Below are 57,671 nucleotides of genomic sequence, written 5' to 3'. Positions count from 1 at the left end.
GATCCGATTGTGCCGATCTGCCCTTTCACGGTGATGGCGAATGACAAGATGTATATGGCAAAAGCGCTCGATAATCGCGGGGGTTGCCTGACAGCCATTGAAGTAATGAAACAGTTGCAGGAAACGGAACACCCCAACATCGTCTATAGCGGCGCTACTGCACAAGAAGAAGTGGGATGCCGCGGCGCATTCACGAGCACGTATATGGTGCAGCCGGATCTATTCATTGCATTGGAGACGGGGATAACGTTTGACACGCCGGGAAGCGCCGACTCTCCTAATTTGCCTGATATCAAGTGTGGTGGTGGGCCTACGATTGCTCTATTCGACGGCTCGCTTGTGCCTAATCGGAAATTGCGTGATTTGTTATTTGATACGGCTGAAGAGGAAGGCATCCCGTATCAATATGCTGCTCTTGCAGGTGCGGGTACGGACGCAGGAGCTGCTCATATGGTTGGCAAAGGGGCTCCATCCATTGTCATTGCAATCCCTGCGCGTTACATTCACAGTCACGCTTCGATTCTCCATCATGATGATGTGGAAAATACGGTGAAATTGCTGACGGCTCTCGTCAAAAAGCTGGATCAAAAAACGGTTGATTGGCTCAAATCGTAGGAGGCGAGGATATTTCCCAAACAAGGGAGTGGTGTCATTGATAGGGATAAGAAAGCAAGAAATCGCCACATTTGTAAGCATTGTCCTTTCCTGTTTCGTACTGCTGGCTATCGTGTCTGGCTGCGATGCGCCTGCAACAAAATCAGGTACGGATGATGGAAATAAAGATGTCAATATATCCGAGAAAAAGGGCGGAACGATCACCGTTGCGATCAGCAGTGAACCAGATACACTAGATGCCCACAAATCGACCGCGTTAAGCACAGAGGGCGTCGCGCTCAATCTAGGGGGGGCTCTCCTTTACAGAGATCCCCAAACAAATGAGGTCAAGCCCTATCTGGCCGAATCGTACTCCATTTCGGAAGATGGGAAGACATGGACATTTCGCATTCGCCAAGGCGTTACCTTTCATGATGGGACACCGCTCACTGCACAGGCTTACAAGCGAACATTTGAGCGGGCCATGTCTCCGGAAATCGCTCCGAAAGGCGTAGGCATGGTTCTTGGTATCATCCAATCAATCAAAACACCAGATGATCAGACCCTGATTTTGGAGTTGAATGAACCGTCTGCCACGCTCCTCACCTATTTCACTTCCGCTAGCTGGATGCAGCCGCTCTCGGTGGACGCGGTGCAAAAGTTTGGGGATCAATACGGAAGGAATCCGGTCGGTGTCGGTCCATGGAAGATGGAGAGCTGGAAATCAGGAGATTCGATCACGTTGATACAAAATGATGCCTATCGCTGGGCACCGCCCTCCTTTCAAAATCAAGGACCAGTGAGGCCGGACAAATTAGTTCTGAAATTGATTCGAAATCCGCAAACGGCTGTCGCAGCTTTGGAAAGTGGCACCATCGACATCGCTGATCTGCCTGCGAAAGACGCGAAGAAATTCAAGAACAACAATCGTTTTACCGTACTTGAGCAGACAAAGCGCGGCTTGGGGCTGTTTGTCGAGCTGAACTTGAATAACGAGATTTTACAAGATAAAAACGTACGCAAAGCGTTGCAAATGGCAGTTAAGAAAGAGGCTATCGTCCAGTCGCATCTGCAAGGCGAAGGAATTGTTGCAGATGGTCCGCTGCCTGCCAATTTGTTCGGATTCGATCCATCCATTGCCCACTATGCATACAAATACAACCCCGAGGAAGCAGTGAAGCTCCTGGAAGAAGCCGGATGGAAACTGAATGCACAAGGGATAAGGGAGAAAGCAGGAAAACCGCTTCATCTCGAATTGTTGAGTATGGAGGTATGGTCTCAACCTGCCCAGTTGATGCAAGGAATGTTCAAAGCGATTGGAGTAGACGTAAAAATCATTACGCTGGAAGGCAGCGCAGTCGACCAGCTAACGGCTGCTGGCACATTTGACTTGGCGCTTGACGGATACGTCGCTGATGACCCTGATATCTTATTTCCGTTCATGCATTCAAGTCAGATCGGTGGGATGAATCGTTCAGCCATCCATGACAAAACGATCGATTCCTTGCTGGAAAAGGGACAGGTGACGATGAAGAGCGACGATAGAGCAAAAATATACGAAGAACTTCAGAAGCGCTCTGTGGAGGAAGCTTTTTGGATTCCCATATACACGGAAAAACGGTTTGTCGTGGTAAACAACCGTGTTCAAGGACTGAAGCTTGATCCATCCGGACTGAAATTGTATCAGGACGTGTGGGTTAAGTAAGCGCGGAAACAAAAAACAAGGAGAACAGGTCATGAACAGTCAGGAATGGATCGCGAGTTACGAGGAGTTTGTCCAAGAAACCATAATGGAAAGGAAGGTGCCTGGAGCTGCAATTGGAGCGGCCAAACACGGACAGCTCGTTTATGCCAAAGGCTTCGGCTATCGTGATGTCGAGCAAGGTAAGGTAGCGACAGTTGATACTTTGTTCGGAATCGCTTCGATTACGAAATCGTTTACCGCTATTGCGATCATGCAGCTACAGGAAGCCGGAAAACTGACTGTTGTCGATCCTGTTTCCCGCTTTTTGCCAGAGTTTCATGTAAAAACGGGAAGTGGGACGGAAGCCATTACCATTCACAACTTTCTAACTCATTCCTCCGGTTTGCCACCATTATCTTGCGTCGATGAAGCACTCAAGCTTGGGATGAACACCTATGAGGAATTGATGACCTATATGGCACAACTGGAATTTCCTTTATTGGGCGCACCAGGTAGGGAGTTCAGTTATTCCAATGATTGCTATACGCTACTGGGAGCAATTGTTGAACGGGCAAGCGGAAAGCCATATTCGACGTATGTGAAGGAGCATATTCTCCAACCAGCGGGAATGCAGCATAGTTGCTTTTCTTTGGCGGAGTTGCACGGGTACGAGGATCGAACACCGCTATTTGAGACACCGCCGTTTCAATCATCCGGCGGATTAAAATCAACGCTCACCGACATGATGAGATACACCGAGCTGTTTCGAACGAAAGGTTTGATTGGCAAGGAACGAATTCTTCGCACGGAAAGTGTGCTGCAGATGACCACCCCTTATTACCGATGTGAACACAACCAATATTACGGGTATGGTATAGCGATTACACCCAATTTCTACGGTGCTGTGATGCTGGGCCATAGCGGCAGCGAGAAAGGGATCCAAGCCTACATGAGCATTATCCCCGAGAACGGATTGGCTGCCGTGGCGCTCACTAATCTCAGCGGATCGCCGGCTGTTGCACTGGCACAAGGCACGTTTCACTGCCTCGAGAATCGTCCGGCGAAATCAACGCATGTCACCTATAAGGAATATGACCTCCCGCCAGATCGTCTGCTTGAATATGCGGGCGAGTACGGCTCTATGGAAGGAATTCATCTTCAGGTAAGCGTGGACGCAGGCACGCTGATTGTAACGATCGATCAATCGGACTCATTCTCTTTAAAAGCTATTGACGAAGACGTTTTTCTCACGAACGTTGATGGGTCGGATCAAACCGTACGCTTTATACGAGACGGGAGTCAAACGGTCATTCGCATGATGGGCTCCTATCGCCAAATTCCCAAGCGAGTTTAGCCATACGCATTCTAGTAGAGAGGAGTGAACCAATCATGAAACAGTATTTGTTGAATCGGATGCTATCAGGAGTGATTGTCCTCCTCGGCATTTCCATCTTTTCTTTTGCGCTCGTTCATTTTATTCCTGGAGATCCGGTACGGATCATGTTAGGAGAAAAGGCTACAAAAGCACAAGTGGAACAGTTGCGTGAACAAATGGGGCTAAATCAGCCCCTTCCGCATCAGTACCTGACCTACATGGAAAAAGTCATCCAAGGGGATTTCGGAAATTCCTTACAAACAGAAAGACCTGTCATCGTGGAAATAATGGAACGGTTTCCAGCAACGGTCAAGCTAGCCTTCGCTGGAATTGGCATTGCGGTCGTCATTGGTTTAACGATGGGAATGATTGCTGCGAAATACAAGAATACGCTCTTGGACTTTATGCTGATGGCGGCAGCATCGATTGGATTATCGCTACCGAGCTTCTGGCTGGGCTTAATCGTCATCATGTTCTTTTCCGTTCAATTAGGCTGGTTTCCAATCGCGGGTGGTACGGGATGGAAGGATCTTGTTTTGCCTGCTTGTACCTTGGGCGTATTGTCCTCTGCGATGATCAGCCGACTGACGCGTTCAGGTATGGTCGAAGTACTTTCTCATGATTACATCCGAACGGCACGGGCCAAGGGATTGAGGGAGTCGATCATCCTATTCCGACACGCCTTGTGCAATGTCATGATTCCTGTTGTTACGGTGGTAGGCTTGCAAATCGCAACTCTGCTGGGCGGAGCAGTTATCATCGAACAAGTGTTCAACTGGCCTGGAATCGGCACATTAGCTATCCGTGCGATTTCAGCCCGTGATTTTCCGATGATTCAGGGCATTGTGTTGCTTATGGGCTTTGTCTACGTCGTGGTAAATATGATGGTCGACCTCCTCTATGGTTTGATTGATCCGCGTGTCGACCTCATTACAGAGAAGGAGGGGCGGTAACTTGAATGAGGGGAGCAAAACCGTCGTAGATGGGGTGACGCATGCCAAATTCCCGATTTTCCCCAAGCTTGCCTTTTGGGGAAAAATGAAGAAACAGCGAGCAGCAAAACTAAGCTTAGTGGTGCTTTTACTCATTTCAACGATCGGAATTGTCGGGCCTTGGATTGCTCCTTATGACCCTACTGAAAGTAATTACGAAGCCTTTCTGCAAGGCCCGTCTGCCAAGCATGTTCTCGGAACGGATGCGATCGGCCGCGATTTGTTTTCCCGTATTTTATACGGAACGCGCGTTACACTTGTGGTTGCTGTCATGGCGGTCGGCATCACAGTAGTGGCAGGAACGATGATTGGGGTCATCAGTGCATATGTGGGTGGATTCATTGATCATCTGCTCATGCGGATCATGGATATTTTGCTCGCCTTGCCGGGGATCATTTTGGCCTTGGCCATTGTCGCGGCGCTTGGACCGAGTCAAACCAATGCGATGATCGCAATCGGCATTTCTTCGATTCCCAGCTTTGCACGTCTGATCAGGGCAGCGACGCTCGTGATCATGTCGTCTGGATATGTGGAAGCCAGCAGATCGATCGGGACGCCGAGTTGGTGGATCATTCTTTTTCAGGTTCTCCCCAATATTACGAATGTATTGTTCGTTTACATGACATTGTTCGTCGGGGGAGCGATTCTCGATACGGCTGCATTGGGCTTTATTGGCTTGGGCGCGCAGCCGCCGACTCCCGAATGGGGGACCATGTTGAATGAAGGAAAAGATTATTTGTCCGATGCCTGGTGGCTTGCGATATATCCAGGATTGGCTATCACGATTGTCGTGTTGGCAGTAAACCGGCTGGGAGATGCCTTGCGCGATATTTTTGATCCTCGTACGCAAAAGTAAAAGGGCAATAAGAGGATTGGAGGGGATTCCGTTTATGGACAATGTATTGGAAGTGACAGGGCTGACAACCCGGTTCACGAAGGAGTCGGGAACGATTACGGTCGTTGATCAGCTTGATTTACATGTAAAAAAAGGGGAGACGCTGGGAATTGTTGGAGAGTCGGGGTGTGGCAAGAGCGCCACTTCGCTTTCACTCATGCGCCTGTTGGATAATAATGCCACTCTGACTGGAAGCATTCGATTCAACGGGAAAGAAGTGCTTGCGCTGAGCGAAGCCGAGATGCGCAGTCTCAGAGGCAAGGAAATGGCAATGATTTTTCAGGAACCAATGCACTCGTTAAATCCCGTGTTGACGATCGGCCGGCAAATCAGTGAGGTATTGCACGAGCATGAGGGTGAAAGCAAGGCGGCGGTAAAGCAACGGGTACTGGATTTGCTTACCGTGGTGGGCATCTCCCGAGCAGAAGAGATTTACAGGGATTACCCGCATCGTTTGTCAGGAGGAATGAGGCAGCGGGTGATGATTGCCATGGCGATCGCATGCAATCCGTCATTACTGATCGCTGATGAACCGACGACCGCATTGGATGTGACCATTCAAGCGCAAATCTTGAATCTGATCAAAAAAATCAGAAGGGATATCGGCATGTCAGTGATCATGATTACGCATGATTTAGGGGTGATCGCTGAAGTGTGCGACCGCGTCATGGTGATGTATGCGGGACAAGCGATTGAAACAGCGGACGTACGATCGTTGCTGCGCAATCCGAAGCACCCGTACACCGTAGGTTTGCTCCAATCGACACCAAGGCAACGCACAAAGAGGCTTCACAGCATAAAAGGTAGTGTGCCGACACCGGAAAACAAACCCAATGGGTGCCGGTTTGCCCCACGATGCGATCGAGCGATGGCGATATGCTGGGAGCAGAATCCTGAGCTTCGTCCAGTGGATCAGTATTCTTCTTGTCGATGCTGGTTATTTACCCAAGACAAGGGGCATGTACAGGAAAGCTCGGTGGTAGGTGGATGACGACGCCAATCCTGGAAGTGAAAGGACTACGCAAGCTGTTTCGCATGAAAAGAGGGTGGCTGCAACAACCGCATGATGTTCATGCTCTAAACGGGATTGATGTGAGCGTCTATGAAGGAGAAACGCTGGGGATTGTCGGAGAGTCAGGCTGCGGAAAGTCTACATTGGGAAAATGTATTCTGCGTTTGCTGGAGCCCGTCCAAGGCGAAATTCGTTTCCAAGGGAACGAAATAGGAAAAATGAACAAAAATGAAATGCGTGCAGTTAGGCGAAATATGCAAATGGTTTTTCAAAATCCATTTGAAACATTGAACCCGAAACTAACGATCGGGCACATCTTGACGGAGCCGCTGATTTCGCACCGTATTCCCCGGGAGCAGCGACAAGCGCTATTGGAAGAAACGATTGAGATTGTCGGTATGAGCAAGCAGCATCTATCTCGCTATCCTCATGAATTTTCCGGAGGGCAAAGACAACGAATTGGCATCGCCCGTGCTCTGATTCTTCGACCAAAGCTGATTATCGCGGATGAGCCTGTCTCCGCACTAGATGTGTCGATTCAATCGCAAATCCTAAATTTGCTACAGGATTTGCAAGAACAATTTTCCTTGACATATGTCTTCATTTCGCATGATTTGAGCGTAGTAGAGCACATTGCCGATAAAGTGGCGGTCATGTATTTAGGTGAAATCATCGAGTATGCCGAGAAAGAAAAGCTGTTCGGACGACCGCTGCATCCCTATACACAAGCATTGCTTTCAGCCAAACCCATTACTGATCCTGATGACACGCGAGAGCAAATTGTGTTGTCGGGAGAACTCCCGTCCCCGTCTAATCCACCAGAGGGATGTAAATTCCATCCGCGCTGTCGTTCCAGCATGGAAATATGCAAGGTCGAGTTGCCAAAGCTGCGTGAAATAGAAGGGCAATCGGTCGCTTGTCATCTCTATCAATCATGTCTTTCTTAAATCAGGGTGACTGCTCCCAGTCCATCCTGTGGAGCAGTTGCTTGGATGAAAACACTACATCGGATAATCAGGGGGAGAGTAATGTTTGAACATGGGATCCCGTTTAAAAAAATGAATGGCTGTGGCAACGACTTTATTGTAGTAGACAATCGCGATGGCCTGTTGAACGAGGTTTCTCTTTCAGCCTTTGTCCAAAATGTATGCAGGCGAGGAGCTTCAATCGGTGCGGATGGGTTCATGCTGCTGGAGAACTCCAACATCGCAGATTTTAAGATGAGGTATTTTAACGCAGATGGCAGTGAAGGAGAAATGTGCGGCAACGGGGCAAGGTGCATGTCGCGCTTTGCCTACGAGATCGGAGCAGCCGAGACGAAGATGAGCTTCGAAACGATGGCCGGCATCTATCAGGCAGAGCTCAATCAAAACAGCGTGAAGGTCAAGTTCCCGGACGTTCCATTGCAAGCGCTGAAGCTGAATCAACCATATGAGTGGGACGGACCAAGCGGCGTCTACCACTATGGTGTTGTCGGCGTTCCCCACACGGTCTGGTTTGTCGAAAATGTTATAGCGATAGCGGACGACCAGATCACAGAATGGGGACGGATGGTCAGAAATGATCTGCAGCAGTTTCCCAATGGTACCAATGTTAATTTTGTGGAACGGATTGATAGGCAAACGCTTAGCATCAGAACCTATGAACGCGGAGTAGAAGCAGAGACCTACGCGTGCGGTTCCGGATCGACAGCTGCAGCAATCATTGCCAGTATTTTAGGGCATGTAGACACCCCTGTGAACCTACTTACTCGAGGGGGACCACTTAAAATTTCTTGCCATCTTACAGATTATGCTGCCGAATCCGTTTACTTAGAAGGCAACTCAAAGCTGGTAGCAGAAGGATATTTGTTGCCCGATGCATGGACATGAGAACGCCCCACTTCCGATTCCCTTTTCGATAGCTTGAGCATGCACGCATTGGTACCTATCGCTAATGAAGTGAGCTGCTTTTATCCTACGAATAAGACATAAGATGACATATTTAAAGGTCTAAAATGGGTGGAGATCAACGAAAGGGGTAACCACTCATGACACGAAGAGTCATATTAGATTTAGCCGTTACGTTAGATGGGTTTATTGAAGGGAAAAATGGAGAAGTTGATTGGTGCATAATGGACGCTGAAATGGGGTTTGTTCATTTCTTACATCAAATCGACACGATTTTTTATGGAAGAAAAAGCTATGATTTATGGGGGCAATATACGCCGGAAAATGAACATACGGATACGGAAAAAGAGATTTGGGCATTGGTTCATCGCAAAGAAAAATATGTGTTTTCCAAGACACAGAAAGGGACTGATCATAAAGCAATATTCATTAACGATAATATTCTTGAAGAAGTAAATCTATTAAAGAATAAGCCCGGAAAAGACATCTGGTTATATGGTGGAGCCAGTCTTATTACAACATTTATCAATTTAGAGCTTGTAGATGAATTTCGATTATCTGTTCACCCTGTTATTTTGGGAGAAGGAAAACCGTTGTTTATGGATATAAAACAGAGGTTAAATTTGAGTTTGGTGAATACCAAAACGCTCTCCTCTGGCGTTGTGCAACTCATCTATCAAAGCATTAGGACAATCGATTGAAGAATCGATGGGGATCGTGGTAGAATTTGTCACGAGATTACCTCTTTTTAGAAGAGGTGTGACTAATTGTACTGGAGTTGAGATAAGACCATGAAAACGGAGATCATAAATAGATTCATCTCTTACGCACAAGTTGATACACAATCCGATGAAAATAGCGAAACATGCCCTTCAACACCAGGACAACTAGTACTGGCCCAAATGCTTGTAGATGAGCTGAAAGCTATAGGTATGCAGGAAGTTACGATGGATTCGAACGGCTATGTAATGGCAACCCTACCGTCCAATACAGACAAAGAAATTCCCACAATCGGTTTTCTCGCTCATTTGGATACGGCTACCGATTTTACAGGCGTTGACGTGAAACCGCAAGTCATTGAAAATTATAACGGACAAGACATTGTCTTGAATGAAGCACTGAATATTGTCCTTTCGCCGCAGGAGTTTCCAGAGCTGGCTGGCTACAAAGGCCACACCTTAATCACAACAGACGGTACCACATTGCTTGGCGCTGATGATAAAGCCGGTATTGCCGAGATCATGACCGCCATGGATTATCTGATTCGCCATCCAGAACTGAAACACGGGAAAATAAGAGTAGCCTTCACCCCGGATGAAGAAATCGGCAGAGGCCCTGATAAATTTGATGTGTCCGCCTTCGACGCCGTATATGCCTATACGATGGATGGCGGTCCTCTTGGTGGGATCGAGTACGAGAGCTTTCATGCTGCATCCGCCACCATTACCTGCAAAGGGACGAACGTTCACCCCGGATCGGCCAAAGGCAAAATGGTCAACGCTGCTAAAATAGCCATGGAGCTGCATGGAAAGCTGCCGGCTAATGAAACGCCTGAGGAGACGGAAGGCTACGAAGGCTTCTACCATCTGTCTTCCATTCAAGGTGACGTCGAGCAAACGCAGCTTCGTTATTTGATCCGGGATCACGATCGTAATCGGTTTCAGGAGAGAAAGTCTGAACTGGCTCGTATCGTAGAAGAGTTACAGAAAACATACGGAGAGAAGCGGATTGAACTCGAAATCAAAGACGAATACTTCAACATGCGGGAAAAGATTGAGCCTGTCATGGAAGTTGTGGACATCGCCACGCAAGCACTAGAAAACCTCGGAATTGTGCCAAATATTCAGCCGATTCGCGGTGGTACGGATGGCTCCCAGCTATCCTACATGGGGTTGCCAACTCCGAATATTTTCACAGGCGGGGAAAACTACCACGGGCGATTCGAGTATGTTTCCGTAGACAACATGCTGCACGCTGTGAACACCATCATCGAAATCGTTAGGCTGTATGAGCAAAGAGCTTAATGGCGAGGTAGCCTTATAATGTAGTCAGAAGGAGCGCCCACGATGAAGAATCAAAAAATTGTAATAGTTGGTGCAGGCTTTGTTGGTGCAGCTATGGCCTATTCCTTATCAAAGCAGAATCAGAATGTCACTCTAATAGAGACGAATTCGTCTGCTGCTTGTGAAGCCACTTAGAAATCTTTCGCTTGGATTCATCCATCGGGCCGGGTATTAGAAAATTTTCGACATTTGTATGATGCGTCCATAGCCGAATATCATGAATTAGAAAAAGAGATACCTGATCTAGAAATAAAATGGGATGGATCATTGACTTGGGAAGTCCCTACAGACAATGAGGGGTCTCGTAAACAACTAGTAAAACGGCAGCAAATCATAGAATTAGAACCAAATCTAAAGGAATACCCCGAGGAAGCTTATTATGTCAACGAAGAAGGCGCACTAGATCCAATTTTGACTGCTAAACTTTTCGTAAAAAAAGCAGAAGAAAATGGGGCGAACACCCTGTTTGATACAAAAGTGATGCAAATCGTCACAGAGGCTGCCAAGGTTGTTGGGGTAAACACCTCCAAAGGTTTTATAGAATCAGACGTTCTTGTATTAGCAACTGGCGCAGCTATACCCGAACTCTGTAAGCCATTAGGCTTCGATGTTCCTGTCGCTCCTTCGCCTTCTATACTGATCCGAATGAAATCGAAAGAAAAGTTGATCCACACCTTAGTTTCAAATGCTAAGTTTGAAGCGAGACAACTAACCGATGATACGTTACTGGCAGCGGAAGATTATATTGATGAGTCTGAACAAAATGGACCGGAGGCAGTTGGAAAGCGGGAGTTTGAAATTCTTCGGCACAATTTAATAGGAGGGGAAAAGCTGGAGCTGGAAAGCATTAAGGTAGGAGTAAGACCCATGCCTGAAGACGGTTACCCCATTGTTGGATTTCATGACCAAATAAAGGGGCTATATCTGACCGTTATGCATTCAGCTGTTACACTAGCTTCCATCATTAGCCGCTTAGCTGCGAATGAGATCATAAACAACGTACAAATGGAAGAATTAGAGAGCTGCCGACTAATCAGATTTTCTTGTGAAGTAGAGTAATAATCAAATTCATGCTTTCCAGTACCATCATGTGAAAGGGCGAATGTCGTGTAGAGACGATTCGCCCTTTGTCATGATTCATTTCAATCTCTTCACCATGTAGCTCCATTTTTTCTCTTTGAATAAAAGATGTGATAAAAAGCTACTTACTCGTAGTTGCGTATGGAACGCTAATCGCTGGTAAAGCTGCTCTGCCCGGGAGTTTCTTCCTGCGACGTACAAGCTTAACTTGTCTAAGCTTGGCTGCGCTTGTGCGAAATTCTGCGCCCACTGTAATAGCAGGTTGCCAATTCCTTTGCCTTGATGATCGGGATGGACAACAACGTCTGTAATGTAACATTCACCTGCCTGTGGTTTATGGTCTAAGAGAGATAACCCAATAAACATTTTCAGGAGATTCCATTTGCCAAAACCATGGAGGTTCTTCCATGCAGGAAAAATTTTCATGCGATCAGTTTCGGTTTTCCACTTGATGGATATCGTCCCGATAACTTCTCCCTCTTGTAGCGCGACCATTCGTTGACTCGCAGAGTCTGCAGGAACATTATCAAATAACTTTTCGAAAAAGAGGACGAGCTCGCCATCATTGAGCTTCGTAAGGGTTTGGAATTTCCCGCGAAACCCGTGAACAAGAAGCTGACCAATCTGTTGATTGTACATAGAATGCATAGGTTCTATTGTAATTGGTGGTACAGTCATGATCGGCCTCCCCTTTCGGAATGGGTAGTCGGTTCAATCATAGCTTGTAGTTCATAGTGCAGTTGGCTTTGACTAAATAGGGATAAGTAAGATCTTTCAATAAGGATCAAGGGCCCCTGTATAACATGAGACTGTGCTGTGGCATAGGAGTAGAACTGTTCAATCACTTGTTCAAGTTCATCCTCTTCATGGACCAGCCTTTGGGTAGACAGATAGTTGCCACTGGGCAATGAAAAATCGCCAGGCGCTTCTGTTTTCGTGTATAACGTAATGGTACTGGAACCATGCTCGATAAAATGAATGTCCGATTCGAACAAGTTCGGGACAGACTCGGCCTGTTCAGCCAACAGTTTGGCGTTTAGCGTCATTTGTGAACTCATTTCCAGCCACCGTGCCAAATAAGTGGTTTCGCGCCACTTTATTTGGTAGGGATTCGTGTGAGATTGAAAGTTCTTTTGTTCATGCAAAACCTTTGTTATGAATTGCTGAAGTTCTTGCAGGCGAAGCAACTCTTTATTTATTTCTCTCAAAGAATGATGGAGTAGCTGCCCGTATTGATCAGCAGAATAGGAAGTCATGCATTCTTTAATCGACTGGACAGGCACTCCCAATTTGCGCAGCAACAGAATATGGGCGAGCTGGTAAACTTGATCCATGCTGTACATCCTGTACTGATTGGTATCGAAGTAAGCAGGTAGAAGAACCCCTTTCTCTTCAAAATAACGAATCTGATGAACAGACACATTCATAAGCTTCGCTAGTTCGCTAATGGTGATTTCACTCTTCATAAATGTTACTCCTATAGATGTGATGGAATATCTCTACCATACACCGTAGGTCAGACCTAAGGTCAAGAGGTACGTTCAAAGATAGTCTCTTTTGTAAACACGCTCAATACCACGCGATATTGACATACCCATGTCTTTGGAGATATTGTAGATATAATAAATCCGCGATGGATTTTAATGACGGGAGGCTGGTAAGTGTGGCGAATATTTGGAATGAGCGCTTTCATTCGGAAGAATATTATTATGGGGAAGAACCTAACGTTTTTATTGAACAACAAGCTTATCGGTTAGAACAAGGACAAAAAGTGATTGCATTCGCAGAAGGTGAAGGCCGGAATGCAGTTTTTTTAGCAAAAAGAAATCTTGAAGTGACAGCCATTGACTATGCGGAGAGCGGATTGCAAAAAACGAAAAAACTGGCGCAGAAGCATTCCGTTGACGTAATTACCCAAAAAATAGATCTTTTGGAAGAGGAGGTGCCGAACGAAGAATATGATGCCGCGATTATGGTATATGGACATTTTCATAAAAATGCGCAGACCATGATTCTGAATAAAATGAAAAAGGCAATAAAGCCGAAAGGGATGATGATGCTTGAGGTATTCTCGGAGGAACAATTGAAGTATCGTACAGGCGGTCCCCAGGATCTTGACATGCTGTATGATCCAAAGGAAATTCTTGCTTGGTGCAAAGGTCATGAGGTGATCCATTTCTTCTATGGCGAACAAGAACGTGTGGCAGGAAAGGCGCACACTGGATTAGCCCATGTCATTCAACTTGTACTAAGAAAATGATGGGTATCTGCGCAGAAGAGACGCCCTTTCGAAGGCTTACTACCACAATTTTTTGCATCTGCCTTACTCATTCCATTACTTGACCTTAGGTCTGACCTAAGGTGTATGGTTGAGAAATTCACTTAGAAATTTTTTAAGAGGAGAAGGGTAGATGAAAAAGAAAATAATGATTTCCATCATGATCATCGTCCTGCTATTTGGCGGTGCGGGATTTTACATTTTGGAACAAAACAGCTTTGATATGGTTGAGAAAGTCGTTGAAATCCAGACATCTGAAGGCAAATTGACAGGTACGTTCGTACTGCCTAAAAACTACACGAACAAGTTGGGCTTAGTCTTGTTTATACATGGTGATGGACCTATTGATTCCACTCATGATGATGGCTATAAGCCGCTATGGGAGCGGTTAGCTTCACTTGGTTACGCCTCCTTGTCCCTTAATAAGAGAGGAATAAACGGTTCCGAGGGTAATTGGTTACACCAGAGTATAGATGACCGCGTAGAAGAAGCGCGTCAGGCTATTGCTTGGGCAAAAGAGCAGCCGATGATTAATGAGAAACAGATTGGGGTTTGGGGAGCAAGCCAGGCGGGATGGGTTATTCCAAAGCTCGCCAAGAAGGAACCGCTCGCATTCAGCCTACTTCTATCACCCGCCATTAATTGGGTAAGTCAAGGGCAATATCATACACGCAAAAATATGGTGGTAGACGGGTACTCAGAAGCGGAAATTCAAGACAAAGAGGCGTATGACCAGCAAGTACTCACGTTACTGGAAAAACAGGCTTCCTATGAGGAGTATGTGAAAATTGCTCGCGAAAATAGTTTGATGGCAAAAGACAGATGGACTTTTGTGAGCAAAAATTTCTTGTCAGATGCCACGAATGACCTTCCGAATTTCAATTCGCCTGTGCTCCTGATTCTGGGTGAAGAAGATATACATGTTGATGTGAAGGAAACGGAAAGGGTATATCGTGATATCGTAAACCCTGAGCTGCTAACCCTAGCGGTCTTCCCTGATGCCGATCACTCTATGTTAAGCAAGCAAACGGCAAATTCAAATATGCAGGCAGTCATCATTAGTCTTTTCGCTCCGCGACAAATTACGATACCGGGTTATATGGATGCGATCGAGCGATTTCTAAAGAAACTTCCGCAGCATACATAATGGCAGAAGAACTGTTTGATGAATCTGAAAGGGAAGTGAACATAATGACAAATCCAGTAAGAAGTGCGCCTGTATTTTCACAGACAATCACTGACTTTTGGCGGGAACAATTTTTGAACGGTGAGATCCTCTATAGCGATCAATCTTTTACTGTTGCCATAAACCCTGCACTTGACGAGGATCGCCGGGTCATGGTGCTGGAAACTTCCGATGGACGAGTGATGACGGTCTTAACACCCGAGCTCGCTGAAAAAATAGGTCTCATCCAGCAACAATCCTTGACTGAGTCGATCTTTCGCCAGAAATTGAATGAAGCAGGCGTTACGCTACATGGCGCAGACTATCTTTTTTATTTTTCAAAAGCCGATAAGAACACATTGCTGCAAGAAAACCTCGAAGGTGACCTGCGCCGGTTAACCGAGCAAGATGAGTCGGTTTTCTCCGAGTTTGCATCCTCTGCCTCGGAACAAGACTTGGATGACGCTTATGTGGAACTGGATCACTGGGCAGTGTTCGGCTCTTTTGAACAAAATCGCCTGGTCAGTGCTGCCAGTATGTATCCATGGGAGGAGGATGCGCATATTGCGGATCTGGGCGTGCTGACGCTGACGTCGTTTAGAGGAAAGGGTCACGCCCGCAAAGTGGTGCGCTCCATCTCCAAATATGCTTATGGTCAAGGATATGAACCACAGTACCGATGCCAACTCGAAAATGATTCGTCTGCGGCTTTGGCCAAAGCAGCGGGATTCACACTGTTTGGAAAATGGGAAGTGATTTCTCCAGACTCTGCTAACTAAAAAATACCCTCTCAACTATTCCATCGTCAGCGACAAGAATAAAGTGACTCTGCCGAAGAGCGGAACAGTGGTATTTACCAGTGTGCCAGGCTCCGAATTTCAAATAACTATCAAGTAAATTAGTTACGCACAAAAAGCCCACACATTCCGTTTCGGGGAGAAAAGTGGGCTTTTTGTGATGGATCGAATAGAAGACGAACAATGGAGCTTGACAAGATCATAATCTACACGGTCCATGCATACGTTAGAATCAACCATTCAGAAATGAAAGAGTTCATATATTTTGATCCTCAAGAGGAAAAAAACAAAAAAATGTTGATTTCCCTTGTTAACTGCTATATAACTTAATTAGAAGTATTATTATGTAATACTTAATTTAAACGATGGGAGAGGGACAAATGGACTCTATGGCAACCGCTAACACTGGAAAATGTCCGTTTTCGCATGGCAGCACTACGAATCACAACCCTAGTGCTACGTCGAACAAACACTGGTGGCCCAACCAGTTGAACTTGAACATCCTGCATCAGCATGACAGAAAATCTAACCCTATGGGCGAAGAATTTGATTATGCAGAAGAGTTCAAAAAGTTGGACTACCAGGCTCTCAAACAGGATCTTTATGATCTCATGACAAACAGCCAAGATTGGTGGCCTGCCGACTACGGACATTACGGGCCATTATTTATCCGTATGGCTTGGCACTCCGCTGGTACATATCGTACAGGAGACGGCCGTGGCGGTGCTGGAACCGGCACACAGCGTTTTGCTCCACTTAACAGCTGGCCAGACAATGCCAACCTTGATAAAGCTCGACGCCTTCTATGGCCAATCAAGCAAAAATATGGCAACAAGATCTCTTGGGCAGACTTGTACATTCTCGCCGGCAATGCTGCTATTGAATCTATGGGCGGGAAGACAATCGGTTTTGGAGGCGGGCGCGCGGACGTTTGGCATCCAGAAGAAGATATTTACTGGGGTGCTGAAAAGGAATGGCTAGGCGATAATCGTTACACCGGCGATCGTGATCTCGAGAATCCGCTTGCTGCTGTTCAAATGGGACTGATTTATGTGAATCCCGAAGGTCCGAACGGGAATCCAGATCCGCTTGCTAGTGCTCGTGACATCCGCGAAACCTTCAAACGCATGGGAATGAACGATGAAGAAACCGTTGCACTCGTGGCAGGCGGCCATACATTTGGGAAAGCTCACGGCGCAGGAGATGCTGCTCTAGTAGGCCCAGAACCGGAAGCTGCTCCCTTGGAAGCAATGGGCTTAGGATGGCAGAGCACACATGGTTCCGGTAAAGGTCACGACGCCATCACCAGCGGTATTGAAGGGGCATGGACTGCAAACCCAACACAATGGGATAATGGTTTCTTTGAACTCTTGTTCGGATATGAATGGGAGCTGACCAAAAGCCCAGCAGGTGCACTTCAATGGGTTGCTGTTAATCCTGCTGATGAGCATCTTGCACCGGATGCAGAAGATGCGTCCGTGCGTGTTCCTACGATGATGACCACTGCGGATATGGCTTTGCGTATGGATCCAGCATACGAAAAGATTTCTCGTCGTTACTATGAGAATCCAGAGGAGTTTGCTGATGCATTTGCAACTGCATGGTTCAAACTCACACACCGCGACATGGGGCCTCGCTCAAGATATTTAGGCCCAGAAGTTCCAGAAGAAGATTTTATCTGGCAAGATCCTGTACCCGCTACAGAATATGAATTAACAGATGCAGATGTAGCAGAACTGAAAACACGCATCTTAGACTCGGGCCTTACTGTCAGCGAGCTAGTAACAACGGCTTGGGCTTCCGCTAGTACCTTCCGAGGCTCGGATATGCGTGGTGGCGCGAATGGTGGTCGCATCCGTCTTGCTCCACAAAAGGAGTGGGAAGTGAATGAGCCGAAAAAACTTGAAAAGGTGCTTACGATCCTGGGAGTCATTCAAGAGGACTTTGGTAAAAAAGTCAGCATGGCCGATTTGATTGTACTCGGCGGTAGTGCCGCAGTAGAAAAAGCTGCACAAGATGCTGGCTTTGATGTAACGGTTCCTTTTGCTCCTGGACGTGGCGATGCGACACAAGAGCAAACCGATGCAGAAAGCTTTGCTGTGTTCGAACCAATCGCTGATGGTTTCCGGAACTACCAGAAGAAGCAATATCGTGTCAGTCCTGCTGAACTCCTGATAGACAAGGCACAGTTACTAAACCTTACTGCTCCAGAAATGACTGCACTCGTCGGCGGTATGCGTGTTATCGGCACCAACCACGGTGGCACACAACACGGTGTATTCACGGATCGTGTAGGTACACTCACGAACGACTTCTTTGTTAACTTGCTAGACATGGGCATACAGTGGAAACCTGTAGACGGAGGCGTATTTGAAGGACGTGATCCCAAAACGGGGGAAGTCGTGCGTACAGCAACTGCTGTTGACCTCGTGTTCGGTTCAAACTCTGTTCTGCGTGCCATTGCAGAAGTTTATGCGCAAGACGATAACAAAGAAAAGTTTGTGCGTGACTTCATTGCTGCTTGGGTGAAGGTAATGAATGCAGATCGTTTCGATCTTCAATAAGCATAATTTGAAAAATAAAGCAAAGAACAGTATTTGTTGTTGGATACTGTTCTTTGCTTTATATTTTCTATAGTCATAGTAGAAATCGAATCGGTAACGAATTTACAACTTGGAGACAACTGAAAGATACTTTTAACATATGAACGCTATATTCTATGAACTGTAACAAGGGTTTCGTACCCAAACCAAAAACAAAAAATTTCAGGAGGCATTACCATGAACAAAAAAAATATTCTCGTTTTGTCAATGGCACTAACAATTGTAGGCGGTGCTACAGCAGCGGTATTTGCAAGCGATAACGCAATTCATTCTACGAAAAACAAAGTCGTAACGTTAGCAAGCAAAGAAGGAAATGGCACAACTCAAACCACAACAAATGATGTAGTCAAAGTAGCAAATGGAAAGATTAGCGATGAAGAAGCGGTAAAAATGGCAACGAAAGCTCTAAAAGACTATATGGGGCTTGACGCGAAATCTTTTGGTGAGGCGCATGTAAATCGAACGAACAACCAAGAAGACTTTAAGTTCTTTATGGATATCGTTTCAAAAGAAGATGCAGCTGTATTAAAAGAAAACGCCAAAAAAGAAACGGCAGATGTTATCGTTATACAATTTGTTCGTGCTGAAGACTTAAACCAGCCAATGCCCGCTTCTAATCGCATTGTCATAAATGAAAAAACAGGTGAAATTGTTGCTTTAACTGCTTTCACGAATGAAGATCGAAGCTCAGAGACAACAATCGATGATGCGAAAGTTAAATCTGCGGTTATCAACTTTTTTGATAAACAACAGAAAAATGTGAAGGAAAATACGATGAAGGTTAGTAAGAGTGCTAGTTCCGGAACCATACGTGTTCTTTGCAACTTGGAAGATGGAAGAGATGCAGAGATGGCCATTAGCCTGAAGAATTATTCCGTATCTAGCTATGAGATTAATTATGACAGACTGCTCCCTCTACCTTCCGAAGAAAAAGACCACAGTGAGAATTTCAGACAACTGTAAGTAAACGAAGATATTGTAGGACGGATAAGATGGAGTAAGTGCCCGAAATGGTGCTTACTCCTCTTATCAAAAAAGTTTTAGGAGGCATTACATATGAACAAAAAAAATATCCTCGTTTTGTCAATGGCACTATCCATTGTAGGCGGTTCTACAGCAGCTGTATTTGCAAGCGAAAACGCGGTTCCTTCTACTAAAAACAAGGTCGTAACAATGGCAAGCAAAGCAGGAAATGGAAAGATTAGTGATGCAGAAGCGGTAAAAATGGCAACCAAAGCTCTAAAAGACTATAGGGGCCTTGACGCGAAGTCTTTTGGTGAGGCGCATGTAAAGCGAACGAACGCGCAAGAAGACTTTAAGTTCTTAATGGGTATCGTTTCAAAAGAAGATGCAGCTGTATTAAAAGAAAACGCTAAAAAAGATACGGCAAATGTTATCGTGGTACAGTTTGTTCGTGCTGAAGACTTAAACCAGCCAATAGGTGCTTCTAATAACATTGTCATAAATGAAAAAACAGGCGAAATTGTTTCGTTAGCTGCTTTCACTGATGAAGATCGAAGCAAAGAGACAACAATCAATGATGCGAAAGTTAAATCTGCGGTTATCAGTTTTTTTGGGAAACAACAGAAAAAAGTGAAGGAAAATACGATGAAGGTAAGTAAGAGTGCTAGTTCTGGAACCATACGTGTTCTTTGCAACCTGGAAGATGGAAGGAATGTAAAAATGACAATTAGTCTGAAAAATTATTCCGTATCCAGTTATCAGATTAATTATGATAGATTAATCACTCTACCTTCCGAAGCAAAAGACAACCGTGAGAATTTCAGAGTACTGAAAGTGAATTAAAAATTGTAGGACTGATTAGATGGAGTAAGTGCCCGAGATGGTACTTACTCCATCTAACCGTTACAAAAGGAATGAGGTAAAAACGGAATGATAAAAATTTTAGTGATTGAAGATGATATCGCAGTAGCAAATTTAATAAAATTGAATTTAAATACAGCAAATTATGAGAGTACAGTCGTTTTTGATGGAGAGGAAGCCCTAAATGTGATTGAAAGAGATCGTTTTGATCTCATACTTTTGGATGTGATGCTTCCGAAAGTTGATGGATTTACTTTATTCGAAAAAATTAAACCTTTAGGGATACCTGTCATTTTTTTAACTGCGAAAAGTTCTGTTACAGATAAGGTTTATGGGTTAAAAGCGGGAGTAGATGACTATATAACGAAACCGTTTGAAGGAATTGAATTGCTGGCTAGAATTGAAAATGTATTACGGCATTACAATAAAAAAAGCAACATCATCAATTTTAAAGGCACAGAAGTATACCTGGAAGAAATGAAGGTGAAAAAGAACGGTGAAATGATTGAGCTTACCTTGAAGGAGTTCGAATTATTGGTGTTTTTAGTGCAAAATAAAAACATCGTATTAACGAGGGAAAAAATCATAGAAAAAATTTGGGGATATGACTACGTTGGCGAGACTCGGACGATTGACAACCATATACAAAAGCTAAGAAAAAAGCTGGGATGGAAAGATGAAATTAAAACAGTATTTAAATTGGGATATAGGCTGGAGGAATAAATGAAATTTTGGCAGAGGATATTTTTATGTACATTAATCATTTTCGAAATCTTTTTTGTACCGGCATCCATTTACCTGATTAATAGCAGCTTTGAACTCAATCTCAATATGGAGATCCGTTCCGGGATAAGTGAACAGGATCGATTTGCTAACTCTTTAGAATCAAATCTCTATCTACTTAAAGTTCAAAAATCTTCAACTCCAGATGCAGAAGGGGTTGGAAAACCAAACATAGATTCCATGATTCGTACGTACTTGGACAACCTCGGAGAACAGGATGTGTATTTAGATGTAATAGATGAAAAAAACGAAGTCATTTTTAGTCATTTTAAAAATAACAAGATAACTCTTACGAATCGAGAAGAATTAAACATCCCATCTGATAAAGTAAATTACATCATACGGGATCTAGGGGAAAAGACGTACTTATTTATAGCGAAGAATATTTATTTGGAAAATAATCACTATAAGCTTTCATACGTGAAAGATATTTCAAGTGTTTATGAAAATAGAGAAGACTTATTAAGCCTTTTAATCAAGTTAAATGCGCTTGTCTCAGCCATTTTGGTCATTGTTACCATCATCATGAGCATGTTTATCGTAAAACCGATTAATAAATTGATCCAGTCCACAAGAATAATTGCAGGCGGGAATTTCAGCGAAAGAGTCATGGTCAAATCGAATGATGAAATCGGGTTGTTAGCGGAAAATTTCAATTTGATGGCCGCTGATGTAGAAGATAAAGTAAACCAGCTTAAAAGATCTTCAGAAGACAAGCAAAGGTTTATCGATAACCTGGTACATGAACTTCGGACTCCTTTAACTTCGATCATCGGCTATGCGGATTATTTACGAACGAATAAATACAATGAAGAGACGTATATCAACTCATTAAGCTTTATCTATGAAGAAGGAAAGCGGCTAGAGAAACTGACATTTAAGCTGATGGAGCTCATTGTTTTGCGAAAAGAAGATTTTGAGTTAAAAACGGGAAAACTTGACGAACTTTTTGTGGAAATCAAACATTCCTTTATTCCAAAGCTGAACATAAAGAATATCGATCTGGAAATATCGTCGGAGCATCTGAGTGTTTTCATGGATAAGGATTTGATGAAAATTTTGCTTGCAAACCTGATAGACAATGCGATTAAAGCATCGAAGAACAACGATAAAATACTGCTACGCTCATACAGAGATACGGAGTCAAGAATTATTCTTGAAGTGAAAGATACAGGGATTGGTATTCCTGATGACGACATAACAAAAGTCTTTGAGCCCTTCTTTATGTCCGATAAATCGAGATCGAGAGCGAATGGAGGAGGGCTGGGACTCGGGCTTTCATTATGTAAGGAGATAGCTAACATTCATGACGCTGAAATGAGAATAGAAAGTAAGTTCGGTGAAGGTACCATTATCCAATTGGTTTTTCATTGTTAACAACCGGGAGCAGCTCGGTTCAATCTTAAAAAAGTATAATCTGAAAAAGTAGAGAGGACTGTCCCAAAAGTCATGACCAATGACTGCGAGACAGCCTTTTTCTTTCAAACAAGCATGTCATTATCTCCATTCTTACTAAATGGTAAGAAAGAAGGTCAAAATCGTTAGACAAGAGTCATTCAATTACAGGAAAGTCTCGTCTATAATCCAGACATAAATCGTTTATAAGGGAGCAATTAAGATGAAAAAAGTAATAGGTTTCTTGTTGGCTATCGTCATTTTTGGAGGGATTGGATATGGTGTAAACCGATTTGTAGAAGGTCCATCACAACCGGTCGATGGCGTTCTCGTAATCGGCACCGAAAAAGATGCGAATAAGGTCAAAGAGTTGTATAAAGATAACACCAAACAAGCGTTGGACTACAAAATCAAATTGGTTACAACGATAAAAAAGACGAAACTGACAGAGCAAGGTCAGAAAGAAACAGGTCAAGAATTTGATACTAGAGAGATCAAATATTCGGTTGTTACTCGATCCACTGCTGAGCAATTCGTCAAGAAGGGGATTCTCAGAGCCAGACAAGAGCCAAACAGCACGTCTATTATTTCAGACCCTGTTACCAGCATAAAACAATTATCGAATGGTCAAAATCTGTTTTACTCTTTTAGTGATGATGAAATGAAGAATGGCCAAATTGATTTGAACGGCAAGATGGTACCTGTAACGCATGTGAACCATCAGATGTGGATCGGGTATATACCACAAGCGGACCTTGTTATTGTTGACGAACAGACTTACAACCAATTAACCGAAGCAGAGTCAACGCTCTCCTTGATCCAGTTTGAAAATCGCAGCTTCGATTATAAGAAGAAAGATCAGGTGAACCAAGTCTTACAAGAAATCGGGAACGTATACGCAAACAGTGAAGACAAAGTAAACTTCGTAGACGTACAAGATTGAGTTTGGTTGATGAGAGGGTGAATGTATGGAAGTTGTACGAATGGAAAACGTAGTAAAAAGTTATGGGGAAGGAAATAGCAAGGTAGATGCGTTAAAGGGGATTCACCTTTCGATTCAGCAAGGAGAGTTTGTTTCCATCGTTGGTGTTTCCGGCTCTGGTAAAAGTACACTGCTGCATATTTTAGGCGGGTTGGATCGTCCAACTTCAGGACAAGTATTCATTGGGGATCATAATATTTACGATTATACAGATGAGGAGCTATCCATATTCAGAAGGAGAAAAGTCGGGTTTATTTTTCAATTTTTTAATTTGATCCCGGTATTGAATGTCCAGGAAAATATCGCGTTGCCTATGTTATTGGATGAGGAACCAATTGATATGAAGTATCTGGATGAACTTATTGAAATCCTGGGTCTCCATGAACGGAAAGACCACTTGCCTTCCGAATTATCGGGCGGTCAACAGCAACGGGTCTCCATCGGCAGAGCCTTAATGAATCGGCCGCATTTGATTTTGGCGGATGAGCCCACTGGGAATCTGGATACACGAAATACGAAGGAAGTCATAGATTTATTACGATTGACTGCCAGAAAATACAATCAAACCATTGTCTTGATAACTCACGATCTCGCGATTGCTTCGGCTTCTGACCGGATCATCACGATAGAAGACGGTACGATCATTTCAGACCAACGGCTTGCTGCGAATTAGCCAAAAGATTGGAGGAGAATGATTTTGATCAGCAGCTATAAACAATTAAGCAGCAAGTATTTAAAGGGGAATATGAAACGAACGATTTTGACCTTGATCGGAATCATACTCTCTGTCGCGTTAATTTCGACAGTCGGCCTTTTTATGAAAGGATCACAACTATCCCAAATCGAGAATATCAAGAAGGTAAACGGGTTTTCTTTTCATCTCGGTATTTCCAATTACGATGAAGCACTATTAAACAAAATCAAATATAATCCCCAAATTGCTTCGTATGGCTTGATGTCTCAGGGCGGAATCGTTCCGGTTGGAAATGGAGATGTTTCTGTTCAAAAGAATTTCGCTGATCATAGTGCATTGGCGTTTTTAACCTACAGTCTCGCTGATGGCAGATTACCAGCCAATGAGCATGAAGCAGCCGTCGATTCATGGACGCTTCCTTTTTTGAAAAAGGGTCTTCAGATCGGAGACTCATTTGAATTGGATGGTCAAACCTATCAACTGGTTGGTTTACTGGATAATCGGGCGTACACTCAGAAAGATAAAGTGGGTCGTTTCCTAACCTATAAACATGATTTTGCAATCGGAGAGGGTAGGATCTTAGCCGAAATAAACGAGAAAGCCGACTTTAGAGAGGTTATAGATGAGATAAAATCACTTACGAAAGACGAGAATCTGGTTATCAATGAGGAAATGATTAGGGTTTTGAAACCGGGATCGAATCAATCGATTTTGGCCGTGCTCGTTATCGTCATCAGTATTGTTGTGATCGCGACAGTTGTGGTGATTTACAACGCTTTTCAAATCAGCGTCGTAGAGCGAATGAAGCAGTTCGGCTTGCTCCGAAGCATAGGCGCTACGCGAAAGCAAATTAGACAAATCGTGATGAGAGAAGCGGCTGTGCTGGCTGTCATCGCCATTCCGGTTGGACTTGTATGTAGCATAGTGGCGGTCGCTGCTCTCCAATCCATTTTCTCGATCATTTTAGAAGATGGTGCAGGTGTTTCGTTCTTTCATATCGATTGGTGGATTTTATTCATCAGTTCGATCATTACGCTGACGGCCGTACTAGCGTCCAGTTATTACCCGGCTTTTTTTGCGGGCAGAATATCTCCACTGTTGGCAATCAGCAGCAGATTATCCATAAAAAAAGAGGCGATTAAAAAACAGAAGAATAACGTGTTGAAAAAACCGTTCTCTTTTCCCATGAGCATGGCTTTGAAAAATGTCAAAAGAAATAAAAATCGTTATACCATTACGATTCTATCCATCATTATATCCAGTGTCTTGTTTATTACTTTCTCGTCTATGATGGATATCGCATTTGCATCCAATTATGTGAAAAATTTATCTACGAAAACAGATCTATCCATCTATCTGAAACAAGATCATGATGATTCTTCAACAGAAAGACAGCAAATTTTGGAGCTTTTGAAGTCAGTTGAAAATGTATCCGGAGTGAAGGAACAAGACCTCCATTTTGAAATCGATTTGAAGGATAAGACGCAATCTCTTGCAACTGTTGCTCACATCGAGGACTCTGTTGGAAAAAAACACGCCATTTCCATTGTGAGTCACATTGATGAGAATAAAGTGAAGCAGGATTCGGAGCTCGTCATAAAAGTGCTGGTATACAGTTTTATCACTGTCATTTCTTTGATTGGCAGTGTCAATATCCTCAACACGATTACGATCAGCATCATCATCAGACGAAAAGAACTGGCCGCGTTAAAATCTATAGGCATGTCACAAAGGGATTTGAAAAAAATGATCATCTATGAAGCGCTGATATATGGTTTTTTTGGAAGTTTACAAGGGATCTTTTTCGGTTGTATACTTTCTTATATTATCTATTTGGCGGCTTCCGGTGTCTTGAAGGTCGAATGGACGATCCCCTACGAAGCTTGTCTCATTACGTTTGTTTCAGCTTTGTTCATCAGCTTTTTATCTGTTCTATTACCACTGAGAAAAATTCAAAAAGATAATCTTATCGATGTTATCAGGGAACAATGATAAAATGGGCCTGGCTATTTGATAGTCGGGCTTTTCGGTTTGGTCAATTGCTGAACACTGGAATGAAAATGAGGAGATGACAACCTTGCATAAAATATTGCTTGTGGAAGATGATGAGGCGCTTGGTCTAGCCATCGAATTCTCATTGAGAAATGAAGGCTATGAAGTGGTCAGAGCCTCTAGTGTAAAAGAAGCGAAACACCAGTTTGATCAACAACCTTTTGATTTGGCGATCCTGGATGTCGGTCTTCCAGATGGAAACGGCTATGATTTATGTCTGCATTTCAAAAAACAAAACGATTCATCGGTTATTATTTTCTTGACGGCCTTGGATGAAGAAGCAAATGTAGTAATGGGCCTGGATATTGGCGGGGACGATTATATAACGAAACCATTCCGAGTCAAGGAATTCATGTCCAGAGTGAAAGTGCAATTGCGCAAACGTGGGAGAGTAGAAACTTCTTCTATCACCTTAGTATCTGAAAATATAAAAATGGATACGAACCTCGTCAAGGCTTATAAAAATCAGGAAAGCATTCCATTAACCAATCTTGAATACAAGCTTCTGCTAACTTTCATGATGAACGCCCATAAAGCACTAAAAAGAGATGATCTCCTGATGAAAGTATCGGAAGGAGAAGATGCTTTTTTTGATGAAAACACGCTATCTGTATACATTAAGCGTCTAAGAGCTAAAGTGGAAGATGACCCCAAAAATCCGGAGTTTATCGTTACCCAAAGAGGATTAGGTTATCGGTGGAATAAGGATGTGAGTAGAGAGTAAGATGATGAAGAATACCGAATTGACAGGGTATATGACGATACTGGCCGTTCTGTTATCACTATTTACCATTTACCATTTTATTGCCCATCAACTGTTTTATGATGCTTTGAAACACGACTCCATTGCAACCTGGGGTGAAATTACGGCTAGATTGGTTGAACAAAATCCCGAGAATGAAGCGGAAATTATGAAAGTCTTAACAAGTCACGCATCTAATTCAAGTGTGTACCAGGAAAAAGGAAGAGAGCTCTTTAGACAGTATGGATTATACGAAGACTTGGAATCAGAGCTTTTTCCCCTTTTAAATAAACATATTTCCAGCCATAATCAATGGATGTATTGGGGATTGATTTGTTTCGGTTTGATGTTGCTTGGAGCAAGCTATATGCAATACAAGATGGTCTTCCATAAAATTAGACAACTTACTTCTTCAGCAAAAAAAATAATCGATGGGGACTACTCGGTAGTCATCAATGAAAATAAGGAAGGGGATCTCGCTAAACTAGCGGCATCCTTCCGTTCCATGAAAAATATTATTCGAAAAAGCATGCAGGATCTTCTGGAAGAGAAAGAGTTTTTAGCACAAATGCTGCAAGATATCTCCCATCAATTAAAAACGCCTCTTTCAACGATATCCATCTACAATGAAATGTTGTTGAATGCTGAACTTTCTCGTCAGCAGCAAGTTCAACTCCTGCAAAATAATGAAGTTCAAATCTCCAGAATGAATGTCTTAATTCAAAATTTATTAAAAGTAGCGAAAATTGACGCCAACGCTATTTCATTTGATAGAGAGCCAGCCAATTTGGTGGAGACGATCGATGAAGTTTTAGATCGCTTGACAAGCATGATCAGTGATAAGCATATAGCGATTGACTGGGATGCGCCGAAGGAAATCGTCGTTGCCCACGATAAACTATGGATGCAGGAAGCATTGTTGAACCTGCTGAAGAATGCGATCGAGCATTCCAAACCCAGCAGTACAATCATGATTCAAGTAAAAGATACGCCGATCTATACAGAGTTGGTGATACAAGACTTTGGAGAAGGAATCGCACCTGAAGAATTATCGCATATTTTTGATCGATTCTACAAAGCAACAGGTTCTAAAAAGCAGGATTCGACTGGAATTGGATTGGCGCTAGTCAAAGCCATTATCGAAGCACATCATGCTTTGATGAAAGTGGAGAGTGAGAAAGACAGCTTTACAAGATTTACGATTACTTTCATGAAATTTTAATTATGTATACACAAAGCCGAATGGAAGGACTACCGTATGATACCTATGAGCACTTGTAACAAGCGCTCCGCGTGTCGATGGAGAGACAGGGTCGCCTATATCGTGGCCGTTTTTGTTATTATGGCTTTGGGCTTAGGGTCCAGAGCGTTCGCCGATGTGTTGCCTGTCTTTGTAGCGGAGCATTTTGGCGATGCATTATGGGCTTGCATGATCTACTTCGCCTTTCGCATTTGTTATGCTCACAAAAAGATTTCTTTCTCGCTGTGGTGCAGCCTCGCGTTTTGCTTTGCGATCGAGGCCAGCCAATTGTATCAGGCCGACTGGATCAATTACCTCCGGGGGACAACTCTTGGGGCGTTGGTATTAGGAAAGGGCTTTTTGACGGCGGACCTTGTGCGGTACACTGTGGGAGCTGCCGTCGCTGCTTTGCTCGACCTAGCCTGGCCTTGGCGTAAGCGCTCCTGATTTTTGGCGGATGTACGACATACCAAAAAAATCTTCTAGGAGGAATCATGTTGCAGCAGCTCTTTACCGATATGATGAAACAGGACGTTAAGTCGTTCCTTTCTAAGCGTGGCTTCGCAAAGAAGGGTTTGAATTTCACTAAGAAAACCGAAAGCCTCATCTACATGTTCAACTTCCAAAAATCTGCTGGCAATGCAGCGGATCATGTCATGTTTTATGTGAACTGTGGTATTTATGCAGCGGAGTTGGCACAAATACAATCGAGAGAGATTCTAACAGCACCTTTAGAAGCGGAGTGTCACTTCAGAGCAAGAATGGGGGAGATTGTTGAATCTGTACCAGATCGATTTTCAGTCACTCCGGATACGAATATGGATGATGTAAGAAAAACAATTCTAAGTGGATTAGAAGAGGTGATTCATTTCTATGATACGATGACCAGTGCCAGATCCATTGTGGATTATTACACTTCAGGGCCATTTTTACATCTGAGCGAAGAGAGCTTTCATTTGCTGTTACAATCAAATGATGTAGCAGCGGCTAAACATTATTGGAAGGCTTTGCAGGAAAAGTACGGAACAGAAAAACGATGGACCATATTCGAAAATAAATACACGGCCATCTTCAATAAATACGGAGTGGAATTTGATAAGTGATAGAAACAACGGTCAATCTAAGACTTTATTTTCAGGTCTTAGGTGGCCGCTATTTCATTTAGTGGAGTCAGCTCAAAGCCAATTTATGGGAAAATAGGCGAACGAAATAGGCGGAAAATCCATAACGTAAAGTGTGTGAAAGCCAATGGAGGAGGGAATTTATGTACGGGTGGTATCCACAAGAGGGTTATTATCCAATTTCAGCGGGAGAAGGTAGACACTACAACAATTACGAATTGCTGAGACATATTGCCAGATTAGAACGACATCTGGCGGAGGTACAAGAGGCAATGTCAGCATGTACAAAAAAGAATGGTGGATTAAAAAAGGATTTAGAAGTGGTCAGACAGCAGAGCTCAGTGCAAACTCAAAATGATCAAACTTATCAACAGCCAGGAGTAGATAAAGTAAATGTCAAATGTATAGGAGCTACAGAGTCATCCGTAACCTTTGAAATATCAGGAAGAAGATTAACATTTGACAGCGATTATTATGGTAATTATGTAGGCGAGTATACTCCTGGTAAAGAGTACGTAGCCATGGGGGATTATGGAGCGGGGCAAATCTATCTAACCATGAAGGATGATAATGAAATTTGGCATACATTTAGATATTCACGTATCCAATCGTAATTGATACGATGTGCTCATAGATTGCTTTTTGATTCTTGTCGAGTGATATAACCAAGGATACTGTCTGCGTTTGCCAGAAAATGCTTATGTCACTCGACATTGTACACACTTTGAGATTGGCAAGGTAAGCAAATAGTTAGCCCCAACCAAAGAAGTGGCAAACTGATGACATTTTGAATGCTTAGTTGGGATGAATTGTATGTAATGGTTGGAAAAAAATAGTGTTTATGGTAGGATTGATATACAGATAAACGATCTAGTAGTGCCTTACGAGCTGGCACAAGGCATTCCTCAATTCAATATTTAGATAAATTTCTAAATATCTAAAAATGATGTATGAAAGTAGGATCGATTGATTATGTCAATGAACTATGCATTTAAGGCACTCTCTGATCCCACAAGAAGAAAAATTCTGGACCTGTTGAGGGAGAAAGATATGACGGCTGGAGAAATAGCTGACCATTTTCAAATGACAAAGCCCAGCATCTCCCACCACCTCAGTTTGTTGAAACAGGCACAAATGGTTTACGACGAACGAAAAGGGCAAAACATCTACTACTCACTGAATACGACTGTTTTTCAAGACTTATTAAAATGGTTTATCCAATTTCATTAGAAAGTGAGGGAATCACATGAATAAATCCAATTTGTCTATCTTGTTTTTCTTCATCAGTGTTGTCTTAGGCGTAATTTGTTATCCCTCCATGCCAGATCAGATGGTCATTCATTGGGGACCAAATGGCGAACCGAATGGTTTTGCGCCTAAGCTTGTGGGTGTAACCTTTATTCCGGTTGTGATGCTGTTTCTTTTCGTGGCTGTTCGCAGTCAAAAACAGTATTACAAAAAGTTCCAAAGCAGCCACGATACAATCTTGCATACATTAATGATCGTACTTCTCGTCATCCATAGCGTGATCATCGCATATGGATATGGGTATATGTTAAATATTGGAATATTCGTAACCCTTATTTTAGGAATTCTCTTTGTAACGATAGGGAATTTCATGCCTCGGTTTCGACATAACTATCTGATTGGGATACGCACGCCATGGTCACTCGCTAGTGAAGAGGTCTGGAAAAATACCCACCTATTGAGTTCCCGTGTGTTCTTCATCGGAGGAATCCTCATCATGCTCACTTCATTCTTACCAACAACCATCCATTACATCCTCATGCTGATCATTGTGTTGGTGACCATTCTGATTTCGATTGGAAGCAGTCGGTACTATTACAAAAAAACAGGAAGGGGAAAGTAAAATGAAAAACTTGAAAATAGCATTTCTATTATCGTTGGTGAGCGCTATCGGTTTTATCGCAGCTATTCCTTATTTGCTGGCAATTGGCGGGGATGCATTAGCCATGGTACCTATCCCGCTGCCGGTGGCAATGACAATTTTTGTCTTGCAGGGAACCATCATGGCGTTTCTGTTTTCATGGATTGGATTGACTTTCGCAACGAAGGTGGGGATGGATGCCCCTGTCCTTCGGAAGTGGTTATATAAAACGGGCGGAGAGTCCTTTAACAAAAAGGGAATCATTCAAGCAGTCATCTTTGGATTTGCAGCAACAGGTCTTCTCCTCTTACTGGAATTCGCGGTTTTCCAACCATTACTGCCAATCTTGGCAGAAAAAGCCCAAAACGTAGAAGTATCGGTTTGGGCAGGGATTCTGACATCCATTCAAGGCGGCGTATACGAAGAAGTCATGGTTCGCTTGTTCATGATGACCATGATCGTGTGGATTTGTAGCAAGCTATTCGGACGTAACTCTTCTCCTAAGCCCTGGATGTACTGGACAGGGATCATTGGGGCGGCCCTTATATTTGGGCTTGGTCATCTCCCTGCGGCAAATGTCTATTTTGGTGAGATTACCCCGCTGTTGTTCATTCGCACACTTGCCCTTAACGGGGTGGCAGGAATCTTATTCGGTTACCTCTACTGGAAGCGCGGTCTGGAGTATGCAATGATTGCGCACGCGATAGGGGATATCATCCTTCATGGTTTCATCAAATAAGACCGCTTCCCACACGATTTTGTGAGGGTAGAAAACATACAATTTCTTTACATTTGGAGACGTTATTCAAGAAAGTAGATCAAAAACCCCGTCGGAAGATGGTTTTTGGTCTTCTTTCTGTTTGGTAAAAGAGCGAAACAGAAAACAAATTTTAATTTTTATGGAAATTTATTGAATACGGAAAAAATGAGGGGTAATATAGAGAATGGAATTTATTAGGAATGAGGGGGGCATGCCTTGCGCTTTCTAACGAATTTTTCTCTCAGAAACTCCACAGCTATTATTATTATGAGCCTGCTTATCGTAGTCAGTGGAATCATTGCTGCCATGTCTCTCAAGGTAGAGAACATGCCGGATATCACTTTCCCCGTGCTTCTAGTCAATACTACTTATCCGGATGCATCTCCAGAAGATGTTCTCGATGATGTAACGAAGCCATTGGAACGTGAAGTTGGGCATGTAACAGGCGTTAAGGCAGTGGAGTCATACTCAAGCAACAATAGTTCCACGCTACAGGTCTACTTGGAGACGGGTTCAGATGTACAAGCTGTCAGGGACGAGCTGGAAAGAAAAATCTCCAGTATTGCGCTTCCCAGCAAAGTAAACAGACCGCAAGTAATGATTCAGGGCTTCAGCAATCAACCCGTCTATTATCTGTTTGTGACAGGACAGGATAAGGAGAGTGGACTCGATCATTTTGACAACGACGTAAAAGAAACAGTGCTCAAAGAGTTAGAAGGTATTGAAAGTGTTGATAAAGTATCAACAATAGGCGGGCAATTCAAAGAAATGAAAATCCTGCCAAAGGTAGATGCGCTAAACTACTACGGAATCTCTCCATTGCAGCTGAAACAGCTTTTACTTGACAATCACGTAGCCCTGCCAATCGGTTCGATCACCGAGGATGGGGAAGAGCGCATCATTCGCGTGGTAAGCCGTTACCTCAATGTGGATGATATTCGAAACACGAAGATTTTCCTCCCAAGTGACCCCACAAATGGGCTTACCTACGTCAGGCTTGGCGATATCGCTGAAGTCAATTTTGATGAAGTCGTTAATTCGATCAGCCGCTATAACGGCAAGAATGGAATTAACATCAATATTTACAAAACACGTGACGCCAATGCGGTAGAAACCGGCGATGCCATTAATGCAAAATTATCCCGTTTGAAAGAAGAGTACCCGGACTTAACCTTTACCACGATTTATGACACTTCTGTCGATATCAAGAATTCGATTAACGGCATGCTCAAAGAAGGCTTGCTTGGAGCTATTATGGCTTCTGTAGTCATTTTGTTCTTTTTGCGTCATGTAAAAGCAACCCTCATCGTCCTCGTCTCTATCCCAACCTCCATCCTAGTAAGTCTGATCTTCATGTCCTGGATGGGGATTACTCTCAATATGATCACACTATTTGGGATGGCAGTGGCTGTAGGACGAGTTGTGGATGACAGTATCGTCGTCATCGAGAATATTTTCCGCCATTTGCAATTGAACAAAGAACGCAAGGAAAACTTGATTCAAATTGCCACCCACGAAATGCTACATGCCATTACCTCATCGACTTTTACGACAACCGCCGTATTTTTACCTATTGTGTTTGTTGGAGGGATGATCGGAGAAGTATTCCGCCCATTTGCTCTAACGGTTGTATGCTCGCTGTTTGCCTCACTATTAGTAGCCGTGACGATTGTTCCACTGTTAGCCAAGCTAATGATCTTAAAAGACCACAATATCAAGGAACATGAACAAGGGAAAGGGTCTGACACGTACAGGAAGTTACTTCAATGGTCACTCAACCGCAAGCCCGCTGTCGGATTTCTGTCACTCGTTCTATTTGTTGCAAGTCTAGCGCTTCTCCCATACATGAAATACGGATTGTTTCCTGATCCGGAAGCGAAGTACATATTCGCACAAGTAACGATGCCAAAAGGTACACAACTAGATGGACTCGATCAAACGGTTGCTCAGGTTGAAAGTAAATTGATGGAGCAGCCTGAAGTAGAGTACATAGAAATCAATCTTGGCTCTGAAAATGAAGCGGAAATACGCCAATCGAACCAAGCCCTCTTGCTAATCAAAATAGGGCAAGATGTGAATCTCGACCAAACCATCAAGAAATTTGAGGGAATCGTCAAACCGATGATTCCACTAGGATCTGAGATGGCCTTGACGAAACCTGGTAGCAGCGATACCAACAAGTTCAAGGTGATCCTGTATGGACCAGATCTGGTTCGCTTGAAAGAGGCAAGCGAAATTGTCAAATCAAACTTGAAAGTAAGTCCCCTGTTGACCAACGTGAAGGACAATCTGAACGATTTCAAAAATGAAGTTGTCATCAAAGTTGATAGAGACAAAGCTTCGGAACTGGGAGTTTCCCCTGTACAGGTGGCTCAAGAGGTCAACCTTCTGGTCTCGGATACCCGAATTGGTAAGATCAAAGTCGACGACAAAGACTATAGTCTCTTCTTTGGTCTCGGTGAAAACCATGCGAAATCGTTAGAGGAACTGAACAATATTTACATTCAAACGCCAAGCAAGCAACAGGTACGTTTGGTGGACTTTGCTGAGATTGATCAAGAAAAAGTTCAATCCCAAATCATGCGCAAGGACGAAAAACAATTCGTACAAATTACAGCAGATATCACGAGTGACAACAAAGGAGGAGCGAGTAATTTCCTGTTTGCGATGTTGCAAGCGGAAAAATTGCCCGCCGGAGTTACACTGTCATCTGAAGGCGTCTCAAGCGACATGGAAAAAAGCTTTAAAGATATGCTTTTAGCCATTGGTGCCGCGATTTTTATCGTCTACATCGTCATGCTCATCACGTTTGGCAATGCTACAGCTCCGCTCGCGATTCTATTGTCCTTGCCACTTGCTGTGATTGGCGGATTATTTGGCCTGTTCGTTTCGGATACCGTTCTCGATATAACGGCACTTATCGGCTTTTTGATGCTAGTCGGAATCGTTGTTACGAATGCAATCGTGTATGTGGACAATATTCAGCAGCGAAGACTGGAAGGGACTTCTATGCGTGAGGCAGTTGTTGAAGCTGGCGTTACCCGCGTACGCCCCATTATTATGACGGCTGTTGCGACAGTCAGCGCACTCTTGCCACTTTACCTCGGCTTTTCTGAAGGAGCCTTGATGACCAAAAGCTTGGCGATTGTGGTCATTGGCGGACTCGTTACTTCGACGATCCTGACCTTATTCGTGGTTCCTATCGGGTATGAATTACTGTATCGGATCAAAAAAGAGTTTTTTGCCCCTGATACCAAAGAAGCGGAGATCGAGCCAAGTGAGGATATGTTTATTTCCGTGCTGAGAAGTTTACGCGATATGAAAAAGTCTGGGTAAGGCAGAGGGAGGAGTTTACGAACAATGAAGAAGACGAAGCTAATCAGCTCAGGCGTGGCATGTCTTTTAGGCTTGACCATCATCTCGGGATGCAGTTCACAATCCGTAGACAATACCAATTCGAAAGAAGGAAGAACATCAAACGAAAGCCAGTCGAGTACTGAGGTTGAAACCATTAAAGTGGAGAATTCCGTTGATGTTCAAGTAGAGGAAGTCATAGAAGGAGAACTCAAAGACTCCGGCAGATTGCTGGCGGAGGTATTCGCTAACACGGATGTGAGTATTTACGGCAAAACTACCGGAACCGTCTCACAAATCCTGGTGAAAAAAGGGGACACCGTAAAAAAAGGACAAGTCATCGGAAAGCTGGATCAAACTGAAGCGCAATTGAAACTGCGCCAAGCGGAGGCGGCATTAGCAGTCGCCAAGGCAAATCTAGAGCATTCCAACAAAATGGGGACGTCTGGCGAATTGGCAAATAGCCAACTGAAGCAAGCGGAGCAAACCTTTGCGAGTGTCAAGCGAACGATGGAACAAGGCTTGACGCTGGCGCAGGCAAATTACAACCGCTCGAAAAAGCTGTTTGAAGAGAAAGCTTTGTCCAAAGGTGAGCTTGAGAATGCAGAAAACGCGTATCTGCAAGCAAAAAACCAGTATCAAAGCCAGCTGGATCAGGCGCAAACTGCTTTAATTAATGCCAGGTCGCAAGTGAATACAGCCGATAAAAATGGACGAGTCACGCAAGCAAGTGTGCAACAGGGACAGGTTGAAGTGGACATTTTCAGGAATGCGTTGGAAAACACGCTGATCAAATCAACAATTGACGGCATTGTCACCGATATCCAAGTCCAAGAAGGCGATACGATCAATCCGCAAAAGCCTGTTGCAACAGTCATTAACCTTGACCCGATGATTGTGAAGGTGAATGTGTCCGAAAAATCGTTGGCTAGCTTCAAAAAAGGAACACAACTAAATTTGCAGGTTCCCTCTCAAAATATCAAGGTCAACGGCAGCATTACCTACGTGGGACTAAAGGCTGCTGACCAATCTAAGCTTTTCCCAGTGGAAATAGAAGTGCCAAATCCAAAAGGTACACTACTTCCCGGAATGAAGGCAGAAGTCTCTTCAAGCCACGGACAAGCAGGGATTCTCATACCGACAGATGCCATCCTTGAGCGAAATGGGAAATCAGTAGCCTACGTTGTGAATGGCGAGAGAGTAGCTGAGAAGGAAATCTCGATTGCTTCAAAAGGAACGGAGAAGACGCTTATCGGTTCCGGAGTGAAACCAGGAGACAAGGTAGTGATCAAGGGACAATCCCAATTAAAAGATCAGGCAAAAATTCGCATTGTTCCCTAAGGAATAACGAGGAGGATACCTATGCAAAAGATGAACGTTTCCCAGAACCGATGGCTACTCTCTGCAAAAATGACAGCAGAGGCAGAAGTGCTATTATTTTGCTTTCACTATGCTGGTGGTCACGCTGGTATTTATCGGGATTGGCAAAAAAAGCTGCCCGTTCAAATTGGCGTTTGTCCTGTGCAGCTTCCCGGCAGAAGTAATCGCTTCTTAGAGCCTTGCTACACGGATTTGTCTGTAATGATTCGTGATTTGGCAGAAGCGCTTCTTCCGTATCTAAATCGACCGTTTGCGTTTTTTGGACATAGCATGGGAACGCTGGTTAGCTTTGAGCTGGCCAGATATTTACGCAAACATTACAACCTCAAGCCGCAACACTTGTTTGCATCCGGATACCATGCCCCGCATCTGCCAGATCCGGGTGAAGCCATTCATCATCTCCCAGATCAAGAGTTTCTGGAGGGCGTTCGAACAATGAATGGCACGCCAAAGGAAATTTTTGAGGACAAGGAGATTCTGAATATGCTTCTCCCTACGCTTCGGGCCGATTTCTCGATATGCGAGACATATCGCTATCAAGACGGGGAGCCGCTGGAGTTCGGAGTGACGGCCATTGGCGGTTGGCAGGACCCGGATTTTTCCGTAACACATCTCGAAGCCTGGAGAGAACATACCAACGCTTCTTTTCAAACGCACATACTGGAAGGCGACCATTTTTTCATCCATTCTCAACAGGACCAAGTCATTTCTATTGTCGGGTCAACTCTTCAAAATTATCTTGCCGGGTATAGGGGGATTGGATGATGACAGGAAAAGCAACGCGAGAGGGGACACAGCGCCTAGCACAGGCCAATCCCCATCTTTTCTATAAGCAATTTGGCAGCTTCGATGTGTGGATCAGTCAGGTTGGATTCGGAACGTACCGGATTGATGAACAGGATGAGCAGTACCAGCAGGCACTCCGCAAAGCGCTGCTCGAAGGAATTAACTTGATTGACACAAGTAGTATGTATACAAATGGTAGCGCGGAGAAAGTCATCGGTCATGTGCTGAAGCAGCTGATCAGTGAAGAAAAAATAAAGCGGGAAGAGCTTGTAATCGTGTCTAAGGCCGGTATCGTCCAAGGCGAAGATTCCGAGGAGACGACGAAGAGGACAGCGGAAGGAAAACCGTATCAAGACTTCACGACGGTACACGAAGGAATGTCGATATGTATCCACCCAGAGTACCTTCAAGACCAGCTGACACGTAGCCTGCAGCGCTTGCAGGTGGACACGATTGATTGCTACATGCTGCACAATCCAGAGTGGTATTTGCTATGGGCCAAAATGAAAAAGATCAAGCAACAGGAAGCGTATGATGAATTATTAGAGCGAATGGAGAAGGCTTTTCGACATCTGGAGAAAGAAGTCGAATCAGGTCGGATTCAATGCTATGGTGTCAGTGCCAATTCGTTTGGCAGCAATGTCAAGGAATTTGATTTTGTTGCGCTAGATACCCTTTGGGACATTGCAGAAAAGATTACACCAAATCACCATTTTCGCGTCATCCAGTTTCCAATGAACATGTACGAATCTGGTGCCATACTGGAAAAAAGTCATGCGCAAGGCAAGAGTGCCTTGTTATTTGCCAAGGAAAAGGGACTTGGTGTCATGACCAACCGGACGTTAGATGTGACAGCGAAGGATAAAATCTTCCGCCTGACGAACATCCAACTAGATCTGAGCTCGGTCATTGATGAAAAAGAAGCTACTCGTCGAATCAAGGATTGTCTGAATCGTGTAGATGATGTAGAGGATCAGATCGTCTATCGCGTCTTGCCATTACTGAAAATGGAGAAAGAAGATGTGAAAGAGCTGAAGAAAAAAATATCATCTGGTGCTACACTCCGCAAATACTGGAAAAAGCTATACTCTGCCACAAATGTGCAAAATGTGAGAAACTTCTTGTTTGAGCCGGTCATTGAAGATATTCGTAATACGATTAAAAAACATGATGGCTTGGACGACCAGACACAGCAATGGCTGGATACCTACAAGGCAGCTCTCATGGAGACAGCTGAAGCTTTGAAGAGCTACTACGCCCCCAAAGACTATCAGCGTTCACTGGATATCTCGAAAGAGCTGACGAGGGTGAAGCCGCATTTGATGACAACAGATAACCTCAGCCAAGCAGCGATTAGAACGATGCGCGCCACTCCAGAGGTACACAGCGTCCTCGTGGGGATGAGACGTGAGCATTATGTAGAGGATGTACTCATAGAATTAAAGAGACCTCTAGATACGATCATGCAAGAAGAAGACTGGCACACGATGACCCAAACCCTTAAAGCGATTATTAGCTAAAAACAATACCACAATAGTAAAACCACCTTATGGAATCGTGTAACAACAACGATTTCATAAGGTGGTTATTTTTCATACTTTCGGTTATTTCCACTTGCTGATGATATGCTCGCGATCAAACACTTTAATACTTGTCTGGAACAAGATCAGGGCAACCACCGCACAAAGCGTAACCATTCCCAGATAGATTACCGGATTGCTCATCATGGAAAGGAAGATGACCTGACTGACAGCAAGTCCGATGATTGGCAGCACCAGTATGGCACCAAATTGTTGGGCTGCTGCGACGTTGTCAACCTTGGAGGAAACAATGACGCTCATGGATACACTGATGATCGAAATAAATGGAACCAGCAGGAGCATCGCGAGAATAAATACGATGGAAAAATACTCGCTGGCATTGTCAAAGGTTGCAAAGATGAACCCTAGAAAGATTAGCTGGACCACCCAGGTCAAAGCGATGGAAGGCAAGGAGTAAGCTAGGACCTTACCCAGCAAAAACTCCTTGGTGGAAATTGGGGTGACCAGTACGCTTTCCAATGTTCCTGTCATTTTTTCCATGATGATGCTCGTCGTGGCAAATGTTAAGGGGATCATCGCCGGTACGATCAGGAACAAGAGGAAATAGAAGCGGGCAATGGCAATATGACCATCTTCACCTGCCATGTTAAGGAGGGGATTGGTCAATTTCATCAGGTTAAGGATGAACTCCATCTTACCGTTTTGGGCAAATACTGTGGTGATCAGAGCGACAACCAATATAACGAATGGTGCAGCAAGATTCGTAATCAATACGGAGCGTGCTGCGAAAAGCTCCTTCCATTCCCGGATAATAACAAATCCCGGCATCCTAGATCGCCTCCTTTTCTTGGTTCAACAAGCTGAGATAGGAGTCCTCCAGTGACACGGAGATGGGTGCTATGTAATTGACCGTAATATCCGCTGCGACCAGCTTTTTGATTAGCTGTGGGTTCGAGTCCTTCGGATTGGCTACCCTCAGGTGGAACTGGTCTTCGGTGCGCTTATACGTCTCCACTTCCTCGGCGGCTTTAATAATCTGTTCTGACTTATGCGTATCCGCTCCTACGTCAAGAAGCACATTGTAGGTGGTCCACTCTTCGCGGAACTTCTGTGGGGTCGTTAAACGAATTACTTGACCCTTAATGATGGCGAATTCATGACATAACTCATCAATTTCTGCCAGGATATGTGAGCAAAAGATGATCGTCTTTCCAGACGCAGCCCACTCGCGAATCAGGTCTTTCAGCTTCCGAGTGCTGACAGGGTCGAGATTGGCTGTGACCTCGTCTAAGAAAAGCACCTCTGGATCGTGTAAAATCGCGCAAACAATCGAAAGTTTTTGTTTCATTCCTTTTGACAATCTGCCAGCAGGATCGTTTCTTCTGTCCCACAAATCGAACTGGCGCAGCAAATATTCGATGCGTGAAGCCCGCTTCGCTTTGGGCATCTGGTAGCAGGAGGCGAAGAATTCCAGGTTGTCCAACAGAGAAAGCTTGTCATACACCCCGGGAGATTCTGTTACGCAACCAATTTTTTTGCGAATCTCTTCTTTATTTTTGCTGATTTGGTGACCGAGAATGGTGACTTCTCCTGACGTAGGCTCAATAAGGCAGGACAGGATTCGAAGGGAGGTTGTTTTTCCAGCTCCATTAGGTCCAAGTAGACCAAAAATTGTACCTTTGGGAATCGAGAGGGAAATGCCATCGAGAACTTTTTTGTCTCCAAATGATTTTTTGAGATCCTTAATGACGATTGCAGGCTCCATAAAAAAATCCCCTTTCCTAAGATTTCTCTGTGACTCCAATTGCGTGTGCAGTACTCATATCGTAACCTTTTTATCCAATTCGGAATATTAAAAGACTGTAAAAGTGATGCATGTAATACAAAAATCGTCAGAAACAACTGGAAATGGAGACACAGAGGCAATTTCATTTCAGAGTGAAATGTCATGTTGACCGAAGAGTAGCGTTGAAAACGGGAGTTGTCAGAAAATGTCAGTTTTTACCAGTGGTAAACTTACCTCCTTTCATCGCTCAAAACTAGCAGAGTAGCGCCTTTTTGCGTTCTTTCCTCTAATTGTTGGGCACAAAAAAATAAAAAAATTTACATACAACTACTTGCAGAAAACCATATTTTTGAGTTATATGTAAAATCATGTAACAAAAAGTAAAAAAGTGGCACAACTTCCATCTAGGATGATTTTCAATCGAAGTCAACTTTTTGTCAACGAAATTATGAGAAATGCTGGTGATGTTTTTTTGAGAATACTATTCCTAACAACATTCATGAGCAAAGAAAACAGGATTGTCCAGTACTTGGAATCAAGAAACCACGAAGTCATCGTGTGCACGAAAAAATGGGACCAACAAACCGAATATTTGGAAGAAGTCGATTACGTTGTCAGTTACGCGTACGGCTATATTCTGGGTAAGGAAATCGTTTCCCATTTCAAAGGGCGCATTCTCAATCTACATACATCCCTCTTGCCCTGGAACAAGGGGAGAGACCCTGTTTTCTGGAGTATTTGGGATGAGACACCAAAAGGGGTTACGCTCCACCTCATAGACGAGAACATCGATACAGGCAATATTCTTGTTCAGGAAGAGATTTCTTTTGATGAAGAAGATACACTGATCGATTGTTACAACAAAGCGAATCAGGTGATTGAAGAACTGTTCATCCGAGAGTGGGAGAACATCGTCAGTGGGCGGATCACACCAATTCCGCAACCATCTGGTGGAACGATTCACTACAAAAAAGACAGGGATTTCTACAAAAACCTGAATATGACCACCGTAAAAGAACTGCTGGCCTTAAAGCGTTTTTGTGGGGAACGAACACAAGTGGAGAAGCAGAGCGATAAAACCTATCATCAGTTGTTTGAACGACAAGTCGAAGTGTCACCGGACAGTCTAGCAGTTCTCTATCAAGACCAGTCCCTGACATACAAACAGCTTAATGAGCGAGCCAATCAGCTAGCCCATAACCTTTGTGCCAAAGGAATTAAGCCCGACGATCTTGTGGCGCTCATGATGGACAGATCACTGGATATGTTGGTGAGTATTCTCGCCGTTCTAAAGGCTGGAGCAGCATATCTCCCAATCGATCTGGATTATCCGGATGAACGAATTGCTTATATGTTAAACGACAGTGGTGCACCCGTTTTATTGACACAGACTCCGCTTATAGAGAAGGCGAAAAGCATCTGCGAAGTAGAAGTGATCGATGTGTGTGACCCTGGTAGCTTCAGCGACAGTAGAGAGAATCTACCACATGTCAATCGATCAACAGATCTCGTCTATGTCATGTATACATCGGGATCGACAGGCTTGGCGAAAGGCGTCATGATCGAGCATCGCAACTTGGTAAACTTTTGTGAATGGCATCGCCAGTACTTCGAGGTGAGCTCTGAAGACAAAGCCCTTGTCTATTCCAGTTTTGCATTTGACGGATCTGCCTTAGATATTTTTCCCTATCTGCTCACGGGCGCTTTGTTACACATCGTGCCAACTGCACTGAAGTATGATCTGATTGCCTTGAATGATTATTGTAACCAAGAAGGTATTACGATCAGCTTTTTTCCGACAGGAGCAGCAGAACAGTTCATGCAGATGGATAATCGTTCTTTTCGAGTGATGCTCACAGGCGGGGATGTACTAAAAAGGGTTGAACGGCGCGGTGCTTACAAGCTTTACAACTTGTATGGGCCGACAGAGTGCACGATTGTTGCTACTACTTTTGAGGTGGACAAGCAATACCAGAGTATTCCGATTGGCAAGCCTATCGCTCATACTTACATCCTCATTTTGGACGAAAAGCTGGCATTGCAGCCGATTGGGGTAGCGGGCGAGGTATTTATCCTCGGTGAAGCGTTGGGACGAGGATACGTGAACCGACCAGATTTGACCGCTGAAAAATACATCACTCATCCGCAGACAGGTGAGCGCATGTACCGTACGGGAGATAGAGCACGCTGGTTGCCTGACGGGAACATCGAGTTTTTGGGCCGCCTCGACAATTTAGTAAAAATTCGCGGATATCGAATCGAGCCAGGAGAAATTGAGCCTTTCCTCATGAATCATCCAAAGGTCGAAATGGCAACCGTTATCGCCAAAGAACGGGAGGATGGCCGCAAATTCTTAGTTAGCTATTATGTTGCTCCTGATGAAATCCCTTTTCACGAGCTGAGGGAATGGCTCGGAAATGATCTTCCTGATTACATGATCCCGACGCACTTTGTTCACATGGAGACTCTACCACTCACCACGAATGGAAAGGTAGATAAGCGGGCGCTGCCAGATGTACAGGGAGATGAGGAGCTGCTGAGGGAAATTTATGTCGGGCCAACTGATGAGCTTGAACAACAATTGGCTCAAGTGTGGAGCAGCGTGCTAGGAGTTTTGCAGGTGGGAATCGACGACCATTTTCTTGAATGCGGTGGGGACTCGATCAAGGCCATGCAACTCATTTCCCAGTTCAAGAATATCGGATTCGATTTGAGATATGACCAGCTTTTTAAGCATCCAACGATTCGCCAATTGAAACGTTTGTTCACAGAGCAAGAGCAGACGAACCTACAACCATTGCAGGAGCTGGGCGTACAACAGGAATACGAGACATCCGCGGTGGAGAAACGCATGTACTTCATTCAGCAGCAGGATGTAGAGTCGATTGCATACAACGTGACATTCACGGTTGACTTTCCCCATTCCGTAGATGTGGAGCATATCCAGATGGCCTTGCAGGAGCTGGTGATGCGTCACGAAGGATTACGAAGCACGTATCACATGCATGATGACGAAATCGTAAAACGAATTGTCACGTTCGCCGAACTATCATTTGTCCGTCAAACGGGTGCAGAAGAGGTACTACACAGCCTACTAGCAGAGCACATCAAGCCATTTGATTTGGCAAAAGCGCCATTGCTCCGGGCTGGAATCATTGAAACTCCTGACAAACAGGTTCTCTGGCTCGACTCCCATCACATCCTCATGGATGGCTTATCCAAGTCGATTTTGTTACGGGAATTACAGACTTTACTCGAACGACAGCAGCTTCTCCCTTTACAGAGTACCTACAAGTCGTTTGCGCACTGGCAAAATGACTGGCATTCAAGCGAGGAATACAAACAGCAAGCTGCTTACTGGAAAACTCTTCTAGAGGGCGAGCTTCCTGTTGTCCAGCTTCCTACACGAAAACGTCCACCGCAACTGACATTTGATGGGGCTACGATCACGTATCGCGCAACCAAAGAACTCACGAGAAAGCTCAAGACCACAGCAACCAAACACGATGGAACCCTCTATATGCTGATGCTCACCATCGTATCTGTCTGGCTATCCAAAATGAATAACGACAGCAAGCAAGTCATACTAGGTACCGTAACAGATGGAAGACAGCATCCGGATACCCGAGAGATACTTGGGATGTTCGTGAATACCTTGCCACTTCTACTCTCGGTTGAGCATGAAGAAAGCTTTTTATATAACCTGCAACAGGTTAAGCAAGAGCTTTTATCTGCTTTGCAAAACCAGTACGTTCCCTTTGATAAAATTCTCGAAGGCTCTGGCGCAAAACGCGACGGGAATCGCCATCCCCTGTTTGATGTGATGTTCATGATGCAAAGCGCATCGGAGACAGGGTTGGAAAATCACATGCGTCATATCAATAACAGGATTAGCAAGTTCGACCTGACACTAGAAGCAGTGGAGCGGGAGAATGAGCTGCATATTGTTTTTGAATACAACACACGGTTGTTTGATGAAAGCATGATCAACCGCATGATTGCGCAGTTTGAACATCTCCTTTTGCAAGCTGTTCACGGCTTGGAGGAGCAAGTTAAAACGTTTGAACTAATGCCCCAAGAGCAACGCCTCGATTTGTTACTAGGGGTAAACGATACATCCAAAACATACTCCAGCAAATTGATCATGCAGTTGTTAGAAGAATGGGCGACTTCTACACCGGACAAGATCGCATTGGTACTCGGCGAACAGTGCATGACGTATCGAGAGCTGAACGAACGAGCAAACCAACTGGCACATACCCTCCGAACTAAAGGGGTGCAACCAGACGATCTAATGATGCTTATAGCGGAACGATCCTTCGAGATGATAGTGGCCATTTTCGCCGTGTTAAAAGCAGGTGGAGCCTATCTGCCGATCGATCCGAACAGTCCGTCTGACCGAATTTCCTACATTTTCACAGACAGCGGCGCCAAGCTAGTGGTAGCACAGTCCCGTTTCGTTGAAAAAGCAAGCTTTACAGCGGATGTTATGGATTTGAATAGCGAGAGTAGCTTTTCCCCAGATACAAGCAATCTACCATTGGTTAACATGCCGGATGACCTCGTGTATGTCATGTACACATCGGGCTCAACCGGGAAGCCAAAAGGCGTGATGATTGAACATGGGGGGCTGCTCAATGTACTCCATGCCATGCAGGATGAATATCCGCTTACGTGTGAAGATGCAATCCTGCTGAAGACGACCTACATTTTTGATATCTCTGTAGCCGAAATTTTCGGGTGGGTTCCTGGGAATGGAAGATTGGTGATTCTCGAGCCAGAAGCAGAAAAGAATCCCAAAGAAATATGGCAGGCCGTAGTCAAAGACGGGGTCACCCACATCAATTTCGTGCCATCCATGTTGATTCCGTTCGTCGAATATCTGGAGGGGCGAAACGAAGCCAACCGATTGCGGTACATCCTTGCTTGCGGGGAAGCGATGCCGGATGATCTCGTGCCAAAGGTGTATGAAGTACTGCCGGAGGTGAAATTGGAAAACATCTACGGGCCAACAGAAGCGACGATATATACGTCCCGTTATTCGCTCGCAAAAGACTCACTGGAGAGTCCTGTCCCCATCGGAAAGCCACTGCCCAACTATCGAATGTACATCGTCAATCAGTACGGACAGTTGCAGCCAATAGGCGTTCCGGGCGAACTCTGTATCGCTGGAATAAGCTTGGCGAGAGGATATTTGAATAACGAAGAGCTGACCGCGGAAAAGTTTGTTGCCCATCCATTAGAGGCCGGAAAGCGTATCTATCGCACAGGTGACCTGGCACGCTATCGTGAGGATGGCAACATCGAGTATCTCGGACGGATGGACCATCAGGTAAAAATTCGTGGATACCGCATCGAGTTGGATGAAATTCGAAGCAAACTGATTCAAGAAGAGTCCATTGATGATGCGGTGGTTATGGCCCGAGTGGACCAGAACAATCAGGCATACTTATGCGCCTATCTGCTTTCCGCGAAGGAATGGACAGTCAGTCAATTGCGCGACTTGCTTCGCCGTGATTTGCCAGAATATATGATACCTGCCCACTTCGTGCTTATGAAGGAGTTTCCCCTTACATCCAATGGCAAGCTAGATCGCAAGGCCCTGCCCGAACCGGATGGAAGTGTAAGAAGCGAAGTGGAATATGTAGCACCGCGCTCAGAAATAGAAAAGGTTCTTGCCGAAATTTGGGGAGAAGTACTTGGCATCGAGAGAGTAGGGATTCAAGACAGCTTTTTCGAGCTTGGTGGGGATTCAATCAAGGGTTTGCAGATCGCGTCTCGTCTGCAACGGATGAATCTCATGATGGCAGTCAATCATTTGTTTAAATATCCAACGATCGAACAAATGGCACCGTTTATCATTTCCGAGAGTATCAATATCGATCAGGGACTGGTAACAGGGCCTGTCTTACTTACGCCGATCCAGCACTACTTCTTTGAACGGATTTCATCAAGCAGACAGCACTGGAATCAAGCAATGATGGTTTTCAGCCGAGAGGGTTTTCATAGCGAGCTACTGATGGAGTCTCTCCATGCGCTAGTCCTTCATCATGATGCCCTGCGCATGAGCTTTACCGAATCGGATGAGGGATTTGTCCAATTCAATCGGGGCGACGATGGTAATCTGTTCGTATTCCAAGTGTTTGATTTTACAGAAGAGCTGAATGTTCGAAACAAAGTGGAAGAAGAAGCAAACCGTCTGCAAGCCAGTATGAATTTACAAGAGGGACCTCTGGTTCAAGTAGCGCTCTTCAAGACAAGAGTAGGTGACCATCTGTTTTTCGCGATTCACCATCTGGCTGTTGACGGTGTGTCCTGGCGAATCCTTCTGGAAGACTTCCGAATCGCCTATCAGCAAGTAGCCTCAGGTAATCCAATTGCTATACCGGAAAAAACACATTCTTATCAAAAATGGGCAAAAGAGCTGAAAACCTTTGCCAATAGCAAGAAGCTTGTCAATGAACTAGCTTATTGGAAAAAAGTCGAATCCATTCCGTCCCCTCCCTTACCAAAGGATCAGGAGACCATTTATCAGACCGAAATGGAGACGATAACAGCATCGGTTCGTTTCTCCAAAATGCAAACGGAACAATTACTGCGCCATACAAATCACGCCTACCAAACGGAAACGCAAGAGATCTTGTTGACTGCCTTGGGAATGGCAATGCAGGAATGGACAGGGGCAAACGATGTAAAGGTCTTTTTGGAAGGACATGGACGTGAAGAGATTGTCAAAGGCTTGAATGTCTCCCGTACGGTAGGTTGGTTCACTTCCCTTTTCCCTGTCGTGCTGCCTGTAGCCAAATCGGGCCAATTGGGGGAGCAGATCAAGCTGGTCAAAGAAACGATGCGTGCCATTCCTAATAAAGGAATCGGGTATGCCATCCTAAAGCATCTCACAGAGATCGAGCACAAGCGAGACATCCATTTCACACGCCAACCCGAGGTTGTGTTCAATTATCTGGGACAGTACGATGCCGATCTGGACAATGAGCTTTTTACATTATCGGATCTACCAGAGGGTAGAATACTAGGGCCTCATGCCGAGCGCATGCACCCGCTCGATATCTATGCCAAGATTATCGGCGGAGAGCTGGTTATCTATTTGAATTACAATCGCCATGAGTATCACAAAACGACGATAGACAAGCTCATGGGAATCTATCAATTTCATTTGAACGCTATTATTTTTCATTGTATAGAAAAGAAAGATTCTGAGTTAACACCGAGTGATTTCGTGGACAAGAAGCTCTCTCTGGAAGAACTCGATGACATTATGGACTTGATAGGCGATTTGTAAGTAAATGTACCTCAGGAGGAGAGTAGACGTGTCAAGTAAAAAGATCGCCAATATATATCCGTTATCTCCCATGCAAGAGGGAATGTTATTTCATTCCCTCCTGGACGAAGGAACAGAGTCCTATTTTGAACAATTGCGCTTTACCATTAGAGGATTCATCGATCCAGCTATTCTCGAACAAAGCTTAAACGCGCTGATAGCGCGACACGATATTCTCCGAACTGTCTTTATCCTTGAGAAGGTTCAGAAGCCACGACAAATTGTACTCAAGGAAAGAAAGACAAACGTTCAGGTGATAGATATCACACACCTCTCTGAAGACGAGCAAGCCATCTTTTTGGAGGATTATACTAAAAAGGAACGTCAGAAAAACTTTGATTTGGCAAAAGATGTGCTCATTCGCCTGACTCTTATCCAAACCTCTTCTGACGCATATACCCTGATCTGGAGTCACCATCACATTTTGCTAGACGGCTGGTGCATTCCGATTGTGTTACATGACTTTTTCCAAATCTATCAACAAGTAAAAGCCGAACAACCAGTAAATCTCGGCCAAGTTTATCCGTACAGTAAGTACATAAGCTGGTTAGGGGAACAGGATGCAGAAGAAGCAAAAGACAACTGGTCACGGTATTTAAGTGACTATGAGCCGACCACATTTATTCAAAAGCAGGGTACCGGAATCAAATACAATCAAGCAGAGCTGGTCTTCACGATTGGTCAGTCGTTGACGACCGAGTTGAATCATATCGCAAGACAATTGCAAGTAACGGTAAACAACCTCTTTCGTACAATTTGGGGTCTCATGTTGCAGCGCCAAAGCAATATCGATGATGTTGTATTCGGATCGGTTGTCTCTGGCCGTCCAATCGATATCCCAAACGTCGAGCAGATGGTTGGACTTTTCATCAATACCGTACCGATCCGTGTTCAAATGAGAGACAATCAAACGTTTTCTGATCTGGTGAAACAAGTACAAGAAGAGTCAAGCTCGCTGGAAAAATATCATTATCTTTCTCTCGCGGACATTCAAAAAAATCAACAACTGATCGATCATATTATTCTGTTCCAAAACTACCCGATGGGCGCAGAGCTTTTGACCCGTCTGAATCAATATAACCAAGAATTCACTCTCACAAAGCTGCATGCCTTTGAACAAACCAACTACGACCTAAACATAATGGTCACCGCAGATGATACCCTCACAGTTACGTATTTATACAATGCATCCGTATTTACGGAGGATCAACTCCAACACCTCAATCAACAACTCATTACTATCATGACGCAAGTGACAAATACACCAGATATCCTTCTAAAAAATCTAGAAATAATCAATTCCGAAGAGAAGCACCTTCAGCTCCATACTTTTAATGATACATATCGCCATTATCCTGTTGATTATCTGATTCACCAGATTTTTGAAGAGCGCGCAGAGAAACAACCACACCACATTGCGCTGGTCATGGGAGAGCAAAAGCTTACGTACCGTGAGCTAAACGAAAAAGCAAATCAACTTGCTACATTTTTACGTGCAAAAGGGGTCGGGCCGGAAAGCATTGTCAGCTTGCTCACAGAACGTTCGGCGGAGATGATCATTGCTATTCTTGCGATTTTTAAAGCAGGCGGCGCCTATTTACCAATCGACCCGGCTCATCCGAAGGACCGCATTGAATACATTTTACAGGACAGCGGCAGTATGCTGCTTCTTACAAAAAAACGTTTTTTAGAGACAATTGATTTCGCTGACCGGATCTTTGATCTAGAGGCGGATGAGCTTTATCAGGGAGCACCGGGCAATCTTGCAAATGTAGCCCAAGCGAGTAATCTTGCATACGTCATCTATACATCGGGTTCAACAGGCAAACCGAAAGGCGTCATGATCGAGCATGCGAGTCTCTTGAACCAAATCTTCGCACTGCAAGAGCAATATCCGCTTCAAGAAAAAGATGCGTATTTGTTAAAAACGACTTATACCTTCGACGTATCCGTCGCAGAAATCTTCGGTTGGATTCTCGGTAACGGCAGACTGGTGATTCTCGAACCTGGCGCAGAGAAAGAAGCTGACAAAATTTGGGAATCCATCGTTTATTATGACGTAACTCACGTCAATTTTGTTCCATCTATGCTCATTCTTTTTGTCGAGTATCTCGAGGGGCGAAAAGAGGCAAACCGACTGCGATACATCATGGCTGCCGGGGAAGCCATGCCGAATGATCTTGCGTCAAGAGTATATCAAGTATTGCCAGAAGTGAAAGTGGAGAACATCTATGGTCCGACAGAAGCTACCATTTATGCTTCCTGCTACTCACTCACTGCAGACTTGATAGAAAATCCTGTGCCTATTGGAAAGCCTTTGGCCAACTACCAAATGCATATCGTCAATCAACATGGGCAGTTACAGCCAATCGGGGTTCCTGGTGAATTATGCATTGCCGGAGCTGGATTGGCGAGGGGTTATCTAAACAATGAAGAGTTAACGAACGAAAAGTTTGTTCCCCACCCGTTTGAAGCAGGCAAACGCATGTACCGGACAGGCGACCTGGCTCGTTATCGCAAGGATGGAAATATTGAATACCTCGGACGAATTGACCATCAAGTAAAAATTCGTGGCTTCCGGATCGAGTTGGACGAAATTCGTAGCCGGTTGATCGAAGAAGAATCGATTCGCGATGCAGTGGTAGTGGCACAAACAGATCATAATCATCAAGCGTATCTATGCGCCTATATTATCGCCGATCAGATGTGGACTGTTGCCTCATTACGTACACTGCTTCGCCAAACGCTGCCAGATTACATGGTTCCGTCTCATTTCATTCAAATGGAAGAGTTCCCTCTGACCTCGAGCGGCAAAATTGATCGCAAAGCCTTGCCGCTTCCAGATGGCGATGTGCAAACAGGCAACGCGTACAGTGCGCCGCGCAATCCGATTGAGGAATTGCTCGCCCGAATTTGGGAGGAGGTCCTTGGTGTATCACGAGTCGGGATTCACGATAATTTTTTCGAATTGGGCGGGCATTCGCTTTTAGCGACACAATTGCTGTCCCGTACATCCAAGGTATTTCAGACCCAGCTTCAGATGCGTGAGATTTTTACCTATCAGACAGTAGCAGAATTGGCTGAACGAATTCAAATCACTCGCCAAGGTGCTGAGCCGATAAAGCAAAGTCCGATCAAACCGCTTTCCTTGGACAGTACTCAAGAGTTACCACTGTCTTTCGCCCAACAACGTCTATGGTTCCTTGATCAACTGATCCCGAATAGCGCCATGTACAACATTCCGGTCGGATTCCGTCTGCGTGGAGCAGTCGATACGAATGTAATGGAACGTGCTTTGAATGAAATGATCAACCGACATGAATCACTTCGAACAACGGTGAAAGACATAGAAGGACGAGCGGTCCAAGTGATTCATACACAGGTACATTTTCCACTTCCTGTCACTGACCTACGCGACTTGCCAGCAGAGGAAAAAGACACGATCTGGATGAGTATGGTGGAAGAGGATGGCGCGACGCCATTCCAGCTGGATCAATGGCCGTTGATGCGGGCAGCGTTGATCCTACTGGAGGAACAAGAGTCCGTTCTCTGGATAAATATGCATCACATCATCTCAGACGGTTGGTCCATGGATGTATTGGTGAACGAGCTAAGTACCATCTATGAAGCATTCGTCAAAGAAGCAGAAGTACCGCTTGCCGATTTACCCATTCAATATCGGGATTACGCAGTCTGGCAACGAGAGAATTGGCAAGGCAATGTATGGGAGCAGCAGCTCAGTTATTGGAAAAAGAAGCTGGGACAGAGTGAACCACTTTTGCCCCTGCCGACCGATCGTCCACGGACAGTCGTGCAAAGCTATCGCGGTGACAATTATTCATTCTACGTGCCGAGTGAAGTAGGGCAAAAGCTACGCGAGCTAGGAAGACAAGAAGGCGCGACGCTGTTCATGACGCTCTTAGCGGCATTCAAGCACTTCATGTACCGTTATACGCATACCACAGATATTCTGATCGGAACACCTGTTGCGGGACGTAATCGTCAGGAAATAGAAAACCTGATCGGATTCTTTGTCAACATGCTGGTTCTTCGAACGGACCTGTCGAACGATCCTACATTCGTTGAACTGTTGCGACGTGTTCGTGAGACGGCATTTGATGCTTTTGCCAATCAGGATATTCCTTTTGAAAAATTGGTCGATGAATTACAAATTGAGCGCAGTCTCAGCTACTCACCGCTTTTTCAGGTACTTTTCTCCGTACAGGGAATGTCAACGGGTGTACGTAAAGGTGCGACGATCTCCATTACACCTAATGAAGTCAATCTCAACAAGACGACCAAATTTGATTTGACACTCACCATGATTGAAGACGAGGATGACGGACTCAAGGGTGTGTTTGAATACAGTACAGATCTATTTGATCGGACGACGATTGTGCGCATGGCAGAGCATTTCCGCAATCTTTTGCAAGCTGTTGCGACCAATCCAGCGCTGAAAATAACAGAAGTTGAACTGTTAGGGGATGGGGAGCGAGATCAGCTGCTCGTCGGTTGGAATGATACTGAGGTTGATTATTCCCGCGATCTTTGTGTGCACGAACTTGTTGCCGAGATCGCACAAAAGTTGCCTGATCAGCTTGCAGTTTCAGGTGAGCAAGGTGCAATCACCTATGCAGAGCTGGATGCGAAGGCCAATCAGCTCGCTCATTTCTTGTTAAAACAAGGGATTGGCTCGGAAGACTTGGTAGGAATTTGCGTGGAGCGTTCCATCGAGATGTTGATCGGACAACTCGCCATTCTCAAAGCAGGTGCCGCTTATGTGCCGATGGATCCTGCTTACCCGCAAGAACGACTCGCTTTTATGATCAAGAACGCTCAGATGTCTTTGGTCTTAACCCAAGAGCGTTTGGTAAGTGCGTTACCAGCAGGCGCTGCAACGTTCCTTTGCTTGGATCGAGATTGGGATGGAATGGCTACGATGAATTCGGTTGCACCGGCGGTTACGACGAAAGCTGAACAGCTCGCCTATGTTATCTATACGTCAGGTTCAACAGGAACGCCAAAGGGAGTCGAGATCGAGCACCGATCACTCTTGAATCTAATCCATTGGCATCAGCGAGCGTACAACGTAAACGCTGCTGACCGTGCATCGCAAATAGCTGGTACAGCTTTTGATGCTTCGGTATGGGAGATTTGGCCGTATTTGACGGCGGGTGCTACGATTTGCCTGCCGCAGGAAGAGATTCGTCTCGTACCGGAAAAACTGCGTGATTGGATAGTCGAATCTGGTATCACGATAAGCTTTTTACCAACACCCTTGGCAGAGAGTTTGCTTACGGTGAATTGGCCAGCCGGATCAGCATTGCGCTACATGTTGACGGGTGGAGATACTTTGCACCAGTACCCGTCTGCTGATCTACCGTTTACGCTGGTAAACCAGTATGGCCCAACAGAAAATACCGTCGTGGCTACTGCTGGCATCGTGCCTGTGCAGGGAGAACGAGAAGCGGCACCTTCCATTGGACGTCCCATTGACAACGTATCTGTCTATGTACTCGACGCAAGCAGAAAGCCTGTGCCTGTAGGAGTTGTCGGGGAGCTTTACATCGCGGGGAAAAGCTTGGCTCGCGGCTATCTGAATCGACCTGACCTGACGGAAGCCAGTTTTGTACCGAATCCGTTCTCTACAGATGAAGGGGCGCGGATGTACCGCACTGGCGACTTGGTTCGATATTTGGCAGATGGAAGTTTGGAGTTTATTGGACGAGCTGATGATCAAGTAAGCATTCGCGGATTCAGGGTTGAGCTAAGGGAAATAGAGTCGGCTTTGTATGCACATGCAGCTGTTTCGGAAGCAGTAGTGATCGTCAGGGAGGATTTGACGCCTGGTGTCAAACGACTGGTGGCTTATGCCGTGCTTGATGAGGGAGAAGAGGTACAGACGAATGAATTGCGTCAGTCTTTGAAAGATAGACTTCCAGACTACATGGTGCCTTCTGTCATCATACGGATGGATGCTCTGCCTCTCACTCCTAACGGAAAGGTAGACCGCCGTGCTTTGCCGTTACCCGATACCGTGCGAGCCCAATGGGAAGATGGCTATGTTGCCCCACAAACGGAAATAGAATACAAGCTCGCCGAAATCTGGCAAGGAGTTCTAGGTGTAGAGTCAATCGGGATTCACGATAACTTTTTCGAACTGGGCGGCGACTCGATATTGACGATTCAGATTGTCGCGCGTGCCAATCAGGCGGGTATCCGATTTACACCAAAGCACTTGTTTGACTCTCAAACATTGGCAGAATTGGCTGCAAGTGTAGTAGTTCTTGAGGATGCACCACAAGTGTATAGGGAGCAGGGGGTTGTTACAGGCGAATTGCCTCTGACACCCATTCAGACGTGGTTCTTTGAACAGGAAATTTGCCATGTCAACCACTGGAATCAATCTGTCATGCTTGCTGTGCGTGAAGAAATGGATGCGAGTTTGTTAGCAAAAGCTTTTGCGGCGATTCTTGCACACCATGATGCCTTGCGCCTGCGCTTTCGGAACGTCAACGGGAAATGGGAGCAATATCTTGATGTCGTTTCGGATGAGGATGTATTTCAGGTAGTAGATTTGACGACGGCTGTACGTGAAACAGAAATAGAGGAACAAATGCAAGCCATTGCAGACGAGCTACAAGAAAGTCTGGATATCGAAAAAGGACCATTGCTTCGTGCTGCTTACTTCCAATGCGGGGACAAACAGCGTCTGTTCATTGCGATTCATCATCTCGCTGTCGATGGGGTTTCCTGGCGAATTATTCTGGAAGACTTGCAAACGGCCTATCAACAATTGATCGAGTTGCAACAGCTGAATTTGCCTCAGAAGACGTCTTCTTTTAAACGATGGTCAGAACAGTTGACACAGTACGCAGAGCAAAGCGTAGTCGACGAATACTGGGTGACTCTGGATACAAGTCATGTAGTAAACCTGCCTGTTGACCATCCGAATGGAAAGAACACAGAAGGTCTGGCCGTTCAAGTAAAGGTAAAGCTGGGCGTGGACGAGACACGTGCCTTGTTGCAGGAGGTACCAGCTGCTTACCGTACTCAGATTAACGATGTGTTACTCAGTGCTTTGATCCGAGCCTATAACAACTGGACGGGGCAACAGACACTTTATGTTTCCGTTGAGGGACACGGGCGTGAAGAGATCATCGATGGCGTGGACATTTCCCGAACAGTAGGCTGGTTCACAAGCATGTACCCGGTCTTGCTGGAAATGGAGCCACAGACGCCTTGGGGTTCCCTGATAAAATCAGTCAAAGAACAATTGCGGTCGATTCCTGACAAAGGGATTGGCTACGGCATTCATCGTTATTTAAGCAAAGATCAACAAACGATAAATACCCTGCAAGCTTATCGGCAACCTGAGATTAGCTTCAATTATTTAGGACAATTTGATCAGGACCAAACGGCTGATTCTTCCTTGTTCCAGATCATTCCGAACTTTTCAGCATCCAATTTGAGCAGGGATGAAGCCCGAATCCATACACTTGATTTCCAGAGCATGGTGGCGGGAGATCAGTTAGAAATGACCTGGACGTACAGTGGCGATATGTACGAACAACAAACGATTGAAGAGCTCGCTCGTGACTATGTGCAATCATTGCAAGCGATTGTTGCCCATTGTCGCTCTGAAGAGGCAGGTGGCTATACACCTTCCGATTTCGCGTTAGCGGAGTTGAATCAAACCAGCCTCGACAAGTTTATCGGAAACAATCGTCTGATCGAGAACATTTACACACTCACCCCGTTACAAGAGGGGATGCTGTTCCACTCTCTTTATGAGCAAGCAGGCGGGGACTACGTCGTTCAACTGGTCGTGAATTTGGATCACTTGAATGTGGCGAAGTTTTCAGAAGCATGGCAAAAAGTTGTCGAGCGTCATGCCATCCTCCGAACCTCCTTCTTATGGAGCGGATTAGATAAACCGCATCAGGTTGTTCATACAAAAGTAACAGCACATATTGAACATCTGGACTGGAGTCACTTACCGAAAGAAAAGCAAGAAGCGAACTTACAAACGTATCTCGAACAAGATCGCAAGCGAGGCTTTGATCTCGCTCACCCGCCATTGATGCGTTTGTCGTTAATTCGTCTCGATTCAAAAACCAGTCAGCTCGTTTGGAGCTTTCACCATATGTTGTTGGATGGTTGGAGTACACCGATCGTCCTAAACGATTGGTTGGCCTATTATCAAGCATCTGTTGATGGTACCAAAGCAGAACTGCCTGTCGCTCCTCCGTTTTCCACTTATATTGCCTGGTTAAAGCAGCAGAGTCTTGAGGCATCAGAGCAGTATTGGCGAAAACATCTGCGTGGCTTCCGTACACCAACTCCTCTTAGCATGGGGAAACCGGGTGGAAGGGCTGTGCAACAAAAAGAGTACGCAGATCAAATGATACTTTTATCGAAGGAAACAACTGCGAGTCTGCAAGCTTTTGCCCGTAGGCATCAACTGACGATGAATACGCTGGTCCAAGGGGCGTGGGCGTTGATTTTAAGTCGTTACGCAGGTGAGTCTGAAGTAGTATTTGGGACAACCAACCTGGGACGTCCTACAGATTTGCGTGGAGTGGACTCCATGGTGGGTCTGTTTATCAACACACTCCCTGTTCGCGTGCTTTTCTCGGAACAAGTGACGGTGATCGACTGGCTGCAGAACATCCAACAGGAACAGAGTGCAATACGTCAGTACGAGTTCACACCGCTCGTAGACATTCAAAGCTGGAGTGAAGTGCCGCTTGGACAGGCGTTGTTTGACAGCATACTCGTTTTCGAGAACTACATGTCTGGTGCAAAAACAAATGCGAATACAGACATGTCACTAAACGCAATCAAAGCAGTTGAGCAGACGAACTATCCATTGACATTGGTGGCTGCGCCTGGCGAAGAACTATTGCTCAAGCTGATTTATGAAACAAATCGATTCGATCAGATCACCATGGATAAAGTATTGGCTCAATTGATCAAAGTATTTGAGTCCATAATGGCTCAGCCTACGGACCATCTCTCTGCTATTTCATTCTTCACAGACGAGGAACGCCACAAACTGTTAGTGGAATGGAACGCAACCGAAACGGAATATGCTCGTGACGCGGTGATGCACCAGCTATTTGAAGCACAAGTCGTCGCAACACCGGATGCGGAGGCTTTAATCGTCGGAGAAGACAGACTGACGTACGCGGAGCTGAACCGCCGAGCAAACCAGCTGGCTCACTATCTGCGTTCTCAAGGAATCGGTCCAGAGGTCTTGGTGGCTGTTCTCATGGAACGTACGACCGAAATGATCGTTGCCATGATGGGCATTCTTAAAGCTGGTGGCGCGTATGTGCCGATTGATCCCGCGTATCCACAAGAGAGAATCGGCTATACGCTGGAAGATTCGCAAGCGGCGATCCTGTTGACCCAAGGAAGCCTGCTATCCATGCTGCCTGAACAGACAGCACAAGTGATTTGTCTAGATCGTGATTGGGAGACTATCGCAGAGCAAAGCGAAGAAAACCTGCTTAATCTCGTAGAGCCAACGAACCTTTCGTATGTCATTTACACCTCGGGCTCGACAGGTCTT

38 protein-coding genes and 2 pseudogenes (1 of these 40 running past the window's edge) are annotated in these 57,671 nt (G+C 44.8%); 36 read left to right on the top strand and 4 right to left on the bottom strand.

What is annotated here, in order from left to right; translation table 11 throughout:
• From HP401_RS00200 to HP401_RS00150, 11 genes and pseudogenes are all read left to right on the top strand, one after another.
• A protein-coding gene (locus HP401_RS00200; protein ID WP_173603620.1) for a M42 family metallopeptidase crosses the window boundary here: on the top strand, positions 1–615 show its 3' portion. It extends 465 nt beyond the left edge of the window; only the last 615 of its 1,080 coding nucleotides appear in the window; the start codon falls outside the window, past its left edge; it ends in the stop codon at positions 613–615.
• Between the two features lie 31 nt (positions 616–646).
• Complete coding sequence (locus HP401_RS00195) at positions 647–2,299, top strand: ABC transporter substrate-binding protein (RefSeq protein WP_309145104.1); 1,653 nt, start codon at positions 647–649, stop codon at positions 2,297–2,299.
• 31 nt (positions 2,300–2,330) lie between these two features.
• The gene (locus tag HP401_RS00190) at positions 2,331–3,632 is read left to right on the top strand and encodes a serine hydrolase domain-containing protein (RefSeq protein WP_173603619.1); all 1,302 of its coding nucleotides are present in this window, start codon (positions 2,331–2,333) and stop codon (positions 3,630–3,632) included.
• A gap of 35 nt (positions 3,633–3,667) precedes the next feature.
• Positions 3,668–4,606: a nickel ABC transporter permease gene (nikB, locus tag HP401_RS00185; RefSeq protein WP_173603618.1), complete on the top strand. Its 939-nt coding sequence runs from the start codon at positions 3,668–3,670 to the stop codon at positions 4,604–4,606.
• 1 nt (position 4,607) lies between these two features.
• Entirely contained in the window at positions 4,608–5,501 is an 894-nt protein-coding gene (locus HP401_RS00180; RefSeq protein WP_173603617.1) for an ABC transporter permease, read from the top strand.
• A 34-nt stretch (positions 5,502–5,535) separates the two neighbouring features.
• Positions 5,536–6,531: an ABC transporter ATP-binding protein gene (locus tag HP401_RS00175; protein WP_173603616.1), complete on the top strand. Its 996-nt coding sequence runs from the start codon at positions 5,536–5,538 to the stop codon at positions 6,529–6,531.
• Complete coding sequence (locus tag HP401_RS00170) at positions 6,528–7,499, top strand: ABC transporter ATP-binding protein (protein ID WP_173603615.1); 972 nt, start codon at positions 6,528–6,530, stop codon at positions 7,497–7,499. The genes HP401_RS00175 and HP401_RS00170 overlap by 4 nt, the downstream gene beginning before the upstream one ends.
• An 81-nt stretch (positions 7,500–7,580) precedes the next feature.
• Positions 7,581–8,423 (top strand): diaminopimelate epimerase, encoded by an 843-nt coding sequence (gene dapF / locus HP401_RS00165; protein ID WP_173603614.1) that lies wholly within the window; start codon positions 7,581–7,583, stop codon positions 8,421–8,423.
• Between the two features lie 158 nt (positions 8,424–8,581).
• Positions 8,582–9,142, top strand: a complete 561-nt coding sequence (locus tag HP401_RS00160) for a dihydrofolate reductase family protein (RefSeq protein WP_173603613.1) — start codon at positions 8,582–8,584, stop codon at positions 9,140–9,142.
• 90 nt (positions 9,143–9,232) lie between these two features.
• Complete coding sequence (gene pepT, locus HP401_RS00155) at positions 9,233–10,465, top strand: peptidase T (protein WP_173603612.1); 1,233 nt, start codon at positions 9,233–9,235, stop codon at positions 10,463–10,465.
• Positions 10,466–10,507: 42 nt separating this feature from the next.
• A pseudogene (locus HP401_RS00150) lies at positions 10,508–11,563 on the top strand (NAD(P)/FAD-dependent oxidoreductase).
• A 78-nt stretch (positions 11,564–11,641) separates the two neighbouring features.
• Here HP401_RS00150 and HP401_RS00145 read toward each other — a convergent pair.
• Both HP401_RS00145 and HP401_RS00140 read right to left on the bottom strand, forming a co-directional pair.
• Entirely contained in the window at positions 11,642–12,262 is a 621-nt protein-coding gene (locus tag HP401_RS00145; RefSeq protein WP_173603611.1) for a GNAT family N-acetyltransferase, read from the bottom strand.
• Complete coding sequence (locus tag HP401_RS00140; RefSeq protein ID WP_173603610.1) at positions 12,259–13,050, bottom strand: MerR family transcriptional regulator; 792 nt, start codon at positions 13,048–13,050, stop codon at positions 12,259–12,261. The genes HP401_RS00145 and HP401_RS00140 overlap by 4 nt, the downstream gene beginning before the upstream one ends.
• A gap of 197 nt (positions 13,051–13,247) precedes the next feature.
• Here HP401_RS00140 and HP401_RS00135 point away from each other — a divergent pair, with 197 nt between their 5' ends.
• The 23 genes from HP401_RS00135 (at position 13,248) to HP401_RS00025 (ending at position 38,948) form a co-directional block, all read left to right on the top strand.
• Positions 13,248–13,844, top strand: a complete 597-nt coding sequence (locus HP401_RS00135; RefSeq protein ID WP_173603609.1) for a class I SAM-dependent methyltransferase — start codon at positions 13,248–13,250, stop codon at positions 13,842–13,844.
• Between the two features lie 151 nt (positions 13,845–13,995).
• Positions 13,996–15,009 (top strand): alpha/beta hydrolase family protein, encoded by a 1,014-nt coding sequence (locus HP401_RS00130; protein ID WP_173603608.1) that lies wholly within the window; start codon positions 13,996–13,998, stop codon positions 15,007–15,009.
• A gap of 44 nt (positions 15,010–15,053) precedes the next feature.
• The gene (locus tag HP401_RS00125) at positions 15,054–15,806 is read left to right on the top strand and encodes a GNAT family N-acetyltransferase (RefSeq protein WP_173603607.1); all 753 of its coding nucleotides are present in this window, start codon (positions 15,054–15,056) and stop codon (positions 15,804–15,806) included.
• A gap of 398 nt (positions 15,807–16,204) precedes the next feature.
• On the top strand, positions 16,205–18,388 hold the full coding sequence (katG, locus tag HP401_RS00120) for a catalase/peroxidase HPI (protein WP_173603606.1): 2,184 nt from the start codon (positions 16,205–16,207) through the stop codon (positions 18,386–18,388).
• 216 nt (positions 18,389–18,604) lie between these two features.
• Positions 18,605–19,390 (top strand): hypothetical protein, encoded by a 786-nt coding sequence (locus HP401_RS00115; protein WP_173603605.1) that lies wholly within the window; start codon positions 18,605–18,607, stop codon positions 19,388–19,390.
• A 93-nt stretch (positions 19,391–19,483) separates the two neighbouring features.
• The gene (locus HP401_RS00110; RefSeq protein WP_173603604.1) at positions 19,484–20,233 is read left to right on the top strand and encodes a hypothetical protein; all 750 of its coding nucleotides are present in this window, start codon (positions 19,484–19,486) and stop codon (positions 20,231–20,233) included.
• An 87-nt stretch (positions 20,234–20,320) separates the two neighbouring features.
• Entirely contained in the window at positions 20,321–20,974 is a 654-nt protein-coding gene (locus HP401_RS00105; protein WP_173603603.1) for a response regulator transcription factor, read from the top strand.
• The gene (locus HP401_RS00100; protein WP_173603602.1) at positions 20,975–22,411 is read left to right on the top strand and encodes a sensor histidine kinase; all 1,437 of its coding nucleotides are present in this window, start codon (positions 20,975–20,977) and stop codon (positions 22,409–22,411) included.
• 241 nt (positions 22,412–22,652) lie between these two features.
• Entirely contained in the window at positions 22,653–23,372 is a 720-nt protein-coding gene (locus HP401_RS00095; protein ID WP_173603601.1) for a lipoprotein BA_5634 family protein, read from the top strand.
• Between the two features lie 25 nt (positions 23,373–23,397).
• The gene (locus HP401_RS00090; protein ID WP_173603600.1) at positions 23,398–24,084 is read left to right on the top strand and encodes an ABC transporter ATP-binding protein; all 687 of its coding nucleotides are present in this window, start codon (positions 23,398–23,400) and stop codon (positions 24,082–24,084) included.
• Between the two features lie 24 nt (positions 24,085–24,108).
• Positions 24,109–26,097 carry an ABC transporter permease gene (locus HP401_RS00085; protein WP_173603599.1) on the top strand — a complete coding sequence of 663 codons (1,989 nt, stop codon included), beginning with the start codon at positions 24,109–24,111 and terminating at the stop codon, positions 26,095–26,097.
• A gap of 76 nt (positions 26,098–26,173) precedes the next feature.
• Positions 26,174–26,881, top strand: a complete 708-nt coding sequence (locus HP401_RS00080; RefSeq protein WP_082909793.1) for a response regulator transcription factor — start codon at positions 26,174–26,176, stop codon at positions 26,879–26,881.
• A gap of 4 nt (positions 26,882–26,885) precedes the next feature.
• Positions 26,886–28,121 carry a HAMP domain-containing sensor histidine kinase gene (locus HP401_RS00075; RefSeq protein ID WP_173603795.1) on the top strand — a complete coding sequence of 412 codons (1,236 nt, stop codon included), beginning with the start codon at positions 26,886–26,888 and terminating at the stop codon, positions 28,119–28,121.
• 36 nt (positions 28,122–28,157) lie between these two features.
• Positions 28,158–28,586 (top strand): ribosomal maturation YjgA family protein, encoded by a 429-nt coding sequence (locus tag HP401_RS00070; RefSeq protein ID WP_173603598.1) that lies wholly within the window; start codon positions 28,158–28,160, stop codon positions 28,584–28,586.
• A gap of 47 nt (positions 28,587–28,633) precedes the next feature.
• Positions 28,634–29,242 (top strand): DUF4304 domain-containing protein, encoded by a 609-nt coding sequence (locus HP401_RS00065; protein WP_173603597.1) that lies wholly within the window; start codon positions 28,634–28,636, stop codon positions 29,240–29,242.
• Positions 29,243–29,403: 161 nt separating this feature from the next.
• The gene (locus HP401_RS00060; RefSeq protein ID WP_173603596.1) at positions 29,404–29,874 is read left to right on the top strand and encodes a hypothetical protein; all 471 of its coding nucleotides are present in this window, start codon (positions 29,404–29,406) and stop codon (positions 29,872–29,874) included.
• A gap of 358 nt (positions 29,875–30,232) precedes the next feature.
• Positions 30,233–30,490, top strand: a complete 258-nt coding sequence (locus HP401_RS00055) for an autorepressor SdpR family transcription factor (RefSeq protein WP_007729097.1) — start codon at positions 30,233–30,235, stop codon at positions 30,488–30,490.
• Positions 30,491–30,506: 16 nt separating this feature from the next.
• Positions 30,507–31,130 (top strand): SdpI family protein, encoded by a 624-nt coding sequence (locus tag HP401_RS00050; RefSeq protein ID WP_015891180.1) that lies wholly within the window; start codon positions 30,507–30,509, stop codon positions 31,128–31,130.
• Position 31,131: 1 nt separating this feature from the next.
• A complete protein-coding gene (locus HP401_RS00045; protein WP_015891181.1) occupies positions 31,132–31,887 on the top strand; it encodes a CPBP family intramembrane glutamic endopeptidase in 756 nt (251 codons plus the stop codon).
• Positions 31,888–32,124: 237 nt separating this feature from the next.
• Positions 32,125–35,244 (top strand): efflux RND transporter permease subunit, encoded by a 3,120-nt coding sequence (locus tag HP401_RS00040; protein WP_173603595.1) that lies wholly within the window; start codon positions 32,125–32,127, stop codon positions 35,242–35,244.
• 24 nt (positions 35,245–35,268) lie between these two features.
• Positions 35,269–36,603, top strand: coding sequence for an efflux RND transporter periplasmic adaptor subunit (locus HP401_RS00035; RefSeq protein WP_173603594.1), 1,335 nt, complete (start codon positions 35,269–35,271; stop codon positions 36,601–36,603).
• Positions 36,604–36,624: 21 nt separating this feature from the next.
• Positions 36,625–37,407 carry a linear gramicidin aldoreductase LgrE gene (gene lgrE / locus HP401_RS00030; RefSeq protein ID WP_173603593.1) on the top strand — a complete coding sequence of 261 codons (783 nt, stop codon included), beginning with the start codon at positions 36,625–36,627 and terminating at the stop codon, positions 37,405–37,407.
• Positions 37,404–38,948: an aldo/keto reductase gene (locus HP401_RS00025; RefSeq protein ID WP_142495885.1), complete on the top strand. Its 1,545-nt coding sequence runs from the start codon at positions 37,404–37,406 to the stop codon at positions 38,946–38,948. Before lgrE ends, HP401_RS00025 begins: the two co-directional genes overlap by 4 nt.
• An 84-nt stretch (positions 38,949–39,032) precedes the next feature.
• On the opposite strand, the gene HP401_RS00020 is transcribed toward HP401_RS00025, so the two are convergent.
• Both HP401_RS00020 and HP401_RS00015 read right to left on the bottom strand, forming a co-directional pair.
• Positions 39,033–39,797: an ABC transporter permease gene (locus tag HP401_RS00020; RefSeq protein ID WP_015891186.1), complete on the bottom strand. Its 765-nt coding sequence runs from the start codon at positions 39,795–39,797 to the stop codon at positions 39,033–39,035.
• Between the two features lies 1 nt (position 39,798).
• Positions 39,799–40,734, bottom strand: a complete 936-nt coding sequence (locus tag HP401_RS00015) for an ABC transporter ATP-binding protein (protein ID WP_015891187.1) — start codon at positions 40,732–40,734, stop codon at positions 39,799–39,801.
• Between the two features lie 493 nt (positions 40,735–41,227).
• Between HP401_RS00015 and lgrA the strand changes: the two genes are divergently transcribed.
• Both lgrA and lgrB read left to right on the top strand, forming a co-directional pair.
• Entirely contained in the window at positions 41,228–48,055 is a 6,828-nt protein-coding gene (gene lgrA, locus HP401_RS00010; RefSeq protein WP_173603592.1) for a linear gramicidin non-ribosomal peptide synthetase LgrA, read from the top strand.
• A gap of 4 nt (positions 48,056–48,059) precedes the next feature.
• Positions 48,060–57,671, top strand: a pseudogene (gene lgrB / locus HP401_RS00005) (linear gramicidin non-ribosomal peptide synthetase LgrB); the annotation flags it as partial.

Origin of the sequence: Brevibacillus sp. HB2.2, from assembly GCF_013284275.1 — a bacterium.
GTDB lineage: Bacteria > Bacillota > Bacilli > Brevibacillales > Brevibacillaceae > Brevibacillus > Brevibacillus brevis_D.
Note: the sequence above shows the minus strand (reverse complement) of the source record. Positions and strands in the feature narration are given on the sequence as shown.

What these genes read in the sequence shown, in the direction of transcription:
- HP401_RS00190 (WP_173603619.1), top strand. Translation starts at nt 2,331, where the DNA reads ATGAACAGTCAGGAATGGATCGCGAGTTACGAGGAGTTTGTCCAAGAA.
- nikB (WP_173603618.1), top strand. Translation starts at nt 3,668, where the DNA reads ATGAAACAGTATTTGTTGAATCGGATGCTATCAGGAGTGATTGTCCTC.
- HP401_RS00175 (WP_173603616.1), top strand. Translation starts at nt 5,536, where the DNA reads ATGGACAATGTATTGGAAGTGACAGGGCTGACAACCCGGTTCACGAAG.
- HP401_RS00170 (WP_173603615.1), top strand. Translation starts at nt 6,528, where the DNA reads ATGACGACGCCAATCCTGGAAGTGAAAGGACTACGCAAGCTGTTTCGC.
- dapF (WP_173603614.1), top strand. Translation starts at nt 7,581, where the DNA reads ATGTTTGAACATGGGATCCCGTTTAAAAAAATGAATGGCTGTGGCAAC.
- HP401_RS00160 (WP_173603613.1), top strand. Translation starts at nt 8,582, where the DNA reads ATGACACGAAGAGTCATATTAGATTTAGCCGTTACGTTAGATGGGTTT.
- pepT (WP_173603612.1), top strand. Translation starts at nt 9,233, where the DNA reads ATGAAAACGGAGATCATAAATAGATTCATCTCTTACGCACAAGTTGAT.
- HP401_RS00145 (WP_173603611.1), bottom strand. Translation starts at nt 12,262, where the DNA reads ATGACTGTACCACCAATTACAATAGAACCTATGCATTCTATGTACAAT.
- HP401_RS00140 (WP_173603610.1), bottom strand. Translation starts at nt 13,050, where the DNA reads ATGAAGAGTGAAATCACCATTAGCGAACTAGCGAAGCTTATGAATGTG.
- HP401_RS00130 (WP_173603608.1), top strand. Translation starts at nt 13,996, where the DNA reads ATGAAAAAGAAAATAATGATTTCCATCATGATCATCGTCCTGCTATTT.
- HP401_RS00125 (WP_173603607.1), top strand. Translation starts at nt 15,054, where the DNA reads ATGACAAATCCAGTAAGAAGTGCGCCTGTATTTTCACAGACAATCACT.
- katG (WP_173603606.1), top strand. Translation starts at nt 16,205, where the DNA reads ATGGACTCTATGGCAACCGCTAACACTGGAAAATGTCCGTTTTCGCAT.
- HP401_RS00115 (WP_173603605.1), top strand. Translation starts at nt 18,605, where the DNA reads ATGAACAAAAAAAATATTCTCGTTTTGTCAATGGCACTAACAATTGTA.
- HP401_RS00110 (WP_173603604.1), top strand. Translation starts at nt 19,484, where the DNA reads ATGAACAAAAAAAATATCCTCGTTTTGTCAATGGCACTATCCATTGTA.
- HP401_RS00105 (WP_173603603.1), top strand. Translation starts at nt 20,321, where the DNA reads ATGATAAAAATTTTAGTGATTGAAGATGATATCGCAGTAGCAAATTTA.
- HP401_RS00100 (WP_173603602.1), top strand. Translation starts at nt 20,975, where the DNA reads ATGAAATTTTGGCAGAGGATATTTTTATGTACATTAATCATTTTCGAA.
- HP401_RS00095 (WP_173603601.1), top strand. Translation starts at nt 22,653, where the DNA reads ATGAAAAAAGTAATAGGTTTCTTGTTGGCTATCGTCATTTTTGGAGGG.
- HP401_RS00090 (WP_173603600.1), top strand. Translation starts at nt 23,398, where the DNA reads ATGGAAGTTGTACGAATGGAAAACGTAGTAAAAAGTTATGGGGAAGGA.
- HP401_RS00080 (WP_082909793.1), top strand. Translation starts at nt 26,174, where the DNA reads ATGACAACCTTGCATAAAATATTGCTTGTGGAAGATGATGAGGCGCTT.
- HP401_RS00075 (WP_173603795.1), top strand. Translation starts at nt 26,886, where the DNA reads ATGAAGAATACCGAATTGACAGGGTATATGACGATACTGGCCGTTCTG.
- HP401_RS00070 (WP_173603598.1), top strand. Translation starts at nt 28,158, where the DNA reads ATGATACCTATGAGCACTTGTAACAAGCGCTCCGCGTGTCGATGGAGA.
- HP401_RS00065 (WP_173603597.1), top strand. Translation starts at nt 28,634, where the DNA reads ATGTTGCAGCAGCTCTTTACCGATATGATGAAACAGGACGTTAAGTCG.
- HP401_RS00060 (WP_173603596.1), top strand. Translation starts at nt 29,404, where the DNA reads ATGTACGGGTGGTATCCACAAGAGGGTTATTATCCAATTTCAGCGGGA.
- HP401_RS00055 (WP_007729097.1), top strand. Translation starts at nt 30,233, where the DNA reads ATGTCAATGAACTATGCATTTAAGGCACTCTCTGATCCCACAAGAAGA.
- HP401_RS00050 (WP_015891180.1), top strand. Translation starts at nt 30,507, where the DNA reads ATGAATAAATCCAATTTGTCTATCTTGTTTTTCTTCATCAGTGTTGTC.
- HP401_RS00045 (WP_015891181.1), top strand. Translation starts at nt 31,132, where the DNA reads ATGAAAAACTTGAAAATAGCATTTCTATTATCGTTGGTGAGCGCTATC.
- HP401_RS00035 (WP_173603594.1), top strand. Translation starts at nt 35,269, where the DNA reads ATGAAGAAGACGAAGCTAATCAGCTCAGGCGTGGCATGTCTTTTAGGC.
- lgrE (WP_173603593.1), top strand. Translation starts at nt 36,625, where the DNA reads ATGCAAAAGATGAACGTTTCCCAGAACCGATGGCTACTCTCTGCAAAA.
- HP401_RS00025 (WP_142495885.1), top strand. Translation starts at nt 37,404, where the DNA reads ATGATGACAGGAAAAGCAACGCGAGAGGGGACACAGCGCCTAGCACAG.
- HP401_RS00020 (WP_015891186.1), bottom strand. Translation starts at nt 39,797, where the DNA reads ATGCCGGGATTTGTTATTATCCGGGAATGGAAGGAGCTTTTCGCAGCA.
- HP401_RS00015 (WP_015891187.1), bottom strand. Translation starts at nt 40,734, where the DNA reads ATGGAGCCTGCAATCGTCATTAAGGATCTCAAAAAATCATTTGGAGAC.